47 protein-coding genes, 3 tRNA genes and 2 pseudogenes (1 of these 52 only partly in view) are annotated in these 57,084 nt (G+C 71.5%); 32 read left to right on the forward strand and 20 right to left on the reverse strand.

The window, feature by feature from the left end:
* Positions 1-208: 208 nt before the first annotated feature.
* The 6 genes from ACFY0F_RS30695 (at position 209) to ACFY0F_RS30720 (ending at position 7,201) form a co-directional block, all read left to right on the forward strand.
* Entirely contained in the window at positions 209-1,255 is a 1,047-nt protein-coding gene (locus ACFY0F_RS30695) for an ABC transporter substrate-binding protein (RefSeq protein WP_388801388.1), read from the forward strand.
* A 33-nt stretch (positions 1,256-1,288) separates the two neighbouring features.
* The gene (locus ACFY0F_RS30700) at positions 1,289-2,122 is read left to right on the forward strand and encodes a siderophore-interacting protein (RefSeq protein WP_388801391.1); all 834 of its coding nucleotides are present in this window, start codon (positions 1,289-1,291) and stop codon (positions 2,120-2,122) included.
* Positions 2,123-2,198: 76 nt separating this feature from the next.
* Positions 2,199-3,638 carry a lysine decarboxylase DesA gene (gene desA, locus ACFY0F_RS30705; RefSeq protein ID WP_388801394.1) on the forward strand — a complete coding sequence of 480 codons (1,440 nt, stop codon included), beginning with the start codon at positions 2,199-2,201 and terminating at the stop codon, positions 3,636-3,638.
* Positions 3,622-4,905, forward strand: a complete 1,284-nt coding sequence (locus ACFY0F_RS30710; RefSeq protein ID WP_388801397.1) for a lysine N(6)-hydroxylase/L-ornithine N(5)-oxygenase family protein — start codon at positions 3,622-3,624, stop codon at positions 4,903-4,905. The genes desA and ACFY0F_RS30710 overlap by 17 nt, the downstream gene beginning before the upstream one ends.
* Positions 4,902-5,435, forward strand: a complete 534-nt coding sequence (locus tag ACFY0F_RS30715) for a GNAT family N-acetyltransferase (RefSeq protein ID WP_388801401.1) — start codon at positions 4,902-4,904, stop codon at positions 5,433-5,435. The genes ACFY0F_RS30710 and ACFY0F_RS30715 overlap by 4 nt, the downstream gene beginning before the upstream one ends.
* Entirely contained in the window at positions 5,432-7,201 is a 1,770-nt protein-coding gene (locus ACFY0F_RS30720; RefSeq protein ID WP_388801404.1) for an IucA/IucC family protein, read from the forward strand. The genes ACFY0F_RS30715 and ACFY0F_RS30720 overlap by 4 nt, the downstream gene beginning before the upstream one ends.
* 69 nt (positions 7,202-7,270) lie before the next feature.
* On the opposite strand, the gene ACFY0F_RS30725 is transcribed toward ACFY0F_RS30720, so the two are convergent.
* Positions 7,271-8,881, reverse strand: coding sequence for a beta-N-acetylhexosaminidase (locus ACFY0F_RS30725; RefSeq protein WP_388801407.1), 1,611 nt, complete (start codon positions 8,879-8,881; stop codon positions 7,271-7,273).
* Between the two features lie 70 nt (positions 8,882-8,951).
* On the opposite strand from ACFY0F_RS30725, the gene ACFY0F_RS30730 reads away from it, so the two are divergent.
* Positions 8,952-9,839 (forward strand): DUF4429 domain-containing protein, encoded by an 888-nt coding sequence (locus ACFY0F_RS30730; protein ID WP_388801409.1) that lies wholly within the window; start codon positions 8,952-8,954, stop codon positions 9,837-9,839.
* Positions 9,840-9,873: 34 nt separating this feature from the next.
* Here ACFY0F_RS30730 and ACFY0F_RS30735 read toward each other — a convergent pair whose 3' ends face one another.
* Entirely contained in the window at positions 9,874-11,439 is a 1,566-nt protein-coding gene (locus ACFY0F_RS30735) for a fibronectin type III domain-containing protein (RefSeq protein WP_388801412.1), read from the reverse strand.
* Positions 11,440-11,604: 165 nt separating this feature from the next.
* On the opposite strand from ACFY0F_RS30735, the gene ACFY0F_RS30740 reads away from it, so the two are divergent.
* Both ACFY0F_RS30740 and glmS read left to right on the forward strand, forming a co-directional pair.
* Positions 11,605-11,862, forward strand: a complete 258-nt coding sequence (locus ACFY0F_RS30740) for a hypothetical protein (RefSeq protein ID WP_388801415.1) — start codon at positions 11,605-11,607, stop codon at positions 11,860-11,862.
* Positions 11,863-11,886: 24 nt separating this feature from the next.
* The gene (gene glmS / locus ACFY0F_RS30745; protein ID WP_388801418.1) at positions 11,887-13,704 is read left to right on the forward strand and encodes a glutamine--fructose-6-phosphate transaminase (isomerizing); all 1,818 of its coding nucleotides are present in this window, start codon (positions 11,887-11,889) and stop codon (positions 13,702-13,704) included.
* A 119-nt stretch (positions 13,705-13,823) separates the two neighbouring features.
* On the opposite strand, the gene ACFY0F_RS30750 is transcribed toward glmS, so the two are convergent.
* Complete coding sequence (locus ACFY0F_RS30750) at positions 13,824-14,387, reverse strand: GPR1/FUN34/YaaH family transporter (RefSeq protein WP_388801421.1); 564 nt, start codon at positions 14,385-14,387, stop codon at positions 13,824-13,826.
* Positions 14,388-14,534: 147 nt separating this feature from the next.
* Positions 14,535-15,062 carry a universal stress protein gene (locus ACFY0F_RS30755; protein ID WP_388801424.1) on the reverse strand — a complete coding sequence of 176 codons (528 nt, stop codon included), beginning with the start codon at positions 15,060-15,062 and terminating at the stop codon, positions 14,535-14,537.
* Positions 15,063-15,406: 344 nt separating this feature from the next.
* Between ACFY0F_RS30755 and ACFY0F_RS30760 the strand changes: the two genes are divergently transcribed.
* The 4 genes and pseudogenes from ACFY0F_RS30760 (at position 15,407) to ACFY0F_RS30775 (ending at position 18,170) form a co-directional block, all read left to right on the forward strand.
* Entirely contained in the window at positions 15,407-15,709 is a 303-nt protein-coding gene (locus ACFY0F_RS30760) for a hypothetical protein (RefSeq protein ID WP_388801427.1), read from the forward strand.
* A gap of 378 nt (positions 15,710-16,087) precedes the next feature.
* Positions 16,088-17,262 (forward strand): annotated as a pseudogene (locus tag ACFY0F_RS30765) (helix-turn-helix domain-containing protein).
* Between the two features lie 124 nt (positions 17,263-17,386).
* Positions 17,387-17,980: pseudogene (gene orn, locus ACFY0F_RS30770) on the forward strand (oligoribonuclease); the annotation flags it as partial.
* A gap of 117 nt (positions 17,981-18,097) precedes the next feature.
* A tRNA-His gene (locus ACFY0F_RS30775) sits at positions 18,098-18,170 on the forward strand.
* A 108-nt stretch (positions 18,171-18,278) separates the two neighbouring features.
* Here the strand turns inward: ACFY0F_RS30775 and ACFY0F_RS30780 are convergent.
* The 5 genes from ACFY0F_RS30780 to ACFY0F_RS30800 all read right to left on the reverse strand — a co-directional run bounded on the left by ACFY0F_RS30780 (position 18,279) and on the right by ACFY0F_RS30800 (position 24,761).
* Entirely contained in the window at positions 18,279-19,334 is a 1,056-nt protein-coding gene (locus ACFY0F_RS30780) for a LacI family DNA-binding transcriptional regulator (RefSeq protein ID WP_388801429.1), read from the reverse strand.
* A 175-nt stretch (positions 19,335-19,509) separates the two neighbouring features.
* Positions 19,510-20,967 (reverse strand): GH1 family beta-glucosidase, encoded by a 1,458-nt coding sequence (locus ACFY0F_RS30785; RefSeq protein ID WP_388801432.1) that lies wholly within the window; start codon positions 20,965-20,967, stop codon positions 19,510-19,512.
* 138 nt (positions 20,968-21,105) lie between these two features.
* The gene (locus ACFY0F_RS30790; RefSeq protein WP_388801435.1) at positions 21,106-22,026 is read right to left on the reverse strand and encodes a carbohydrate ABC transporter permease; all 921 of its coding nucleotides are present in this window, start codon (positions 22,024-22,026) and stop codon (positions 21,106-21,108) included.
* 14 nt (positions 22,027-22,040) lie between these two features.
* Complete coding sequence (locus tag ACFY0F_RS30795; RefSeq protein ID WP_388801438.1) at positions 22,041-23,033, reverse strand: carbohydrate ABC transporter permease; 993 nt, start codon at positions 23,031-23,033, stop codon at positions 22,041-22,043.
* A gap of 408 nt (positions 23,034-23,441) precedes the next feature.
* The gene (locus ACFY0F_RS30800; RefSeq protein ID WP_388801441.1) at positions 23,442-24,761 is read right to left on the reverse strand and encodes an ABC transporter substrate-binding protein; all 1,320 of its coding nucleotides are present in this window, start codon (positions 24,759-24,761) and stop codon (positions 23,442-23,444) included.
* A 592-nt stretch (positions 24,762-25,353) separates the two neighbouring features.
* On the opposite strand from ACFY0F_RS30800, the gene ACFY0F_RS30805 reads away from it, so the two are divergent.
* Positions 25,354-26,778 (forward strand): GH1 family beta-glucosidase, encoded by a 1,425-nt coding sequence (locus tag ACFY0F_RS30805; protein WP_388801444.1) that lies wholly within the window; start codon positions 25,354-25,356, stop codon positions 26,776-26,778.
* Between the two features lie 84 nt (positions 26,779-26,862).
* On the opposite strand, the gene ACFY0F_RS30810 is transcribed toward ACFY0F_RS30805, so the two are convergent.
* The 3 genes from ACFY0F_RS30810 to ACFY0F_RS30820 form a co-directional block, all read right to left on the reverse strand.
* Positions 26,863-28,305, reverse strand: a complete 1,443-nt coding sequence (locus ACFY0F_RS30810; RefSeq protein ID WP_388801446.1) for a cellulose binding domain-containing protein — start codon at positions 28,303-28,305, stop codon at positions 26,863-26,865.
* A gap of 107 nt (positions 28,306-28,412) precedes the next feature.
* Positions 28,413-29,873: a sensor histidine kinase gene (locus tag ACFY0F_RS30815; protein ID WP_388801449.1), complete on the reverse strand. Its 1,461-nt coding sequence runs from the start codon at positions 29,871-29,873 to the stop codon at positions 28,413-28,415.
* On the reverse strand, positions 29,870-30,577 hold the full coding sequence (locus ACFY0F_RS30820; protein WP_388801452.1) for a response regulator transcription factor: 708 nt from the start codon (positions 30,575-30,577) through the stop codon (positions 29,870-29,872). Before ACFY0F_RS30820 ends, ACFY0F_RS30815 begins: the two co-directional genes overlap by 4 nt.
* A gap of 98 nt (positions 30,578-30,675) precedes the next feature.
* On the opposite strand from ACFY0F_RS30820, the gene ACFY0F_RS30825 reads away from it, so the two are divergent.
* From ACFY0F_RS30825 to ACFY0F_RS30835, 3 genes are all read left to right on the forward strand, one after another.
* Complete coding sequence (locus ACFY0F_RS30825) at positions 30,676-31,164, forward strand: hypothetical protein (protein WP_388801455.1); 489 nt, start codon at positions 30,676-30,678, stop codon at positions 31,162-31,164.
* A gap of 90 nt (positions 31,165-31,254) precedes the next feature.
* Entirely contained in the window at positions 31,255-32,787 is a 1,533-nt protein-coding gene (locus ACFY0F_RS30830) for an MFS transporter (protein ID WP_388801458.1), read from the forward strand.
* Positions 32,784-33,392, forward strand: coding sequence for a TetR family transcriptional regulator (locus ACFY0F_RS30835; protein WP_388801461.1), 609 nt, complete (start codon positions 32,784-32,786; stop codon positions 33,390-33,392). The genes ACFY0F_RS30830 and ACFY0F_RS30835 overlap by 4 nt, the downstream gene beginning before the upstream one ends.
* Positions 33,393-33,409: 17 nt before the next feature.
* On the opposite strand, the gene ACFY0F_RS30840 is transcribed toward ACFY0F_RS30835, so the two are convergent.
* Together ACFY0F_RS30840 and ACFY0F_RS30845 are read right to left on the reverse strand one after the other, a co-directional pair.
* Complete coding sequence (locus ACFY0F_RS30840; RefSeq protein ID WP_388801464.1) at positions 33,410-34,282, reverse strand: spermidine synthase; 873 nt, start codon at positions 34,280-34,282, stop codon at positions 33,410-33,412.
* Between the two features lie 36 nt (positions 34,283-34,318).
* Complete coding sequence (locus ACFY0F_RS30845; RefSeq protein ID WP_388801467.1) at positions 34,319-34,723, reverse strand: hypothetical protein; 405 nt, start codon at positions 34,721-34,723, stop codon at positions 34,319-34,321.
* Between the two features lie 242 nt (positions 34,724-34,965).
* Here ACFY0F_RS30845 and ACFY0F_RS30850 point away from each other — a divergent pair, with 242 nt between their 5' ends.
* The gene (locus ACFY0F_RS30850; RefSeq protein WP_388801471.1) at positions 34,966-36,417 is read left to right on the forward strand and encodes a hypothetical protein; all 1,452 of its coding nucleotides are present in this window, start codon (positions 34,966-34,968) and stop codon (positions 36,415-36,417) included.
* A gap of 21 nt (positions 36,418-36,438) precedes the next feature.
* Here ACFY0F_RS30850 and ACFY0F_RS30855 read toward each other — a convergent pair whose 3' ends face one another.
* The gene (locus ACFY0F_RS30855) at positions 36,439-37,035 is read right to left on the reverse strand and encodes a histidine phosphatase family protein (protein WP_388801474.1); all 597 of its coding nucleotides are present in this window, start codon (positions 37,033-37,035) and stop codon (positions 36,439-36,441) included.
* A gap of 211 nt (positions 37,036-37,246) precedes the next feature.
* Here ACFY0F_RS30855 and ACFY0F_RS30860 point away from each other — a divergent pair, with 211 nt between their 5' ends.
* From ACFY0F_RS30860 to ACFY0F_RS30890, 7 genes are all read left to right on the forward strand, one after another.
* A complete protein-coding gene (locus ACFY0F_RS30860) occupies positions 37,247-38,200 on the forward strand; it encodes a phosphatase PAP2 family protein (RefSeq protein WP_388801477.1) in 954 nt (317 codons plus the stop codon).
* Positions 38,097-39,281: a hypothetical protein gene (locus ACFY0F_RS30865; protein ID WP_388801480.1), complete on the forward strand. Its 1,185-nt coding sequence runs from the start codon at positions 38,097-38,099 to the stop codon at positions 39,279-39,281. Before ACFY0F_RS30860 ends, ACFY0F_RS30865 begins: the two co-directional genes overlap by 104 nt.
* The gene (locus ACFY0F_RS30870) at positions 39,272-40,876 is read left to right on the forward strand and encodes a hypothetical protein (RefSeq protein WP_388801483.1); all 1,605 of its coding nucleotides are present in this window, start codon (positions 39,272-39,274) and stop codon (positions 40,874-40,876) included. The genes ACFY0F_RS30865 and ACFY0F_RS30870 overlap by 10 nt, the downstream gene beginning before the upstream one ends.
* Positions 40,873-42,213, forward strand: coding sequence for an AAA domain-containing protein (locus ACFY0F_RS30875; RefSeq protein WP_388801485.1), 1,341 nt, complete (start codon positions 40,873-40,875; stop codon positions 42,211-42,213). Before ACFY0F_RS30870 ends, ACFY0F_RS30875 begins: the two co-directional genes overlap by 4 nt.
* Before the next feature lie 525 nt (positions 42,214-42,738).
* Entirely contained in the window at positions 42,739-43,110 is a 372-nt protein-coding gene (locus ACFY0F_RS30880) for a hypothetical protein (protein ID WP_388801488.1), read from the forward strand.
* A gap of 120 nt (positions 43,111-43,230) precedes the next feature.
* Positions 43,231-43,791, forward strand: a complete 561-nt coding sequence (locus tag ACFY0F_RS30885) for a hypothetical protein (RefSeq protein WP_388801491.1) — start codon at positions 43,231-43,233, stop codon at positions 43,789-43,791.
* A tRNA-Lys gene (locus tag ACFY0F_RS30890) sits at positions 43,782-43,855 on the forward strand. Before ACFY0F_RS30885 ends, ACFY0F_RS30890 begins: the two co-directional genes overlap by 10 nt.
* Positions 43,856-43,906: 51 nt before the next feature.
* Here ACFY0F_RS30890 and ACFY0F_RS30895 read toward each other — a convergent pair.
* Positions 43,907-45,259, reverse strand: a complete 1,353-nt coding sequence (locus ACFY0F_RS30895) for a M6 family metalloprotease domain-containing protein (RefSeq protein WP_388801494.1) — start codon at positions 45,257-45,259, stop codon at positions 43,907-43,909.
* A 314-nt stretch (positions 45,260-45,573) separates the two neighbouring features.
* Between ACFY0F_RS30895 and ACFY0F_RS30900 the strand changes: the two genes are divergently transcribed.
* Entirely contained in the window at positions 45,574-47,475 is a 1,902-nt protein-coding gene (locus ACFY0F_RS30900) for a putative bifunctional diguanylate cyclase/phosphodiesterase (RefSeq protein ID WP_388801497.1), read from the forward strand.
* On the opposite strand, the gene ACFY0F_RS30905 is transcribed toward ACFY0F_RS30900, so the two are convergent.
* Together ACFY0F_RS30905 and ACFY0F_RS30910 are read right to left on the reverse strand one after the other, a co-directional pair.
* Positions 47,454-48,542 (reverse strand): LLM class flavin-dependent oxidoreductase, encoded by a 1,089-nt coding sequence (locus ACFY0F_RS30905; RefSeq protein WP_388801500.1) that lies wholly within the window; start codon positions 48,540-48,542, stop codon positions 47,454-47,456. The genes ACFY0F_RS30900 and ACFY0F_RS30905 overlap by 22 nt on opposite strands.
* Positions 48,543-48,646: 104 nt before the next feature.
* Positions 48,647-49,378 (reverse strand): decarboxylase, encoded by a 732-nt coding sequence (locus ACFY0F_RS30910; protein ID WP_388801503.1) that lies wholly within the window; start codon positions 49,376-49,378, stop codon positions 48,647-48,649.
* 121 nt (positions 49,379-49,499) lie between these two features.
* Here ACFY0F_RS30910 and ehuB point away from each other — a divergent pair, with 121 nt between their 5' ends.
* The 6 genes from ehuB to ACFY0F_RS30940 all read left to right on the forward strand — a co-directional run bounded on the left by ehuB (position 49,500) and on the right by ACFY0F_RS30940 (position 53,708).
* Entirely contained in the window at positions 49,500-50,417 is a 918-nt protein-coding gene (ehuB, locus tag ACFY0F_RS30915; RefSeq protein ID WP_388801506.1) for an ectoine/hydroxyectoine ABC transporter substrate-binding protein EhuB, read from the forward strand.
* A complete protein-coding gene (gene ehuC / locus ACFY0F_RS30920; protein ID WP_388801509.1) occupies positions 50,414-51,142 on the forward strand; it encodes an ectoine/hydroxyectoine ABC transporter permease subunit EhuC in 729 nt (242 codons plus the stop codon). Before ehuB ends, ehuC begins: the two co-directional genes overlap by 4 nt.
* Positions 51,139-51,789 carry an ectoine/hydroxyectoine ABC transporter permease subunit EhuD gene (gene ehuD / locus ACFY0F_RS30925; RefSeq protein ID WP_388801512.1) on the forward strand — a complete coding sequence of 217 codons (651 nt, stop codon included), beginning with the start codon at positions 51,139-51,141 and terminating at the stop codon, positions 51,787-51,789. The genes ehuC and ehuD overlap by 4 nt, the downstream gene beginning before the upstream one ends.
* Positions 51,779-52,582 carry an ectoine/hydroxyectoine ABC transporter ATP-binding protein EhuA gene (gene ehuA, locus ACFY0F_RS30930; protein ID WP_388801515.1) on the forward strand — a complete coding sequence of 268 codons (804 nt, stop codon included), beginning with the start codon at positions 51,779-51,781 and terminating at the stop codon, positions 52,580-52,582. The genes ehuD and ehuA overlap by 11 nt, the downstream gene beginning before the upstream one ends.
* A gap of 206 nt (positions 52,583-52,788) precedes the next feature.
* Positions 52,789-53,547: an IclR family transcriptional regulator gene (locus tag ACFY0F_RS30935; RefSeq protein WP_388801518.1), complete on the forward strand. Its 759-nt coding sequence runs from the start codon at positions 52,789-52,791 to the stop codon at positions 53,545-53,547.
* A gap of 87 nt (positions 53,548-53,634) precedes the next feature.
* Positions 53,635-53,708: transfer RNA gene (locus ACFY0F_RS30940), tRNA-Lys, on the forward strand.
* A 134-nt stretch (positions 53,709-53,842) separates the two neighbouring features.
* Here ACFY0F_RS30940 and ACFY0F_RS30945 read toward each other — a convergent pair.
* Positions 53,843-55,483: an AMP-binding protein gene (locus ACFY0F_RS30945; protein WP_388801521.1), complete on the reverse strand. Its 1,641-nt coding sequence runs from the start codon at positions 55,481-55,483 to the stop codon at positions 53,843-53,845.
* A 47-nt stretch (positions 55,484-55,530) separates the two neighbouring features.
* Positions 55,531-57,084: the 3' portion of a protein kinase gene (locus ACFY0F_RS30950; RefSeq protein WP_388801524.1), read on the reverse strand. Its footprint extends 3 nt past the window's final position; 1,554 of the gene's 1,557 nt are visible here — the last part of the coding sequence; the start codon falls outside the window, past its right edge; the stop codon is at positions 55,531-55,533.

Consider the following 57,084-nt stretch of genomic DNA (forward strand, 5'->3'; position numbering starts at 1 on the left):
CCGGTGGGGGCACCGCCCGCTCGAGCGAAGCCGAGAGTGGGGGAGGGCGTGCCAAGCCCCGCGTCTGCGGCATGATCCGCCGGACAGGCCCTAGGCGCGAGGTACGCCGCGACGGAACCCCGCCCACTGGACATCAGGTGAGGTTAGGCTAACCTACCTTGGAACCTGTCCGGCGGGCACCGAGCCCTGTTCGAAAGCAGTCATACCCATGCCCAACGCCCGTACCCACCCCACTCGTCGCGGCATCCTCGCCGCGGGCGGCGCCCTCGGCCTCGGGGCCGCGCTGGCGGCCTGCGGGGACGACGACGGGAAAGGCGCGGACGCGGGCAGCGGCACGGCGGCGGGCAAGTCCGGCCCCTGGTCCTTCAAGGACGACCGCGGCACCACCGCCAAGGCCGACAAGGTCCCGGCGGACATCGTCGCGTTCGTCGGTGTGGCCGCCGCGCTGTACGACTACGGGATCCAGGCCAAGGGCGTCTTCGGCCCGACGAAGACCAAGGACGGCAAGGCCGACGTCCAGGCCGGCGACATGGACGTCAGCAAGGTGACCGTACTCGGCAACGAGTGGGGCCAGTTCAACATCGAGAAGTACGCGTCCCTCGCGCCGGACCTCCTCGTCTCCACCATGTTCGACGGCGCCGGCACGCTCTGGTACGTCCCCGACGAGTCGAAGAAGAAGATCCTGGCCGTCGGCGCCCCGAGCGTCGGCATCTCCGTCTACGACCGCCAGCTCACCGAGCCGCTGCAGCACATGCTGGCGCTCGCCAAGTCCCTCGGGGCGGACACCTCCACCGCCAAGGTCACCGAGGCCAAGAAGCGCTTCGAGGCCGCGGCCGCCCGGCTGCGCGCCGCCGCCAAGGCCAAGCCCGGCATCAAGGTGATGGCCGGTTCCGCCAGCCAGGACCTGTTCTACGTCTCCGGCTCCGACCTCTCCGTCGACCTGGAGTACTTCAAGGCCCTCGGCGTGAACTTCGTGGAGCCCCCGGAGAAGGCCAAGGCCAAGGGCGGCGGCTGGTACGAGTCGCTGAGCTGGGAGAACGTCGACAAGTACGACGCCGACATCATCATGATGGACAACCGCTCCTCGGCCATCCAGCCCGCCGACATCACCGAGGGAACGTGGAAGAAGCTGCCCGCGGTCAAGGCCGGCCAGGTCATCGCCCGCAATCCCGAGCCGATCCTGTCGTACGACAAGTGCGTACCGCTCCTCGAGGACCTCGCGAAGGCCATCGAAACCGCCAAGAAGGTCAGCTGACACCCGCACCCTTCTGACCGTCAGGAGCCACCGGTGACCACCGCCGTAGCCGCCCCGTTCCGCTTCTTCTCCCTCCAGGTCGTAAGGACGCGGCGGCTCGGCCCGTCTCTCGTCCGGGTCACCTTCGGCGGGCCCGACCTGCACGCCTTCCACTCCCAGGGGCGGGACCAGTCCCTGTCCCTGTTCCTGCCGCACCCGGGCCAGCCCGAGCCCGTGGTGCCGCTGGCGCTCGGTGACAGCTGGTGGCAGGGCTGGCGTGAACTCCCCGAGGACGTGCGGGCGGTGATGCGCTCGTACACCCTTCGGGCGCTGCGCCGCGACCCGGACGAGATCGACATCGACTTCGCCCTGCACAACCCGTCGGGCCCCGCCTCCCGCTGGGCGTCCGGCGCCGCCCCGGGAGACCGGGTCCTGCTGCTCGGCCCGGCCGTCGCCGACAACCGCGCGATCCGCTTCCGCCCGCCCGAGGGCACCGACCTCGTCGTCGTCTGGGGCGACGAGAGCGCCGTACCCGCCGCCTGCGCCACCCTGGAGTCCCTGCCGGCCGGCACCCGCGTGCACGCCTGGCTGGAGGTGGACGACGCCGGTGACATCCAGGACGTCGTGACCGACGCGGACGCCGAGGTGACCTGGCTCGTCCGCGATCCGAGCGGGTCCGACGGGTCCCCCATGGCCCTCGACATCCTGCGCGAGACACAACTTCCGCCCGCAGCGCGCCCGTACGTCTGGATCGCGGGCGAGTCCGGGTGCGTCAAGGCGCTGCGCCGGCATTTCGTCGGTGAGCGCGGAATCGACCGCCGGTGCATCACCTTCGTCGGCTACTGGCGGCGGGGGATGACCGAGGAACAGCTGAGGGTGTCGGAGTAACTCCGCTCTAACTTAGGTTAGGCTAACCTAAGTTGATCCCGACTCCCCGTACGGATCGCCCCCGGAGGACCCCCACATGCGCTCGCACCTGCTCAATGACCTCACCGCGGAGCACTACCGCCGCTCCGTGACCGAAGGAGTCGAGCGGGTGGCGGCCAAACTCGCCACCATCGAAAGCCCGTTCACCGGCGTCACCGTCGACGCCCTCGCCCCCCGCATCGACGGCATCGACCTCGACCGCCCGCTGCACGACACCAGCGCGGTGCTGGACGAACTGGAGGAGGTCTACCTCCGGGACGCGGTCTACTTCCACCACCCCCGCTACCTCGCCCACCTCAACTGCCCGGTGGTCATCCCGGCGGTGCTCGGCGAGGCGGTGCTCTCCGCCGTCAACTCCTCCCTGGACACCTGGGACCAGTCGGCCGGCGGCACCCTGATCGAACGCCGGCTCATCGACTGGACGGCCACCCGCATCGGCCTCGGCCCGTCCGCCGACGGGGTGTTCACCTCCGGCGGCACCCAGTCCAACCTCCAGGCGCTGCTCCTCGCCCGTGAGGAGGCCAAGAGCGATGCGGCGTCCCGCCTGCGGATCTTCGCCTCCGAGGTCAGCCACTTCAGCGTGAAGAAGTCCGCCAAGCTTCTGGGCCTGGGACCGGAGTCCGTGGTCTCCGTGCCCGTCGACCACGACAAGCGCATGCGGACCGTCGCGCTCGCCCATGAACTGGAGCGCTGCCGGCAGGCCGGTCTCGTCCCGATGGCCGTCGTCGCCACCGCCGGCACCACCGACTTCGGCTCCATCGACCCGCTCCACGAGATCGCCGAACTCTCCGCCCAGTACGGTGCGTGGCTGCACGTGGACGCCGCCTACGGCTGCGGACTGCTGGTCTCCCGCACCCGCCGCGCCCTGCTGGACGGCATCGAACGCGCCGACTCGGTCACCGTCGATTACCACAAGTCCTTCTTCCAGCCGGTGAGTTCCTCGGCCCTGCTGGTGCGGGACGCCTCGACGCTGCGCCACGCGACCTACCACGCCGAGTACCTCAACCCGCGCCGCATGGTGACCGAGCGCATCCCCAACCAGGTCGACAAGTCCCTGCAGACCACGCGCCGTTTCGACGCCCTCAAGCTGTGGATGACCCTGCGCACCATGGGCGCCGACGGCATCGGCGAACTCTTCGACGAGGTCTGCGACCTGGCCCGGGAGGGCTACGGGCTCCTGGCGGCCGATCCCCGCTTCGACGTCGTCGTCGAGCCCTCCCTCTCCACCCTCGTCTTCCGCTACGTCCCCGCCGCCACCGACCCGGCCGAGATCGACCGTGCCAACCTCCACGCCCGGGCTGCCCTGTTCGCCTCCGGTGACGCCGTCGTCGCGGGCACCAAGGTCGACGGCCGCCACTACCTGAAGTTCACCCTGCTCAACCCCGAGACGACGCCGGACGACATCGCCGCCGTCCTCGGCCTGATCGCCGGCCACGCCGAGCAGTACCTGGGAGAGACCCTTGACCGCGCGTCCTGAAGTCCCGACCGCCCCCTACGACTTCGTAGGGATCGGGCTCGGCCCCTTCAACCTCGGCCTCGCCTGCCTCACCGAACCGATCGGCGAACTGAGCGGCGTCTTCCTGGAGTCCAAGCCCGACTTCGAATGGCACGCGGGCATGTTCCTCGACGGCGCCCACCTCCAGACCCCGTTCATGTCGGACCTGGTCACCCTGGCCGACCCCACCTCCCCGTACTCCTTCCTCAACTACCTGAAGGAGAAGGGCAGACTGTACTCGTTCTACATCCGCGAGAACTTCTACCCGCTGCGCGTCGAGTACGACGACTACTGCCGCTGGGCCGCCGGCAGACTGAGCAGCGTCCGCTTCGGCACGACGGTCACCGAGGTGAGGTACGACGAAACCGCCGAGCTGTACGTCGTCCGCACCGAGGCCGGTGAGGTGTACCGCGCCCGCCACCTGGTCCTCGGCACCGGCACCCCGCCGTACGTCCCCGAGGCCTGCCGGGGTCTGGGCGGCGACTTCGTCCACAACTCCCAGTACATGCGGCACCGTGCGGAGCTGGTGAAGAAGGATTCGATCACCCTCGTCGGCTCCGGGCAGTCCGCCGCCGAGATCTACCACGACCTCCTCGGTGAGATCGACGTCCACGGCTACCGGCTGAACTGGATCACCCGCTCCCCGCGCTTCTTCCCGCTGGAGTACACCAAGCTCACGCTGGAGATGACCTCGCCCGAGTACATCGACTACTACCGTGATCTGCCGGAGGCCACCCGCTACCGGCTCACGGCCGAGCAGAAGGGCCTGTTCAAGGGCATCGACGGCGACCTCATCAACGAGATCTTCGACCTGCTCTACCAGAAGAACCTCGGTGGCCCGGTCCCCACCCGGCTGCTCACCAACTCGTCGCTGCGCGGAGCGACGTACGAGAACGGCACGTACTCGCTGTCGTTCCGCCAGGAGGAGCAGGAGAAGGACTTCGAGATCGAGTCCCAGGGCCTCATCCTGGCCACCGGCTACCGGTACACCGAGCCGGAGTTCCTGGGCCCCGTCAAGGACCGCCTGGTGTACGACTCCCACGGCAACTTCGACGTCGCCAGGAACTACGCGATCGACGTGACAGGCAAAGGCGTCTTCCTGCAGAACGCCGGTGTCCACACGCACAGCATCACCAGTCCCGACCTGGGCATGGGCGCGTACCGCAACAGCTGCATCATCCGCGAGCTGCTCGGCACCGAGTACTACCCGGTCGAGAAGACGATCGCCTTCCAGGAGTTCACGGCATGACCTTCACCTTCCGCCCCCTCGACCCGCTGCGGGACGCCGCGTTGCTGCACCGGTGGGTCACCCATCCGAAGGCCGCCTTCTGGATGATGCAGGACGCGAGCGTCGAGGACGTCGAGCGCGCCTACCTGGAGATCGACGCGGACCAGCACCACCACGCCCTGCTGGGCCTCGACGAGGACGGCGTGCCGGCCTTCCTGATGGAGAAGTACGACCCCGTCCACCGCGAGCTGACCGGCCTGTACGAGCCGCGACCGGGCGATGTCGGCATGCACTTCCTCACCCCCGCGACCGACAGCCCCGTACCCGGCTTCACACGGGCCGTCATCACCGCCGTGATGGCCCATCTCTTCGAGGACCCGGCGACCGCCCGGGTGGTCGTCGAACCCGACGTCCGCAACAAGGCCGTGCACGCCCTGAACGAAGCCGTCGGGTTCGTGCCCGAACGGGAGATCGACAAGCCGGAGAAGAAGGCGTTGCTGAGCTTCTGCACGCGTGAGCAGTTCGCCGCCGCGACGGGGGTGGCCGTATGAGCCTCGCCGACGCCGTGGCCCACCTCTCCCCCGAACGCTGGGAGCAGGCCAACCGTCTCCTGGTGCGCAAGGCCCTCGCCGAGTTCGCGCACGAGCGGCTGATCACGCCCGAAGCGGCAGGGGACGCGTACGTCGTCCGCAGCGACGACGGCCTGACCCGCTACCGCTTCACCGCGGTCCGCCGCGCCCTGGACCACTGGCAGGTGGACGCCGACTCGATCACCCGCCACCGTGACGGCACCGAACTCCCCCTTGCGGCACTGGACTTCTTCATCGAGCTGAAGCAGTCGCTGGGCCTCGCCGACGACATCCTGCCGGTCTATCTGGAGGAGATCTCCTCCACCCTCTCCGGTACCTGCTACAAGCTCGCCAAGCCGCGGGTCACGGCCGCCGAGCTGGCCGCGAGCGGCTTCCAGGCCGTCGAGACCGGCATGACCGAGGGCCATCCCTGCTTCGTCGCCAACAACGGGCGGCTCGGCTTCGGTGTCCACGAGTACCTGTCGTACGCCCCCGAGACCGCGAGCCCCGTCCGGCTGGTCTGGCTGGCGGCGCACCGGTCACGGGCGGCGTTCACGGCGGGCGTCGGCGTCGAGTACGAGTCGTTCCTGCGGGACGAGCTGGGCGAGGCCACGCTGGAGCGGTTCCGCGCCACGCTCACCGGCCAGGGCCTCGACCCCGCCGACTACCTCCTCGTCCCCGTCCACCCCTGGCAGTGGTGGAACAAGCTCGCCGTCACCTTCGCCGCCGAGGTCGCCCGCCGGAACCTGGTGTGCCTCGGCGAGGGCGACGACGAGTACCTCGCCCAGCAGTCCATCCGGACCTTCTTCAACACCTCCCACCCCGGGAAGCACTACGTGAAGACGGCCCTGTCCGTCCTCAACATGGGCTTCATGCGCGGACTGTCGGCCGCCTACATGGAGGCCACACCGGCCATCAACGACTGGCTGGTCCGGCTCGTCGACAACGACCCGGTGCTGAAGTCGACCGGCCTGACGGTCATCCGGGAGCGGGCGGCCGTCGGCTACCGGCACCTGGAGTACGAGCAGGCCACCGACCGGTACTCGCCGTACCGCAAGATGCTGGCCGCGCTGTGGCGGGAGAGCCCGGTGCCGTCGCTGCGGGAGGGCGAGACCCTGGCCACCATGGCCTCGCTGCTGCACGTGGACCACGAGGGCGCGTCCTTCGCGGGCGCGCTGATCGAACGGTCCGGGCTGTCCCCGGTGGAGTGGCTGCGCCGCTACCTCCGCGCGTACTACGTCCCGCTCCTGCACAGCTTCTACGCCTACGACCTGGTCTTCATGCCGCACGGCGAGAACGTGATCCTCGTCCTGAAGGACGGTGCCGTACAGCGCGCGATCTACAAGGACATCGCGGAGGAGATAGCCGTCATGGACCCGGACGCGGTGCTGCCGCCCGAGGTCCGGCGCATCCGCGTCGAGGCCCCCGAGGACCAGAAGCTGCTGTCGGTCTTCACGGACGTCTTCGACTGCTTCTTCCGCTTCCTGTCCGCCGTCCTGGCCGGTGAGGGGATCCTGGAGGAGGACACCTTCTGGCGCACGGTCGCCGAGGTCACCCGCGAGTACCAGGAGGCGACACCCGAACTCGCCGACAGGTTCCGCCAGTACGACCTGTTCGCCCCCCGGTTCGCCCTGTCCTGCCTCAACCGGCTCCAGCTGCGCAACAACCGGCAGATGGTGGACCTGGCGGACCCGTCGGGGGCGCTGCAGCTCGTCGGCAGCCTGGAGAACCCGATAGCGGGGTTCTGACCCGGGAACGGACGGGCACCCCGGTGTACGGTCCACCGGGGTGCCCGTCAGCCGTGTGTCAGCCGTACGTCAGCCGGCCGGCCAGGGCACCTGGGGCGACCGGTAGTAGCCGATGCCGAGGGCGTCCCAGCGTGGGGCCTGTGCCGCCAACCGCACCTTGTAGGCGTCCCAGTCGTGGCCGGCCGCCGGGGACCAGCCCAGCTCGGCGGCGCCGGGCAACCGGGGGAAGGCCATGAAGTCGATGTCCGCGGAGGTCCGGATGGTCTCGGTCCACAGGGGTGCCTCGACTCCCCTGATCGCCGAGTCCGGGGCTCCCTGGAGGTAGTGGCCCGGATCCCAGTCGTAGGCCCGCCGCACCTCCACCAGGCCCGCCCAGTCCTGCCCGAGCGGGGTGTCCTCGGTGTACTTCATGTCCAGGTAGAGCCGGTCGGCCGGGGAAAGGACCAGCCCGGTCCCGTGCTGGGCGGCCTTGACGACCTGAGCCTTCTCCGCGGGATCGGTGTCGTCCAGGCCCCAGTACTGTGCCAGGGCGCCCTTCGCGGGGGTCGCGCCGGTCAACTGGTGCCAGCCGACGACCGTCTTGCCGTACCGGGCGACGATCGGCTGCACCCGGTCCATGAAGGTGACGTAGTCGGCGTGGCTGGTGGAGTGTGCCTCGTCGCCGCCGATGTGCAGGTAGCGGCCGGGGGTGAGCGCGGCGAGCTCGCGGATGACGTCGTCCGCGAAGTCGTAGGTGACCGGCTTCGGCGCGCACAGCGAGCTGAAGCCGACGTCGGTGCCGGTGTACAGCGGGGGTGCGGTGCCGTTGCAGTTCAGCTCGGCGTAGGAGGCGAGGGCCGCGTTGGTGTGGCCGGGCATGTCGATCTCGGGGACGACCTCCAGGTAGCGGGAGGCGGCGTAGCGGACGATCTCCCGGTAGTCGGCCTTGGTGTAGTGGCCGCCCGGGCCGCCACCGACCTGGGTGGAGCCGCCGTAGGTCGCGAGGCGGGGCCAGGAGTCGATCGCGATGCGCCAGCCCTGGTCGTCGCTGAGGTGCAGATGCAGTTCGTTGATCTTGTAGAGGGCCAGCTCGTCGATGTAGCGCTCGACCTGGCGCACGGTGAAGAAGTGCCGGGAGACGTCGAGCATCGCCCCGCGGTAGGGGTACCGCGGGGCGTCCTGGACGGTGCCGCCCGCGACCTGCCACGGGCCGGGCTGTACCGAGTCCCTCTCCACGGCGGCCGGCAGGAGCTGGCGGAGGGTCTGGACGCCGTGGAAGAGGCCGGCGGGCGTGCGGGCGGTGAGGGTGACGCCGTCGGCGCCGCTGTGCAGGCGGTAGCCCTCGGCGCCGAACGGGCCCTTGCCGAGACGCAGTCGGATACCCCCGTGGCCGTGCGTGGTGAGGGGCAGGCGGTAGCCGGTCGAGGGGCGCAGGATGCCCGCCAGGTAGGCGCCGACTCGGCGGACCTCACGGTTGTCGTCGACACGTACAGCGGTGTCGCGGGTGATGCGGTAGGGCGCTCCGCCCGGTTCCACGGAGGCGGGTGCCGGGACGATCCCGCCGAGCGGGGCGGCGTCGCGCTGCCCGGCGGAGGGGTGTTCCGCCGGGGCCGCGCCGAGCGTGAACGTGCCTGCCGCGAGCAGCAGCAGCGAGCCGAGCAGTCGGGTGACACGGGGAGTCGTTCTGTGGTGCCGTCTCACAAGCGCGCTCCCTTCACTTCACGAGTGGTAGAGACCACTTTCCCGCAAGATCCGGTGAAACAATCCCGGTATGGCGGAGATCATCCAGAAGGACGGGACGTGGGTTTTCGACGGCGACGCGCTGCGCCTGACTCCCGGACGGGACAAGAACGTCGGCCTGCTGCGCAGCACATTGGGTGAAGTGGTCGTCCCCTTACGGGCGTTGGCGGCGGTCTCGTTCGAGCAGGGCAGGAAGTCGGGGCGGCTGCGGCTGCGGCTGCGTGACGGCGCCGATCCGCTGCTGCAGGCGACCGGGGGGCGGCTCACCGAGCCCCACGACCCCTACCGGCTGGCCGTGGAGTCCGACCGGTACGGCGTCGCCGAGTACTTCGTGGACGAGGTGCGGGGCGCGCTGCTGCTGGACGAGGTTCCGTCCGGTCCGGTGACCGAGTACCTGCTGCCCGGCCCGTCCGTCCCGCTGTCGGTGTCCGCCGGGGACGGCACGGCGAGCTTCGACGGTGAGCGGGTGCGCCTGGAGTGGAACTGGAAGACGGAGGACGCCAAGGCCGCGGCCGGCGCCCGTGCGATCCCCGTCGACGAGATCACGGGCGTCGAGTGGTGTCCGTCGGCCGGGCTGGAGAACGGCCATCTGCGGTTCACCGTGCGGGGCGCGGCCACCGAGGCGCCGCCGAAGTACGACCCCAACGCGGTGGAGCTGTGGGGCTTCAAGAAGGACCCGCTGATGGCGCTGGTCGCGGCGGCGGTGCAGGCGCGGCTGCCGCATCCGTCGGCGGCCGGCGGGGCCGACGTACGCCCTGACACGCCCCGGCTCCCCCGGCAGCCGGCGCCCTCCGCCGCCGAGGACGACCACGACGCCCTGCTGCGGAGGCTGCGGGAGCTGGGTGAGCTGCACCGCGACGGGGTGCTCACCGACGAGGAGTTCACGATGGCCAAGCAGGCGGTCCTCAGAAGGATGTGAGGACCGCCTGTGCCGGGTGCGGTGCGGACTCGGACTACTTGGCCTTGCGCGCCACGGTGAAGTGGTCGATGCGGTCACCGGTCTCGGCGATGCCGGAGACCTTCAGCTTGGCGTAGTGACCCCGGGCCGCGGGCTCGACGTCCACGCGCAGGAACGAGTAGTTGAGGTAGCGCACCCGGGACCAGGCGACGGTCTCGTTGACCTTGCCGTCCTTGGTGTTGATGAAGGAGGCGACGGAGTCGACCTCGTTCAGGTGCCCCTCGTAGGAGTCCGGCGCGGTGAACGCGTACAGGCTGCGGCCCGCGGCGCCCGCCGTGACGTACACGACACCCTCGGACTCGGGGTACGCCGTGCCGCCGATCGGCAGCTTCTTGGTGACCGCGTTGCCCTTGATGACGTCGGTGCGCTCGTACTGGTGGTTGTGGCCGTTGATGACGAGGTCCACCGTGTACTTCTCGAACAGCGGCACCCACTCCTGTCGCACGCCCCCCTCCGAGGCGTGCGCCGTGGAGGTGCAGTACGCGCAGTGGTGGAAGAACACGACGATGAAGTCGACGTCCTTCGAGGCCCGGAACTTCTTCAGCTGGTCCTCGAACCACTTGGTCTGGGTGCCGCCCGAGATGCCCAGGTTCGCGGGGATCTCGAAGGAGACGTCGTTGGGGTCGAGGGAGATGACCGCCGTGTTGCCGTAGACGAAGGAGTAGACGCCCGGCAGGTGCTTCTTGTCCGGCCCGTTGTCGGGCAGGGTGAAGCGGGCCTCCTCGCCGCCGTAGCCGTTGGGCGAGTACCAGGCCTCCATGTCGTGGTTGCCGTAGGAGACCATCCACGGGACGGACTTGGCGACCGACTCGGTCTGGGCGAGGAACTGGTCCCAGGTGCGTGAGTCGAAGCCCGTGTCGGTGGACTTGCCCTGGCCGGCCGGGTCGCCGTAGGCGATGTCGCCGGCGTGCAGGTGGAAGGACGGGTTCTGGCCGAGGATCAGGCTGTCGTTGGCCAGCGCGTGGTAGCTGACGCCCTGGTCGCCGAAGGCGGTGAAGGTGAACGGCGCCTTGTGGCGGGGGGCGGTGGTGAAGGTGCCTATGGTGCCGGCGAACTGCGGGGAGGCCGGGTCGAAGCCGTCGTGGCCGACGCCGTAGAAGTACGTCTTGCCCGGCTTGAGGTTGGCCAGCTTGGCGTGCACGTAGTACTGGGTGTGGTCGCCGCTCGCGCCGACACCGGCCGGGGTGTAGAGGGAACGGACCTCGGCGTCGATCTTGACGGAGAGGTGCGAGGCGTGGGTGCCGATCCGGACGAAGGGCTTCTTCACCGGGACCGGGACCTGCCAGGAGATCGTCATCTCCGTGCCGGCGTCGTTGCCGAAGGCGAGGTGACGGCCGAACGGGGCGACGAAGGCGCCGTTGACGTACTCGGTGGCCGGGGCGGTCGACCGGGTGGGGACGGCGGCCTGGGCGGTGGCGCCCGGCACGAACGCGCCACCCGCGACGGCGCCCAGCGTGACGGCGCCGCCTCTGATCATGTTGCGCCGAGAGAATCTGGAGCGCAGGTATTCGTGCTGCTCGGCCATGCTCATGCGCTCGGCCAGCTGCTCGGGTACTCCCATGCGAGGAATGTCCATGGCGTCTGAAACTCGTGTGTCCGGGCGACGAGACGCAAGACACAGGATGGACAGCTTGCGAACAGAGCACCATAAGAGATTCAACAAGCCGCTGCCCGAAATCGGGCAGGATTCTTGCGAAACCTTCGCCGGTACCTCAGGATCTACCGGGTGCACGACGAACTGGTTGATCATCTGACGCGGTCCACGACCCTGAACCGGGGCGAGGCGCTGCGGGTGATCCAGGACGTGCTCGCCTTCTTCGACGAGACGACCGAGGACTACGTCCGTCGCCGCCACCGCGAGCTCCAGGCGCAGGGCCTGGTGAACGCGACGATCTTCGAACGGATCGGGGCGGACCTGAAATACCGTGCGGTGGCCCCGCCCGAGCTTACGCTCCGGCAACTGCGGCGCATCGTCTACGGCTGAACGGAAGCTTGGGGATACCTGTATATGTGCGGAATCGTCGGATACATCGGGAAGCGTGACGTCGCCCCGCTGCTCCTGGAGGGCCTGCAGCGCCTGGAGTACCGCGGCTACGACTCGGCGGGCATCGTCGTCACCGCCCCGAAGTCGGCCGGACTGAAGATGGTCAAGGCCAAGGGCCGGGTCCGCGACCTGGAGGCCAAGGTCCCGGCGCGGTTCAAGGGCACCACCGGCATCGCCCACACCCGCTGGGCCACCCACGGCGCCCCCTCCGACGTGAACGCCCACCCGCACATGTCGGCCGACCACAAGGTCGCCGTCGTGCACAACGGCATCATCGACAACGCCGCCGACCTGCGCCGCAAGCTGGAGGCGGACGGCGTCGAGTTCCTGTCCGAGACCGACACCGAGGTCCTCACCCACCTGATCGCCCGTTCGCAGGCCGAGAAGCTGGAGGACAAGGTCCGCGAGACCCTGCGGGTCATCGAGGGCACCTACGGCATCGCGGTGATGCACGCCGACTTCTCGGACCGCATCGTGGTGGCCCGGAACGGTTCCCCGGTGGTCCTCGGCATCGGCGAGAAGGAGATGTTCGTCGCCTCCGACGTGGCCGCGCTGGTCGCCCACACCCGGCAGATAGTGACGCTGGACGACGGCGAGATGGCGACCCTGAAGGCCGACGACTTCCGGACGTACACCACCGAGGGCACGCGTACGACCGCCGAGCCGACCACCGTGGAGTGGGAGGCCGAGTCGTACGACATGGGCGGCCACGACACCTACATGCACAAGGAGATCCACGAGCAGGCCGACGCCGTGGACCGCGTGCTGCGCGGCCGTATCGACGACCGCTTCTCCACCGTGCACCTCGGCGGCCTGAACCTGGACGCCCGCGAGGCGCGCCGGATCCGCCGCGTGAAGATCCTCGGCTGCGGCACCTCCTACCACGCGGGCATGATCGGCGCCCAGATGATCGAGGAGCTGGCCCGCATCCCCGCCGACGCCGAGCCCGCCTCCGAGTTCCGCTACCGCAACGCCGTCGTGGACCCCGACACGCTGTACGTCGCGGTGTCGCAGTCCGGTGAGACCTACGACGTGCTGGCCGCCGTGCAGGAGCTCAAGCGCAAGGGCGCCCGGGTGCTCGGCGTGGTCAACGTGGTCGGCTCCGCGATCGCCCGCGAGGCCGACGGCGGCATCTACGTGCACGCCGGTCCCGAGGTGTGCGTGGTGTCCACCAAGTGCTTCACCAACACCACGGTCGCCTTCGCCCTGCTCGCCCTGCACCTCGGCCGCACCCGCGACCTCTCCGTGCGCGACGGCAAGCGGATCATCGAGGGCCTGCGCAGGCTGCCCGCGCAGATCTCCGAGATCCTCGAGCAGGAGGACGAGGTCAAAAAGCTGGCCGAGAGTTACGCCGAGGCCCGCTCGATGCTCTTCATCGGCCGTGTCCGGGGCTACCCGGTGGCCCGCGAGGCCTCCCTGAAGCTCAAGGAGGTCTCCTACATCCACGCCGAGGCCTACCCCGCCTCCGAGCTCAAGCACGGCCCGCTCGCGCTGATCGAGCCCGCCCTGCCGACGGTCGCGATCGTGCCGGACGACGACCTGCTGGAGAAGAACCGCGCGGCCCTGGAGGAGATCAAGGCCCGCAGCGGCAAGATCCTCGCGGTCGCCCACCAGGAGCAGGAGAAGGCCGACCACACGATCGTCGTACCCAAGAACGAGGACGAGCTGGACCCGATCCTCATGGGCATCCCGCTCCAGCTCCTCGCCTACCACACGGCGCTGGCCCTGGGCCGGGACATCGACAAGCCGCGCAACCTCGCGAAGTCGGTGACGGTGGAGTGATCCCCGCGCCGTAACGCCCGTGTCCTGTACGGAGCGTGAACGACCCCCTGACGCCTGCCGGCCCAGGGGGTCGCTCTCTTCAGGGCCGGGACCGCCCAGTCCCCCGGCCCGCGGCTGCCTCAACCGGCGGCCGTCACCCCCCGGCCGGCAGCGCGCCTGGGAAGCACCGTCGGCCAGTGCGCGAGGACCGCGGTGGCCGCGTACCAGGCCAGGGCGCCGGCGGCGACGGCCACCCAGCCGCCGGCCTTGGTCAGTGCCGGGCTGTCGGCGAAGCGGGCCACCGCGAGCAGCAGCATCGCCAGGAACAGCAGTCCGTACGTGCCCTGGCCGAGCGGGTCCCCGCCGGCGAGGGTCAGGGACAGCGCCACGAGGGCGAACAGCAGCAGGAAGAGTCCGGCCGCGTGGTCCGACGCCTGGTTTCCGGCCGAGACGGCCCAGGTGAACCAGAGCGCGCCGAGCGCCGAGAAGGCCGTACCGGTGACGGTGTCACGGTCGCGCAGCGCGAGCAGGCCGGCGACGAACAGGGCAACGCCGCCGACGTAGTGGGCAAGTGACAGGGCGTCCGCCGCCGTCACGCCGTCGATCACGTCGGTGTTTCCGAGGCCGAAGGCCAACAGGGTGATCCCCAGGGCGAGTCGGCCGACGATCGTGGTCGTGCTTCCCGCAGAGACGTCGTTGTCCACGGCGGGCTCCCTTCGTGCATGTGCCATTGCGCGGTGAGCGTTATATGCCCTTCACAAGGGCACAAACACTCCTACGCGCAAGTAGGTTGATGCGGCGCACCGCGCCGAACAAAGGTCGCACAAAGGGAGTTGACGGTGTGACAGGCGTTACGGAATGACCACCACGGGCCGCTTCGCCCGCTTGGCGAGCCGCCCTGCGACGGAACCGAAGATCCGTCCGACGATCCCGTGCGTGGAGCCCACCACGATCGCGTCGGCCTCGTACTCGCGCCCCACCTCTTCGAGCTCGTGGCAGATGTCGCCACCGCGCTCGACCAGGATCCAGGGCACCTCGGCCAGGTAGTCCGCACAGGCCAGCTCCAGACCCAGCACCTCGGTGCGGTGGTCGGGCACGTCCACGAAGACGGGAGGCTCGCACCCCGCCCACACGGTGGTGGGCAGCCGGTTGGCGACGTGGACGATGATCAGGCCCGAACGGGAGCGGTTCGCCATGCCGATGGCGTAGGCGAGGGCCCGCTCGCTGGACGTGGAGCCGTCGAAGCCGACGACCACTCCGTGCTTGAAGGCGGGGTCGCAGGAAGCGCGTGCCTCTTCCGCCGCCAGGGGATCGGCCGCCGTGGGATCGGCGACCGGCCGCTTGCGGTCCGCGGGTTCAAAGAATTCGTGACCGGCCATGGCTGTCTCGGCGTTGTGATCCTTCGGGTGGGACGACACTGTGCGGCGGAGCTGTGTCCGGGAAACACCTTCCCAAGCCCATACCCCCAAGGGTACGGCGGCAAGCTTCCTCGGCCCAGAGTTCTGGACAGGCTCCGTAAGGGGTCCCCCCGGAGTCCGCAGGGGTTCCCCGGAGCATGCACGAGCGACGCCCGTAACGCAATGGTTGCTGCCCCGTACAGGCGGTTTGCACAGGATTCGGACAGCCGGAAGCCATCCGGCCGACACGCACAGTGACCGACTGCCCGGACCCGCGTTGAACCCCGTGAGCCACCGCGGCAAGGAGTGCGACCAGGGAGTACGAGATGTCCGGACCACGACCCACCAGCGATCCCCGCCCCACCCCCGACACCGCCGGTGACGTGGTCCGCTGGGCGGCCTTCAGCTGCGTCCTCGTCCCCGTGGTCCTCCTCTGGTACGGCACCTCCCTCGCCGGCGCGGCCGGCACCGCCCTGGGCCTGGCCGCCGTCACCGGCGTGTGCCGGATCCTGCTGCGCCGCTCGGAGCGCTGCGCGGTACGTTCGGCACGTCCGGCATCCCGGGAAGGCGGACGGGAAGGCGGGCGGGGAGGCGGACGTCACACCAGGGGCGGCACACCGGTCGACTGACCGGTTTCCGCACACGGGACCGTAGCTTTTCAGCCAACTTCCGACCACCGGCCAGGGAGGGCCCGAACCGCCCTTCAACCCCCGTTCGACCTGCACGGAAAGGGTCCACGGGCCCCTGCGCACCCTACGCGGTTTGGCCACTGCGACGAGGCGCACTTCCCTGTACGGCCCACGAGTGCAACGCTTCGTGATCGAATGCTTCACGCCAAGTTGTCATGTCGACAATGCGCCGGGTGTCGATCTGGTCACCGCGGCGGTGCGGGACGCAGTAGATTCGATCTTGACTGTCTTACGGCGGGGGACTCGTGCAGGACCGAGGGGAAACGTGCAGGAGCGACACAACCGAGGAGCCGCGACCACCGAGGGGGGCTTAGCAGGATGAGCCACGACTCCACTGCCGCGCCGGAAGCCGCGGCCCGGAAGCTGTCCGGGCGACGTCGCAAGGAGATCGTCGCCGTGCTGCTGTTCAGCGGCGGGCCCATCTTCGAGAGTTCCATACCGCTTTCGGTGTTCGGGATCGACCGCCAGGACGCCGGAGTGCCGCGCTACCGACTGCTGGTGTGCGCCGGCGAGGAAGGCCCACTGCGGACCACAGGGGGCCTGGAACTCACCGCACCGCATGGCCTGGAGGCCATCTCACGCGCGGGCACGGTCGTCGTGCCGGCCTGGCGTTCGATCACTTCTCCGCCACCGGAGGAGGCGCTCGACGCACTGCGCCGGGCGCACGAGGAGGGCGCGCGCATCGTGGGCCTGTGCACCGGCGCGTTCGTGCTGGCGGCGGCGGGTCTGCTGGACGGCCGCCCGGCGACCACGCACTGGATGTACGCGCCGACGCTGGCCAAGCGCTATCCGTCCGTGCACGTCGATCCACGCGAGCTGTTCGTCGACGACGGCGATGTGCTGACGTCGGCGGGTACGGCGGCCGGAATCGATCTGTGCCTGCACATCGTGCGGTCGGACCACGGCAACGAGGCGGCCGGCGCGCTGGCCAGACGCCTGGTGGTCCCGCCGCGCCGGTCGGGCGGCCAGGAGCGCTACCTCGATCGGTCTTTACCGGAGGAGATCGGCGCCGACCCGCTCGCGGAGGTCGTCGCCTGGGCGCTGGAGCACCTCCACGAGCAGTTCGACGTGGAGACGCTGGCGGCGAGGGCGTACATGAGCCGGCGCACCTTCGACCGCCGTTTCCGGTCACTCACCGGGAGTGCCCCGCTGCAGTGGCTGATCACCCAGCGGGTGCTGCAGGCGCAGCGGCTGCTGGAGACGTCGGACTACTCGGTGGACGAGGTCGCGGGCCGCTGCGGCTTCCGCGCTCACCCGTGGCCCTGCGCGGTCACTTCCGGCGCCAGCTGGGCTCCTCGCCCGCCGCCTACCGGGCGGCCTACCGCGCCCGTCGCCCCCAGGGCGACAAGCCCGCCGACGCCGAGCCGGCGCTGCCCGCACCGGGCGGACCGGTGGGCCCGGTACCGGCCTTGCTGCACCCGGACGCCGGCGTGCCGATCCAGGCCCGGCGCAGCCTGTCGGCCAGCGTGCCGGGGCCGCGCAGCGGGATGTGACGAGGACGGGCCGGGGCTCACGCCCCGGCCCGCTTTCCTTCACCAGGGGCGGCAGCCCCAGCAGAGCCCGGCCGGACCGGGGCCGGAAGCCCTACCGCCGCGTAAGGTTAGACACATGAACGATCGCATGGTGTGGATCGACTGCGAGATGACCGGCCTCTCGCTGTCCGACGACGCGCTCATCGAGGTGGCCGCCCTCGTCACCGACTCCGAGCTGAACGTACTCGGCGAGGGGGTGGACATCGTCATCCGTCCGCCGGACCAGGCGCTGGAGACGATGCCGGAGGTGGTGCGTCGGATGCACACCGCGTCCGGGCTGCTCGCGGAGCTCCCCGGCGGGACCACGCTGGCGGACGCCGAGGAGCAGGTCCTGGCGTACGTACGGGAGCACGTGAAGGAGCCCGGCAAGGCGCCGCTGTGCGGCAACTCCGTGGGCACCGACCGCGGCTTCCTGCTGCGGGACATGCCGAAGGTGGAGGAATACCTCCACTACCGGATCGTCGACGTGTCGAGCATCAAGGAGCTGGCCCGCCGCTGGTACCCGCGCGCCTACTTCAACAGCCCGGAGAAGAACGGCAACCACCGCGCCCTCGCCGACATCCGCGAGTCGATCGCCGAGCTGCGCTACTACCGCGAGGCCCTCTTCGTGCCGCAGCCCGGCCCGGACTCCGACACGGCGAAGGCGATCGCCGCCAAGCACGTCCTGCCCGCCCAGTAGGCGGTCCGCGGGGGCCGGCGGAGGGGCGCCGCGAAAGCCTGGCGCGAGCACCCCTCCGGACCCTGTACACTTTTTCTCGGCCGGTCGGGGAGAACACTCCTCGAACTGCCGGTCATGGTGGGTGTAGCTCAGCTGGTAGAGCACCTGGTTGTGGTCCAGGATGCCGCGGGTTCGAGTCCCGTCACTCACCCTGAGTAGTCAGCCGGTGACTCCGTCGCAAGACGGGTCACCGGCTGCTTCTTTTTCCGCCGGCCCCGGCCCTGCCTCCGTGCTCCCCCGCCGTGGCCCGCCCCCGGCCTCAGGACGAGGCCCGCGGCACCAGCTCCGTGGGCAGTACGACCTGCCGCCGCTCCAGCCCCGGGGACACGGTGGGGCGGCGGTCCGCGATCTCCGCGAGGAGCAGGTCGAGCATCGCGCGGCCCATCTCCTCGATGGGCTGGCGCACGCTGGTGAGCGGCGGGTCCATGTGGCGGGCGATGGCCGAGTCGTCGTAGCCCACCAGGGCCACGTCGTCGGGGATACGCCGGCCCACCTCGCGCAGCACCTGCCGGGCACCGGCCGCCATGACGTCCGAGCCGGCGAAGACCGCGTCCAGCGCCGGTCTGCGCTCCAGCAGCCGTGTCATCGCACGGCGACCGCCCTCCTCGGTGAAGTCGCCCGGCTCGATGAGCAGTTCGTCCACGGGACGGCCCGCGTCACGCAGCGCGTCCCGGTAGCCGTCCACGCGGCGCTGGGCGCCGTACACGTCGAGGCGGCCGGTGATGTGGGCGATCGTGCGGCAGCCGCGGGCCAGCAGGTGCTCCACGGCGGAACGGCCGCCGCCGTAGTTGTCCGAGTCCACCGAGGTGAGCGCCTCCGCCGCCGAACGCGGGCCGCTGATCACGGCCGGGATCTCCAGCTGGGCGAGCAGGTCGGGCAGCGGGTCGTCGGCGTGGACCGAGACCAGCAGGACGCCGTCCACCCGGTGCGCGGCGAGGTACTGGGCGAGCCGCTGCCGCTCCCGGTCGCTGCCCGCGAAGATCAGCAGCAACTGCATCTCCGTGTCGGACAGTTCGGCGCCGACGCCGCGCAGGATGTCGGAGAAGTACGGCTCCGAGAAGAACCGGGTCTCCGGCTCGGGCACGACCAGGGCGATCGCGTCCGTACGGTTGGCGGCCAGGGCACGGGCCGCGGTGTTCGGGACGTAGCCGAGTTCGGCGACCGCCGCCTCCACGGCCGCGCGGGTCGCGTCGCTGACCCGGGGCGAGCCGTTGATCACCCGGGACACCGTGCCGCGGCCGACACCGGCCCGGGCGGCGACCTCCTCCAGGGTCGGCCGCCGAAGGCCCCGGCTCCGCTCACCCTTGACCGCCATGGTCGCCGCCTTCCGTTCGCAGCCTTCAGGCCAGGAATGTAACAGCCGTGGCCCCGGCCGCCCCCGACCCCATCGTCCCTCGTCCGACCGGGGTCTTCTCCCCCGGCGCCGGAGAAACCCGCCGAGGGGACGCGGCCGGTGCGACGGCGGCACCCCCTCGATCCGGGCCGGTGCCTCAGCCCTGCTCCCCGGCGGCCGGCAGGGCGTTCCTCCGGATCACCTCGGCGTACCAGTGGGCGCTCGCCTTGGGGATGCGGCGCTGGGTGGAGTAGTCGACGTAGACGGCGCCGAAGCGCTTCGAGTAGCCGTATCCCCACTCGAAGTTGTCCAGCAGGGACCACAGGAAGTAGCCGCGCACGTCCGCTCCGTCGGCGACGGCCCGTCGGACGGCGTCCAGGTGCGAGTGCAGGTAGGCGATCCGCCGCGGGTCGTTCACCCGGCCCTCGGGTGAGATGTAGTCGTCGAAGGCGGCGCCGTTCTCGGTGACCATCAGCGGCAGCTCCGGGTGCGCGGCCGCCAGGCCGGTGAGCAGGGTGTGCAGCCCGCCGGCGTCGATGGCCCAGTTCATCGCCGTGACCTCGTCGTTGGCGAGGTGGAAGGCGACGTGGTCGGAGCCGGTCCACGGGGAGTGCTCGCTCGCCCCGTGGCCGTCGTTCCTGGTGGCGCCGACACCGTCGGCGGGCGCGGAGACCACGGTCGGCGAGTAGTAGTTGACGCCCAGCATGTCGATGGGGCGGGAGATCTCGTCCAGGTCGCCGTCGTGCACCAGCTCCGCCCAGTCGACGATGTGCGCGGTGTCGGCGAGCAGGTCCTCGGGGTAGGCACCGTCCAGGACGGGACCGGTGAAGATCCGGTTGCCGACCGCGTCGATCCGGCGTGCGGCCTCGGCGTCCCCGGGGCTGTCGGTGAGCGGGCGCACCTGGTGCAGGTTGAGGGTGAGGGAGGTCTGCGCGGATGACGGCAGGATCTGCCGCAGCGCCCCGATGGCCTGCCCGTGGGCCAGGTTGAGGTGGTGCGCGGCGCGCAGGGTGGCGGCCGGGTCGGTGCGCCCCGGGGCGTGCACGCCGGAGCCGTAGCCCAGGAAGGCCGAGCACCAGGGCTCGTTGAGGGTGGTCCACACCCCGACGCGGTCGCCCAGCGCGCGGCCCATGATCTCGGCGTAGTCGGCGAAGCGGTGCGCGGTGTCACGGTGCGGCCAGCCGCCCGCGTCCTCCAGTTCCTGGGGCAGGTCCCAGTGGTAGAGGGTGGCGACCGGGGTGATGCCCGCTTCCAGGAGTTCGTCGGTCAGCCGCCGGTAGAAGTCCAGGCCCCGCTCGACGGCGGGCCCCCGGCCGGTGGGCTGCACCCGGGACCAGGAGACGGAGAACCGGTAGGCCTTGAGGCCGAGGTCCTTCATCAGCGCCACGTCGTCGCGGTACCGGTGGTAGTGGTCGGCAGCGATGTCACCGGTGTCGCCGTTGAGGACCTTGCCGGGGGTGTGGCTGAAGGTGTCCCAGATGGACGGGGTGCGGCCGTCCTCGGTGGCGGCACCCTCCACCTGGTACGCCGCGGTGGCGGCCCCCCAGACGAAGCCCGGCGGGAAGGATGTGTCTGAGGCCGACTGGGCGGTGGTCTCGGTTCGTACGGCGGTCATGGTGAGAGAGCTCCCGAAGTGGGGTGGAAAGAGTCGGACAGTGCCCCGGTCGCGGTCGACGAGGGGGGCGGACAGTGACCCGGCCGCGGTGGGGTGAGCGGCTCCCGCGGGCGCCGGCCCGGCGTCGGCCTGTGGGCGTCAGCCCTTGACGGCGCCCGCCATGATCCCTCCGACGATCTGCTTGCCGAAGATCACGAAGACCAGGAGCAGCGGCAGGGTGCTGATCAGCGCTCCGGCCATGACGATGCTCTGGTCGGGGGTGTAGGAGGCGCTGAGCTGGCCGAGGGCCACCTGGAGGGTGGGGTTCTCCTGGTTCAGGGCGAGGAAGGGCCAGAAGAAGTCGTTCCACGCCTGCACGAAGGTGAGCATGCCGAGCACCATCATCGCGGGCCGGGCCGCGGGCAGGACCACGTTCCACACGATGCGGATGTTGCTCGCCCCGTCCACCTTGGCGGCCTCGATGAGCTCGTAGGGCAGGGCCTCCAGCAGGTACTGGCGCATGAAGAAGACACCGAAGGCACCGACCAGGGTCGGGAAGATCACCGACTCCAGTTTTCCGCCCCACCCGATGTCCGCCATCATCATGAACAGCGGGACGACGCTGAGCTGCGGCGGAATCGTCAGCGTGGCGATGACCGCGGTCATCAGGACGCCACGGCCGCGGAAGCGCATCTTGGCGAAGGCGTAGCCGGCGAGGGTGCAGAAGAACAGGGTGGCCGCGGTGATGCAGCCGGCCACGATGACGCTGTTGACGATGGCCTTCCCCAGATGGGCCTGGTCCCAGGCCGACTGGAGGTTGCTGAAGAGCCGGCCGCCCGGGATGAGCGGCGGCGGGCTGTCGAGGACCCGCTGCTGGTCGTGCGAGGCGGCCACCAGCGTCCAGTACAGCGGGAAGATCGAGCCCAGGCCGACGACGATCAGGGCGAGGTAGGTGAACGGGCCGCCGCTGAGCTGCCGGCCTGCGCCGATCTTGAAACGGCTGCCGCGCTTGGTCACGGATGCGGTCGGCGGTGCCGGGACGAGGTCCGGCGCGGTCTTGGTGGGACTGGTCGTGGTCATCGTTGTCGCTCCCGTCAGGCCGCGCTCTTGCGCACGAACCGGCCGACGATCCAGTTGATCAGGGCGATGAGCAGCAGCAGGACGAGCATGGCCCAGGCCACGGCGGCGGCCGGGCCGAGATGTCCCAGCTTCCAGCCGTAGTTGAAGAGGTAGATGCTGAGGGTCTCGTACTGGTGCTCGTTGCCGCCGATGGAGCCGAGCGTGCCGCCCTGCAGCAGCAGCGGCTCACCGAACAGCTGCATGGAGCCGATGGTGGAGATGACGATGGTGAACAGGATCGTCGGCCGCAGCGAGGGAATGGTCACCTTGCGGAACTGCTGCCAGCGCGTCGCACCGTCGATCGAGGCCGCTTCGTACAGGTCGGTCGGCACGGCCTGCATGGCAGCCAGGTAGATCAGTGCGTTGTAGCCGGTCCAGCGCCAGATGATGATGACCGAGATGGCGATCTTGGAGGTCCACTCCCCGTTGCCCCAGTTGGTGTTGCCGGCACCGAAGAAGTGCAGCACCCAGTTGAGGAGGCCTCCGTCGGCCCGGAAGACCAGGGCGAAGACCAGGGCGGCGGTGGCCACGGAGGTGGCGTACGGGGTGAGGATGACCGTCCGCCAGAACGTGCTGGCGCGCAGCTTGTAGTTGAGCAGGTGGGCCAGGCCCAGGGCCACGAGCAGCTGCGGGACGGTCGAGATGACGCCGATCACGAAGGTGTTCGTGACGGCCGTCCAGAACTCCGAGTCCTGGAGGATCTTGGTGAAGTTGTCGAACCCGACCCACTCGGACTGGCTGAGGGTCGTCATCTCCACCCGGTGCAGGGCGATCCAGCCGGTGTAGAGCATCGGGTAGAGCCCGAAGGCGCCGAAGACGAGGAAGAAGGGAGCGATGTACGCGTACGGGGACGCGATGTCGTCGAACCGCCACAGCCGGGTACGCCACCGGCTGCGTCGGTCCGACACGGCGCCGGAGCCGCCGGGTGGCGGGGTGTGGGCGCCCCGTGTGGGAGTTGTCGTTGCCACGGGGGAAGTCCTTCCCTGGGGATCTCAGCCGGGTTCGGGGCAGGCGGCGGGTTCGGGCGGGCCGGGCACCCGGCCCGCCGACACGGATCGGAGCGGTGGCGAGCGGTCCGCGGAACGGGCTCGGCCACCGGCCCGGGGACGCGGTGGTGCGGCGACCGGTGAGTTGCTCCCGGACGCCGCGGAGCCGGCCGGCGTTCGACGACCGGGCCGGTGCGGACGGCCCCGCGCCTCGGCCGGGAGGCCGCGCCAGGGGGTGTTCTGCGACCCCGGCATGATCCAGAAGACACCCCCTGGGGCCCGCACGCCGCAGTGCGGTGGGGGGGGGCCCGGGGGGCGCCCCCCCCCCCCGGCCCCCCCCCCCCCCGGGGGGGGGGGGGGCGGCCGGGGGGCCCCCCCCCACCGCGGGGGTCAGCCGATCACCTTGTCGATCGCGTCGGTCGCCGCCTTCCACGCGTCAGCGGGCTTGGTGCCCCGCTGCTCCATGTTGTTGATCTGCGTGGAGATGGTGTCCTTGATCGTGGCGTCCTTCGCACCGAGCACCGCCTCGGGGATGGCCGCGGCCTCCTCGGCGTAGATCTGCCCGATCGGGGCGTTGTTGAAGTAGGGGAGCTTCGCGTCCTTCACACCGGGGAGCTCGTAGGCGCCCTTGTTGGACGGGAAGACACCGATCGCCTTGAACACGGCGGCCTGCTGCTCGGGGGCGGTGAGCCACTTGACCAGGTCGGAGGCTTCCTTGACGTGCTTGCCGCTCTTGGGCACGGCCAGGAACGAGCCACCCCAGGCGGCCGCGGTCGAACCCGGAGCACGGGCGATGTCCCACTTGCCCTTGTAGGCGTCACCGGAGTTGACGGAGATCTGACCGGCCATCCAGGCCGGGCACACCACGGTGGCGACGCTGCCCTTGCGCAGCGCGGCCGTCCAGCTGTCCTGGAACTCGGCCAGGCCCTGGGTCAGCTTCTTCGACGCGGCCTCGGCGGCCAGGTTCCAGCCCTGCTGCACGGCGGGGCTGTCCTTGTAGATGGGCTTGCCGTCGGCGTCGTAGTACTGCTTCGCGGAGGAGCTGACGACCGCGTTGTACATGGCGCTCGCGGAGTCCATGAAGTAGGTGCCGGAGGGGGCCTTCTTCTTGTACTGCTCACCGAGCTTGAGGTAGTCCTCCCAGCCGCCCTTGACCGCCTTGGCGACGGCATCGCGGTCGGTCGGCAGGCCCGCCTTCTGGAAGAGGTCCCTGCGGTAGCACAGCGACATCGGTCCGATGTCCGTGCCGGCGCCTATGACCGTGCCGTCCTTGGCGGTCGCCTGCTTCTCCTTCCAGGAGACCCAGTCGCTCACGTTGATCGTCTTGCTCAGGTCGGTGAACTTCGCCGCCTGGGTGTCGACGACCTCCTTGATACGGCCGACTTCGATGCCGGTGACGTCCGCCAGGCCACTGCCCGTGTTCAGCTGCTGAAGGAGCTTCGGGTAGTAGTCCTGCTCGCTGGTGGTGGTGTCTTCCTTCACCGTGATCTTCGGGTGCAGCTTGTGGTACTGGGCGAACAGCCCGGCTTCCTTGTAACCGAACTGGCCGAAGTCGGCCACCGTGAGAGTGATGTTCCCGTTGGCATCCGTGGTGCTCGAGTCGCTGTCGTCGCTGCAGCCGGTCAGCAGCAGGGCAGAGGCCGTCAGGACCGAGGTGGTCAGGGCCGCTGCTCTGCGGCCGCGACCGCCGCCGGTACGGGTGATGCGCATTCCACTACTCCTTGTTCCAGTGGGAACGGGATCTCAGGAATCGGACCGCCGGATTTCGGCAGCCCCGACCTGCCCTCTCGGTTCGGGCGGCGGCCAGCCCGCAGCACTCGGCGTGCGGTGAGAAAACCTGCTGGTCAACGATGTGCGATGCGAGACAGAGGGAAGGGCCGTTGGTGGTGCGGTCCACACGGGAGGCACCCCCCGGTTGACCGTGGGACCGCTCCCACGCGGCTTGCCGGAAGACTCGTTCCTGCCGGGCCAGGTGTCAAGACTTGAAATCGGCGTTGTTGCGCAAGCGTGTTCCGTACGTCACGGGAATGTGTCGCACCGCCGGGGACCTCAGGGCGGGCGCAATACGATTTCGTCACTGCGTTCCCGCAGCTCAGCCCCATGATGACCATCACAGCGGGGCGTCCGAACGGCCCGTCGGGGCCACATCGGGGTCTCCCGGACCGGAATCGAGGCCTCCAGCCACCGAACGCCGAGAGATGAACGGTGAGTTGGAGCGGACAGCGATCCCGGGGCCGCTACACCTTTTGCCATGGGAGCGCTCCCATGCATAATGGGGCCCCCGACTCATGGGAGCGCTTCCATGCCCGAGACGTCCGTGACTTTCCCTCCCGGCTTCCTCTGGGGCGCCGCGACCTCCGCGTACCAGATCGAAGGGGCGGTACGGGAGGACGGCCGCACACCCTCGATCTGGGACACCTTCAGTCACACGCCGGGCAAGACGCTCGGCGGCGACACCGGTGACATCGCCGTCGACCACTACCACCGCTACCGCGAGGACGTCGCGCTGATGGCGGAGCTGGGCCTGAAGGCGTACCGGTTCTCCGTCTCCTGGTCGCGGGTGCAGCCCACCGGCCGGGGCCCCGCCGTCCAGGTGGGCCTGGACTTCTACCGCCGCCTGGTGGACGAGCTGCTCGCGCACGGCATCAAGCCGGCGATCACCCTCTACCACTGGGACCTGCCGCAGGAGCTGGAGGACGCCGGCGGCTGGCCGGAGCGGGACACCGCGTACCGCTTCGCCGAGTACGCGCAGATCGTCGGCGAGGCGCTCGGCGACCGGGTGGAGCAGTGGATCACCCTCAACGAGCCCTGGTGCAGCGCCTTCCTCGGGTACGGCTCGGGAGTGCACGCCCCCGGCCGTACGGACCATGCGGCGGCGCTGCGCGCGGCGCACCACCTGAACCTGGCGCACGGCCTGGGCGCCTTGGCCCTGCGCTCGGTGATGCCGGCCCGCAACGCGGTCGCGGTGAGCCTGAACTCCTCGGTCGTCCGCCCGCTCTCCCAGGACCCGGCGGACCTGGTGGCCGGCCGACGCATCGACGACCTGGCCAACGGCGTCTTCCACAGCCCGATGCTGCACGGGGCGTATCCGGAGAGCCTGCTGGAGGCGACGTCGTCGCTCACCGACTGGTCCCACGTCCAGGACGGCGACCTGACCACCGCCAACCAGCCGCTGGACGCGCTGGGGCTGAACTACTACACGCCGACACTGGTCTCGTCGGCGGCATCCGAGCTTCGCGGCCCGCGCGCCGACGGACACGGCACGAGCGACCACTCCCCCTGGCCGTGCGCGGACGACGTGGCCTTCCACCAGACCCCCGGCGACCGCACCGAGATGGGCTGGACGATCGACCCGACCGGCCTGCACGAGCTGATCATGCGCTACACCCGGGAGGCCCCCGGCCTTCCGCTGTACGTCACGGAGAACGGCGCGGCGTACAACGACAAGGTGGACGACGACGGCCGCGTCCACGACCCCGAGCGCATCGCCTACCTCCACGGCCACCTCTCGGCGGTCCACCGGGCCATCGAGGACGGCGCGGACGTACGCGGCTACTACCTGTGGTCCCTGATGGACAACTTCGAGTGGGCCTACGGCTACGGCAAGCGCTTCGGCGCGGTGTACGTCGACTACGCCACCCTCGCCCGCACCCCGAAGTCGAGCGCCCACTGGTACGCCAAGGCGGCCCGCACAGGCACGCTCCCACCGGCGGCACCGGGGGCCTGAGAACCCGGGGCGCGGCACTTTGAGGGGGGTGCCGCGCCCCGGACGGGCGGCCCCACGGCAACCACCCAACCCCGGGTCCGCGACTCAGCCGAAGTTCCCGAAGGCCTTCGAGAAGGCGAACGCGTCCTGGGTGATCGAGCTGCACGTGGCGTCGGCGGTGGGCTTGGTACCGCCCGTGCACTGCTTGTCGCGGGTGGCCGACCACATCGACAGCCCGCCGAGGCCCTTGGACTTGGCGAAGTTCACCAGCTGGGTGGCGTCGTCGGTCCTGAAGACCTCGGAGGAGACGTCGTTGACGCCGATCATCGGGGTGACCGCGACCGTTTTCCAGGCGGCGGAGTCGGACAGGGCGAGGACGCTCTTGACCTGGGCCTGTGTGGCCGTGGCCGCCTGTTCGGCGTAGGTGCCCATGTCGCCGCTGTACGCGGGGCCGTAGTCCATGGCCATGATGTTGACGGTGCCGATCTTCACGCCGTTCGACTTGGCGTCGGAGAGGAGGTTGACGCCGTCCTGGGTCAGGCCCTCGGGCATCACCGGGAGGGTGAAGGAGACGTCCAGGTTCGGGTGCTGGGCCTGGAGCTTGGCGATGGCCTGCGCGCGGCGGGTGTTCGCGGCCGTGTCGGGCAGGGCGCCGCCCTCGACGTCGAAGTCGACCTTGGTGAGCTTGAACTGGTCCACTGCCTTGCCGTACGCCGCGGCCAGCGCGTCCGCCGAGGAGCAGGTCGTCGCCAGTTCGGAGCCGGACGCGCCGCCGAAGGAGACGCGGACGTCGCCGCCCTTGGCGCGCAGGGAGCCGATCTGCGCGGCCACGCCGTCGCTCGCCAGGTCCGTCACACCGCCCCACTTGGGCGTGCAGCCGCCGCCGTCCGTGACGAAGGCGAGGTTGTAGTTCTGCACGCCGGTGGCGTCGGCGCTCGCCAGGAGGTCGAAGGCGGGGTAGAGGGAGGTGTCGACGTAGGGCGCGAAGCCGGCGGCGGTCGTCGTTCCGCTGCCGGTGCTGTTCGTGGGGGACGGGGAGGCGGTGGTGGAAGCGGTGGCCGTCGGGGTCGCCGTCGCCGTCGGTGACTGCGTCGGGCGGCCGCTCGGCTCCGGGGTCGCGGTGTCGTCGGCGGAACACGCCGCGCCGTCGATGCGGCAACCGGTCGGGTTTCCGGTGCCGTTCGCCACGAAGCCGATGGTGACGGACTTGCCCGGCGCGAGGCCGTCGGTGTCCCACTTCGCGGGCTTCACCGTGACGTGCTGCCCGCTGACGTTCGACTCACCGTTCCAGAGGGAGCTGAGCCTGGTGCCCGACGGGAGGTCGAACTCCAGCAACCAGGTCTTCTCCGTCTGGCCGCTGTCGTTGGTGACGACGTACTGCGCGGTGTAACCCGTCGACCAGTCGCTGGTCCTGGTGTACGCGGCGCCGATGCCGGCCGCCTGCGCGACGCCGGTGAACAGCACCGCGCCGCCACCGGCGACCGCCGCGGCGACGACAGCGCCTATCGCCTTGTTCCTGCCACTGATCCTGCGCCGGTGCGTGCTCATGCGTGTGCCTGCCTTTGCTGTTCACGGTGAGGTGCGGCAGCACGCTAGCGATGCGGAACCGGGTAAAAGGGTTGATAGGGACGGCGGTTGGGGATCTTAGGGTGCGCTTAAGGGAGGGATCGGAGCCGGTTAAAGGTAGAGACCAATTTCGGGAGCAATTTCGGGACCCATGTTCGTTCTCGGCGCCGGCGCACGGCTCCGCTCCGGCGGCCGTGCCCACCGCGCAACGGCTCCCGCCGGTCCGCCAACTGGATCCAGACGCGCACCTCCGTACCGCCCAGCACCGACGAGCCGATCCGTACGTCGCCGCCGGTCGACTCGGCGAGCCGGCGCACGATGTCCAGGCCGAGGCCGGTCGAGCCGTCGGTGCCCGAGCCCCGGCCGCGCGCCATGGCCGCCTCGGGGTCGGGTATGCCAGGGCCCGCGTCGGAGACCAGGACGATCACCGCGTCCTCGCCGTCGTGCACGTCGACCGCGAAGGCCGTGCCCTCGGCGGTGTGCCGGAAGACGTTGCCGAGCAGGGCGTCGAGCGCGGCGGCCAGGTCGGCGCGGGCCACCGGTGTGCGCATCGGCCGGTCCGCCCCGGCCACCCGCCACTTGCGGCCCTCGTCCTCGGCGAGCGCGGACCAGAACTCCATCCGCTCCCGGACGACTTCGGCCGCGTCGCATCCGGCGCCCGGCCCGGCGGCCGCGGTCTGGGGCTTGGCCTCGCGGGCGGTGCGGATGATGGTGTCGACCTCACGCTCGAGCTGCGCGACGGCGGCCCGGGTCTGTTCGGCGGCGGGCCCCTCACCGAGCGAGGCCGCGTTGAGCCGGAGCACGGTCAGGGGGGTGCGCAGGCGGTGCGAGAGGTCGGCGGCCAGCTCACGCTCGTTCGCCAGGAGTTGTACGACCTGGTCGGCCATGGAGTTGAACGCGACCGCCGCCAGCCGTAGTTCGTTCGGGCCTTCCTCCGGCACCCGTGCGCCCAGTCTGCCCTCCCCCAGCTCTTGCGCGCCCTCGACCAGCCGCCGCGCGGGGCGGACCATCCGCACGCCGAGCCGGTCGGCGACGGCCACGGAGCCCACGATCAGCGCGATGCCGACGGCGGCCAGCACCGCCCAGGCCGTGCCGACGCCGTTGCTCATCTCGGACTCGGGGACGTACACCTCGACCACCGCGATCGCGCCGGAGCTCAGCGCGACCGGCTGGAGCAGGGTGGAGCCGCCCGCCACCTCGGTCGTGGAGGCCCGGCCCAGCTTCCGTACGGTCGCGATGTCCCGGTCGGCCGCGCGCTGCCGGCCGATGTCGACGGCCGCCCGGCCGTCGCCACCGGATCCGTCCGCGGCGGAGGCCGGTATGTGCACCGCCAGGTCGGTGTCCGAGCCCGCCGAGGCGACCACGCGTTCGAGTTTGTCGCGGTCGGTGGTGATGGACAGCGCGGGCGCGATCGCGGCCGCCACCCGCTCGGCGCCCGAGAAGGCGCGGTCGCGGGCCATCTCCTTGACGACCAGTCCGAGCGGGACCGCGAAGGCGACCACGACCATGGCGGTGACCGCGAGACAGACCTTCACCAGTGCCCATCTCATCGCACCGGCTCCGCTTCCCCGGGCGGTTCGAGTTTCACGCCGACGCCGCGCAGGGTGTGCAGATAGCGCGGCCGGGCCGCCGTCTCCCCCAGCTTGCGCCGCAGCCAGGAGAGGTGGACGTCGATGGTCTGGTCGTCGCCGTACGACTGCTGCCACACCTCGGCGAGCAGTTCCCGGCGCGGGACGACGACCCCGGGGCGGCCCGCCAGGAAGGCGAGCAGATCGAACTCGCGGCGGGTGAGGTCGAGACGGGCCCCGTCCAACTCGGCCTGACGGCGCAGCGAATCGACGCTCAGACCGCCGACGCGCAGGACACTCGACGGCGATGCCTCCCCGGCGGAGGCCCGCGAGCGCCTCAGTACGGCGGCGATCCGCGCGGAGAGGTGCTCGACGGAGAAGGGCTTGGTCAGGTAGTCGTCCGCACCGGCGTTCAGCAGCCGGACGATCTCCGTCTCGTCGTCCCGCGCGGTGGCGATGATGACGGGCACGTCCGTGATGCCGCGCAGCATCTTCAGCGCCTCGGACCCGTCCAGATCGGGCAGTCCGAGGTCCAGGATGACGACGTCGAAGCGGAAATGGGCGACCTCGCGCAGCGCCTCCAGTGCCGTACCGACACTGCGTACGGAGTGCGAGGCGTCGGTGAGGTGCCGGATGAGCGCCGAGCGTACGAACTGGTCGTCCTCGACCACGAGCACACTTGCCATGCGCGGCACCGTACGCCATGTCGAACAGCCGGGTGCGGGCCTGTGGACAACTCCGGGCATGTGCAACTCACGCTCACCCTGGGGCAGTATGGCCCGCCATGCGCAGAGGACTCGTACACGTACTGGCGTGGATGCTCGCCACCGGCGCGGCGACCACGCTGTCGTGGTGGGGCGTGCACTCGGTGCTGACGGGCACCGCGTACGACCCGCCGCGCGCCCTGCCGATCATGGCGTCGGACACACAGCGTTCCCGACCACCGGAGCCCTCGCCGTCCCGGGCGGCACACAGGACACCCTCGGTGTCCAGCACCCCTACGCCCTCGCGGACCGTGGCGACCGCCTCCGCCCCGGCCCCGTCACCGCCCCCCTCCGGTGAGGTCAGGAGCTATGACACCGACGGCGGCCGGGCGGTCTTCGACCTGGGGAGAGCGGACGCGACGCTGGTCTCGGCGACGCCGCGAACGGGTTGGTCGATGCAGGTGTGGAAGACGGAGTCGTGGATCCGGGTGGAGTTCGCCTCGGGCGCGAACCGGTTGACGGTGTTCTGCACCTGGCACGACGGCCCCCCGCATGTGGAGGTCTACTGAGCGATCGAAGTGAAAGACAACTAGATATTGACAGTGGACTCTCATTTGACTGTAACCTCTCATCAGGTTCCTTCGCATCGGGAGGTCTACATGTCCGCATCCCCTCGCCGCTGGCTCGCTCTCGCCGCGCTCACCCTGAGCGTGCTGATCGTCGGCCTCGACGGCACCGTCATCAACGTCGCACTGCCCACCATCGCGGGCGAACTGCACGCCGACAGCGCTCAGTTGCAGTGGATCGGCGGCGGTTACCTGCTGTCCCTGTCCGTGGCGATGCTCCCGGTCGGCCTGCTCGGCGACCGGTACGGGCACAAGCGCCTGCTGCTGTCCGGCATCACGCTCTTCGGCCTGGCCTCGTTAGGCGGCGCGCTCGCCCACTCGCCGTCGGCGGTCATCGCCGCCCGGGCCGTCCTCGGTCTCGGCGCCGCCGCGATCATGCCGCTGTCCATGGCGATCCTGCCCCGCGTCTTCGCCAAGGAGGAGCTGCCCAAGGCCATCGCCGTGTGGACCGCGGCCACCGCGCTCGGCATGCCGGTCGGCCCCGTGGTCGGCGGCTGGCTGCTCGACCACTTCTGGTGGGGCTCGGTGTTCCTGTTCAACGCGCCGGTCGCCGCACTCGCCGTCCTCGCGGGCGCCTGGCTGCTGCCCCGTGACACGGCCGTCCGCACCTCCGCGCCGTTCGACACCCTCGGCGGCGTCCTGGGCGGTCTGGGCATCACGGTGCTGGTCTACGGCACGATCCTGATCCCCCGTGACGGCTGGACCTCACCCTCGGCCCTCGTCCCGCTCGCCGCGGCGGCCGTCCTGCTGGCCGCCTTCGTACTGCGCGAGCGCCGGTACGCCCATCCGATCGTCGACCTGAGCCTGTTCGCCGACCGCCGCTTCCTGTGGGGCACGCTGATCGCGGTCTTCGTCAACTTCGCGGTGATGGGCATCCTGTTCATCCTCCCGCAGTATCTGCAGTCCGTGCTCGGCAACGACGCCTTCGGCACCGGCCTGCGCGTCCTGCCCCTGATCGGCGGCCTGATGGTGGCGGCCGCCGCGAGCGAACCCCTGGTCCCGCGGCTGGGCGCGCGGACGGTCGTACCGACGGGCCTGCTGGTGCTCGGCGCCGGCGTGCTGCTCGGCTCGACCACCGGCGTCTCGGACGGCTACGGCTTCACCGCGCTGTGGCTGGGACTGACCGGCCTCGGCTTCGGGCTCGCCGTGGTGCCGGCCACCAGCCTCGTGATGGCCGCGCTGCCCGAGGACAACACCGGGTCCGGCACCAGCCTGCTGGAGACCGTCCAGCAGCTCGGCTCGGTCCTCGGCGTGGCCGGGCTGGGCAGCCTGCTCAGCTACGGCTACCTCGCCCGCCTGCACACCGGCGCCCTGCCGAAGCCCACGGCCGACGCGGCCCGCGACTCCGTCTCCGGCGCCGACGCGGTGGCCGCACGCCTGCACGACACCGGCCTGGCGGTCCACGCGCACGAGGCGTTCATCCACGGTATGAACCTGGTCCTGACCGCCTGCGGCGCGATCGCCCTGCTGGGTGCCGTCCTCGCGGCGGTCTTCCTGCCCGGCACCGCCCCCTGCTCCCGGACGGTGGCCCGCTCCGCCGTCCAGCCCGCAGAATCGGTGGCATGACGATGCACGAGACCCCCGCCGCCCCCCTCGGCCTGCGCGAGCGCAAGAAGCAGCAGACCCGCGAGCGCATCCGCCGGGAGGCCTACCGCCTCTTCGCCGAGCACGGGTACGAGGCCACCACGGTCGACCAGATCGCGGAGGCGGCGGAGGTCTCCCCCAGCACCTTCTTCCGGTACTTCCCCACCAAGGAGGACGTGGTCCTCCAGGACGAGTACGACCCGGCCCTCGCCGCCGCACTGCGCTCCCGCCCCGCCGACGAGCCCATCGTCGAGGCGGTGCTGGGCTCCCTGAAGGGCCCCGTCGGGGAGATGATCCAGCAGGACCGCGACGACCTTCTGCTGCGGACCCGGATCTCCTTCACCGACCCGGCCATCCGCGCCCGCACCGTCGCCGAACAGGAGCGCAGCGAGCGGGCCATCGCCGAGGTCATCGCCGAGCGCGCCGGGCGCGACGCGTCCGACCTGGAGGTCAGGTGCGCGGCGGCGGCGATCATCGCCGTCTTCACCACGCTCGTACGGCACTGGGTGGAGGGCGACGGCCGGGAGGACCTGGCGGTGCTGTACGAGCGCCATCTGCCGTTGCTGTCACGGGGCTTGGACTTCTGACCGATCACCATCGACCGTCATCGGTGGAAGACCGAGGGCGGCGGGGCCGGTGAGGCCACCGCCGCCCCGTCCGTGACCGGTACGGCCCCTCCGGTGAAGGCGAGGAGCGCGGGGCCGTGCTCGACCCGCCCGGGGTGCGGGTCGGAGGCGGCGCGGCGGGTCAGTTCGGCGACCGGGAGCGGACGGTCGGCGGCGACCAGGACCGCGTTGCCGAACCGCTTGCCGCGCAGCACGGCCGGGTCGGCGACCAGCGCGAGTTCGGGAAAGCGGGCGGCGGCGGTGGCGATCTGGCCCCGCAGATGGGCCAGCGGCGGACCGTCGGCGAGGTTGGCGGCGTAGATCCCACCGGGGGTCAGGACCCTGCGGACCTCGTCGAGGAACTCGGTGGAGGTGAGGTGGGCGGGGGTCCGGGCGCCGCTGAACACGTCGGCGACGACCAGGTCGGCCCAGCCGTCCGGCACCTTGGCCAGGCCCTCACGGGCGTCCGTCGACCGCACCCGGATCCGGGCGCCGGGGTCCAACGGCAGCTCGCGCCGGACCAGTTCGACGAGTTTCGCGTCCCGCTCGACGACCTGCTGGGTGGAGCGGGGGCGGGTGGCGGCCACATAGCGGGCCAGGGTGAACGCGCCGCCGCCGAGATGCACGGCGCGCACCGGCCGGCCGGGCGCTGCGACGAGGTCGACGACGTGCCCGAAGCGCCGCTGGTACTCGAAGGAGAGGTACGCCGGGTCGTCGAGGTCGACGTGCGACTGCGGGGCCCCGTCGATCAGCAGGGTCCAGGCCCGCCGTCGGTCCCGGTCGGGTATCAGCTGGGCGAGACCGCCGTCGACGCCCTCGACGACCGCCTCGGCGCCGGCCTGCCTGCGCCGGGGGTTCCTGGACTTGCCCATGGGGCCATTTTCGCAGGGCCCGCCGAGTGGTACCGCTCAGCGGCAGTCGTCCGCCGCCCTCAGCAGCCGTGCCGCCTCCCCGAGAGCCCGTCTGAGGACCGCGGGGTCCGTGGCGGGGTCGGCCTCCCCCGGTGGCACCAGCCAGTCCGAGCCCTCGACCGAGGGTTGCGGGGGAAAACTCAGACCGCGCCCGTCGGTCTCCGTACAGGTGCTGCCCGGTACGTCCCACGCGGCCGCGGTGCCCGGCGGAACCAGGAAGCCGAGCGTGTCGCACCCGTTGTCGAGCAGTACGGGCCCCACCCCGTCCCCGGCCGCACCCCGCCGCAGGATGTCGACCGTCTCCAGACCCTGCCGGGTCGGCACGGTCACCACATCGCACGCGATCGGCGACGGCGTACAAGGATCGTTGCTCCGGCTGGTTTCCATCCCGGCCTCCACCACGCAGCCCTCTTACAGGTCCGCCCTGTCCAACGCGGCACGGCGTCAACGGCTACGGCACAAGTTGGCCGCAAAGGATGGCACTTCATGGCAGATCGTGTATGAGATATCCGGTTTGTAGCCAAACACAGCGTGTCGGGTCCGACACAGCAGGTACGTTCTTGCCCGCCGGAACCGGGGGCACCACTCGGACAACTCGCACCCGATCCGGCATGGTTCGACGGTTCGCACGAGAGGACCCGGCCATGGCGTCGTCAACCGTGACCTCGTCGCAGCACGAACGGCCCCCACGGCCGAACCTCGCCTTCCGGCAGCTGCGCGGCCGGCATTCACCGGCCGAGTTCGCCGCACTGGTACGGCGGGCCGCCCGTGAGATCGGCGAGCGGGTGAGCTGTGACGCGCGCTACATCGGCCGGGTCGAGGCGGGCGAGATCCGCTGCCCGAACTACGCGTACGAACGGGTGTTCCTGCACATGTTCCCCGGCCGCACGCTCGCCGACCTGGGCTTCGCGCCCCGCTCGTCGGTCCGCGGGCGCGGGGCGCGCCCACCGGGGGAAGCGCTGCTCGCGCGCACACCGCGTCCGGCGTTCGCCACGCGTGAGACGCGGGCGGCGTTGGACCCGTATGACACGCAGGACCCGTACGACACGCACGAGAACGACGAGAACCACGAGGAGAGCGACGTGCTGCGTCGCGCATTCATGACGGGCGGAGGCGCCACGGTGGCCGCCGCCACGCTGGGCCCCCTGGGGTTCACCATCGAGGCCGCGGCGGCGGACCGGCCGGTGCGCCGCGCCGGGTCCTCGGAGGCGGCCGCTCTCGAGGAGGCCGTCCGCCGCATCCGGCTGCTCGACGACCGGCACGGCGCGGACGGGCTCTACCGGCGCGCGGCGGCTCCGCTGCGCGCCGCGTACGAGCTGCTCGACGCCGGCGCGACCCGGCAGACGACCGCCGACCGGCTGCACTCGGGAGCCGGTGAACTCGCCATCTCGGTGGGCTGGCTGGCCCACGACTCCGGCCGCTTCGACGACGCCCGCTCGCACTACGCGGAGGCGCTCGCGACCGCCCGTATGACCGGGGACCCGGCTCTGGAGGCGCACGCGTTCTGCAACACGGCCTTCCTCGCCCGGGACACGGGACGGCCCCGGGAAGCGGTCCGGGCGGCGCAGGCCGCACAGCGGGTGGGGCGGGCGCTGGGATCCGCGCGCCTGATGTCGCTGCTCGCGCTGCGCGAGGCGGGCGGCTGGGCCGGGCTCGCCGACCGCACCGGCTGCGCACAGGCGCTCGCCCGGGCGCAGGCCCTGTACGGGCGGGGCCGCTCGGACGCCGACCCGGAGTGGATGAGCTTCTACGGCGAGGCCGAGCTGGAGGGGCTGGAGGCGCAGTGCTGGTCGACGCTGGGCGACTGGACGCGGGCGGCCCGGCACGCGCGGCGGGCGGCGCAGCTGCAGGATCCCCACTTCACCCGGAACATCGCGCTGTACACGGCCGAGCTCGCGGACGACCTCGCGCGCGGGGGCCGGCCCGACGAGGCGGCGTCGGCCGGGATGCGGGTGCTGGACCTGCTGGACCAGGTGCAGTCGTCGCGGATCCAGACGATGCTCGCGGGGACCGCGCGGGTGCTGCTGCCGCACCGGCGTGCCTCCGGGGTGTCGCAGTTCCTGGACCGGCACGCGACGCTGCCGCGCACGGTGTGACCGTCCCGCGCGCGTGGGAGGTCAACCGGCCAGGTGCCCCTGGTCGTTCCAGCTCTCGATCGCCGGTTCCCCGTACGCCCAGCCGAGGACGGACAGCGACGTCGGGTTGAGGCGGATCCGGGCGGCGAAGTCCAGCGGCAGGCCCAGCCACCGGGCGCCCACGGACCGCAGGATGTGGCCGTGGGCGAACACGAGGACGTCCCGGTCCTCGGCCCGCGCCCAGGACACCACCTCGTCCGCCCGGGCCGTCACCTCGGCGAGTGTCTCCCCCTCGGGGACGCCGTCCCGCCAGATCAGCCAGCCGGGACGGACGGCCTGTATCTCCTCGGGGGTCATGCCCTCGTAGGCGCCGTAGTCCCACTCCATCAACGCGTCCCAGGTGGCCGCACGCTCGCCGAACCCGGCGAGTTCGCACGTCTCACGCGCGCGTGCCAGCGGGCTGGTGCGGACCTCGACGTCGGCCAGGCCGTCGAAGGGCGCGCGGTGGAGGCGTTCACCGAGCAGTTTCGCGCCGCTGCGGCCCTCCTCCAGGAGGGGCACGTCGGTCCTGCCGGTGTGCTTGCCGGACAGCGACCAGGCCGTCTGTCCGTGCCGGGCCAGCAGGATGCGCGGTGCCATGGGGGGACCTTTCCGGGAGATGTCGGGGAGCAGTCGGGGAGAAACCCGATGCGCGGCCCCTCCATCATCGCGCACCCTGTTTGCGGGCAACCCGGCGGGCGATCCCGGCGTCTATCACGGCTGGAGCGCCGCCCTAGCAGGATGCGATACGCCGTAGAGTGGCACGCCCGGCCCAAGGGGCGCCGCAGACCAGAAGGGGGAGGGCGATCGGATGCCGCAGACCGAGACACCGGGAACCGAGGTGTCCCCGCGGACCCGGCTGCGGTGGTGGACGGAAGTTCCGCTGATCCTGCTGGTGTACTGCTGCTACACGGCCGGCCGGCTGATCGCGCGGACCGACGTCTCCGGCGCCGTCGACCACGGCCTGGCGATCCTGCGCTTCGAGAAGGCCCTCCACCTCAACGCCGAGCACCCGCTCAACCGCCTGTTCACCCGCGAGCCGTGGCTCGGCGTCCCGGCCGACTTCTGGTACGCGTCCCTGCACTACGTGGTCACGCCCGCGGTCATGGTGTGGCTGTTCCGCTCCCGCAAGGACATCTACCGCGCGGCCCGCACCTGGCTGTGGACGTCCACGTTCATAGGACTGATCGGCTTCACCCTGCTGCCCACCTGCCCGCCCCGCCTCCTCTCGGCGGGCCACGGCTTCGTGGACACGATGGCCGAGTACAGCTCGTACGGCTGGTGGGGCGCCGAGGCCAGCGCCCCGCGGGGCATGGGCGGCATGACGAACCAGTACGCGGCCATGCCGAGCCTGCACGTGGGCTGGGCGCTGTGGTGCGGGGTGATGCTGTGGCGGTACGGCGGCACCCGCCTCACCAAGGCCGCCGCCGTCGCCTACCCGCTGCTGACCGCGATCGTGGTGATGGGCACCGCCAACCACTACTTCCTGGACGCGGCGGCGGGCGCGGCCGTGATGGGCGCCGGACTGCTGCTGGCCCCGTACGTGACGCGTGGCGTGGACCGGCTGCGGGCACGGCTGGTGCCGGGCACCTCGGTGGTCACGGCGGGCTCGCAGGACACAGAGGCCCCGATTGTCAGTGGCGGATGCCAGACTTCCCCGGGTGAGCGAATTCCACGGCAGCGTAAGCCGCGGCTCGGATCCGGAGCCGAACCGGACGCCGCCCCCAGCGACGCGGGGGACGGCGCTCCGGCAGCGGCTCGCTGAGCTGCGCGGCCCCGACGTACCGGCCAAGGCACTGGACGCCCGCGCCCTCGCGGCGCTCGCCGCGAACCCGGGGTGCAGACGGCGGGCGATCCTGGACGGCGCGGGCGTCGACAAGGCGGCCGTGGCGAGCGCGCTGGGCACCCCGTCCGCCTTCGGGCAGTCGCAGTTCGCCCTGACCCGGGGCAACGCGTTCGAGGCGCGGGTGAAGGCCGACGGCGGCGCGGAGCTGCTGCGCCTGGTGCACGCCAGGCTGGACCCGGGCGCCGAGCCGCCGGGGCAGACCCACGTCCCGGATCTGTCCGCGCCCGGCCCGGCGGGGCGTACGGCGCGTACGGCGCTGGCGCTGCGGGAGGCCGTGGAGGCGGGCGGCTGGACGCTGCTCGACCATCCGATGCTGGCGCTGGAGGTGGCGGGCTCCCCGGCGTTCCTGGAGCCGGACGCGGTGGTGGTGCACCCGGACGGCAGCTGGACGGTCGTGGAGATCAAGTCCTTCCCGATGTTGGACGGTTCCGCGGACCCGGCGAAGGTCGGCGCGGCCGCACGGCAGGCCGCGGTGTACGTGCTGGCGCTCGAGGACGTCGCCGGACGCCTGGAGCCCGCCCCGCGGGTGCGCCACCGCATCCTGCTGGTCTGCCCCCGGGACTTCTCCAACCTGGCCACCGCCTCCGCCGTGGACGTCCGCAAGCAGCGCGCGGTCACCGCCCGTCAGCTGGCCCGGCTCACCCGGATCGAGGACATCGCCGACGACCTTCCCGAGGGCACCTGCTTCGCTCCGGGCCTGCCGGCCGAGGAGTTGGCGGCGGCGGTGGAGTCGGTCCCGGCGACGTACGCGCCCGAGTGCCTGGCCGCCTGCGAGCTGGCCTTCCACTGCCGGGCACGCTCCCGCGCGGCCGGCGCGGTGACCACGCTGGGCCGCCCGGTCCGCGCGGAACTGGGCGGGCTGGCGACGGTGGACGACGTCCTGGCGGCGGCCCGCGGCGAGCTCGGCGACCCGGAGGATCCCGCGGTGGCGGCGCTGCGCAGGGCGGCGGCCCTGCGGGCGGAGGCGCTGTCCGGCCGGGAGGTGGCCGCGTGTCCCTGATCACCACGCTCGCCCGGCTGGAGGCCGTCAGCTCCGGCCGCGCCCGGCCGACCGCGACCGTCCGGCACCGGCATCTCTCCGAGCGGCCGCTGGTGTTCGTGCCGCTCACCACCGCCGGTGAGGCCGGTGCCCCGCTCGGTGCGCTGGTCGGCACCGACCGGGACGCGCCGCGCCTGCTGGTCGTACCGCAGCCGCGCGACCGTGACCTGCGCTTCGCGTTCCTCGCCGAACTCGCCGACATCGTCCTGCCGTACGTCGACTCGTACGCGGACGCCGTCGAGCCCGCCGAGCGCACCGAGACCGACCCGGAGACCGGCAAGCGGGTCAAGGTCGAGGTCGACCTGTGCGCGGACGCCCCGCAGTTGATCGTGCCGAGCCGCGCGGGCGTGGAGTTCGTACGGCTGCTCGGGCGCTCCATGCGGTTCCGGCGCACGGCGGAGCAGGACCCGGAGGCGCCCTATCCGGCGCCGCCCCGGGTGCCGTTGCTCGGGCGGTGGCTGACGCACTTCGGGGAGCGCGCCCGGGTGCCCGGCTCCTCGCTGCTGCTGGCCCTGACGGACGTGCTGTCGCGGCACTGGGCGACCGGGCAGTCCAGCCTGGAGGACCAGCACCTCGGTGCGCTGCTCGCCTGGATCGACCCGCCGGAGGGCGTCACCGGCGCCGAGGAGGCGCTGCGGGCGGAGCTGGCGCGGGACGCCGACGGCCAGTTGCTGTGCCCGCCCGCGGGTCCGGCCACCGACCCGGCGTTCGACAACAAGCTGCTCGCCCCCGCCCTGGAGCGCTACGACCGTGCCCGCACCGCCCTCGCCGCCGCCGAGGACGGCCTGCAGGCGGACGACCGGCTCGGCGCGCTCACCGCGGCCGAGCGGGAGATCCGCGACCTGGTGGAGAGCCGGGTCCGGCCCACCTGGGATGCGGTGTGGCGGGGTGTCGACCTGCTGCGCGAACTGCCCGAGGGGGCGCATGTCGAGGAGCGGTGGACCCGCGACCGGTGGTCGTTCACCGGCCACCGCGACCGGGTGCTCGCCGGGGAGCCGCCGCAGCCGCGCCGCGACGACGCGGTGACGGCGGCCAACAAACTGGCCACGCGCGAGCGGGAACAGGCCCGGCTGGAGGCGCAGGAGGCGCTCGACGACCCGCTCGTGATGGCGGGGCGGAGGCTGGCCGGGGAGGCGTTCACGGGGGAGGTCATGGACGTCGTCATGGCGTACGGCGAGGGCAAGCGGCCCAGCCCGCGCCCGTTGGTGACGCTGCGCACCGAGGACCGGCCGCATCTCGGGGAGCGGGCGAAGGTGTACCGCTCGCTGGGCGGGAAGCCGCAGGCGGCCGAGTTCGTCGGGTCCGCCGGCTCCGAGGGTGAGGGGCTGATCGTCCTGCGGATCGTCGACAAGATGGGCCGCGGCAAGGAGCCCGAGGCCGGGTCGGTGCCGGAGAAGGGCGACCGGATCTGCTTCACCCTGTTCGAGCACGAGCAGCGCGGCGGGGCGAAGCTGCCCGACCCGGAGGAGACGCCGTGGACGCACGGCGGGCCGCCGGGTGAGGCGGTGGCCGTGCCGGAGGCCGCCGATCCCGTCACCGAGGAGGACGTGCTGTGACCACCGAGGCCGTGTTCGACCCCGGGGCCGCGGCCGCGCGGGCCACCGACGCGATCCTGGGCGACACCCTGCACGGCGCCCACCGGGGCGTGGTCGTGGACTCCCCGCCGGGCGCCGGCAAGTCGACCCTCGTCGTCCGCGCGGCGCTGGAACTCGCCGACGCCGGGCGCCCGCTGATGGTGATCGCGCAGACCAACGCCCAGGTCGACGACCTGGTGCTCCGGCTCGCCGAGAAGAACCCCGAACTGCCCGTCGGCCGTCTGCACAGCAGCGACACCGACCCGTACGACAAGGCGCTGGACGACCTGCCGAACGTCCGGAAGTCCGCGAAGGCCGGTGACCTGGCCGGGATCCCGGTGGTCCTGTCCACCGCCGCGAAGTGGGCGCACGTGAAGGTGGACGAGCCGTGGCGGCACGCCATCGTCGACGAGGCGTACCAGATGCGCTCGGACGCGCTGCTCGCCGTGGCCGGGCTGTTCGAACGGGCGCTGTTCGTGGGTGACCCGGGGCAACTGGACCCGTTCGCGATCGTGGGCAGCGAGCAGTGGGCGGGCCTGTCCTACGACCCGTCCGCCTCGGCCGTGACGACGCTGCTCGCGCACAACCCGGAACTGCCGCAGCACCGGCTGCCGGTGTCGTGGCGGCTTCCGGCGTCGGCGGCGCCGCTGGTCTCCGACGCGTTCTACCCGTACACCCCGTTCCGCAGCGGCACGGACCACGGTGACCGCCGTCTGGCCTTCGCCGTCCCGTCGGACGGTTCGGGCCCCGACCGGGTGATCGACGAGGCGGCGGTCTCGGGCTGGGGGCTGCTGGAGCTGCCCGCGCGGCACACGCCGAGGACGGATCCCGAGGCGGTACGGGCGGTGGCCACGGTGGTCCGGCGGCTGCTGGACCGGGGCGGCGCGGCGACCTCGGAGCGCTCGCCGGACCCGGCCCCGCTCACCGCCGACCGGATCGCGGTCGGCACCGCCCACCGTGACCAGGCGGCGGCGGTACGGGCGGCGCTGGCCGAGCTGGGCGTGGCCGACGTGACCGTGGACACGGCGAACCGGCTGCAGGGCCGGGAGTTCGACGTCACGGTCGTCCTGCATCCGCTGTCCGGCCGCCCCGACGCCACCGCCTTCCATCTGGAGACGGGCCGCCTGTGCGTGCTCGCCTCCCGGCACCGTCAGGCGTGCATCGTGGTGTGCCGGGCGGGAGTGGGCGAGCTGCTGGACGACTACCCGTCGACCGAGCCGGTCCAGCTCGGAACGGTGGTGAAGTTCCCGGACGGCTGGGAGGCGAACCATGCGGTGCTGGCACACCTGTCCGAGCACCGGGTGACCTGGCGCCCCTGACCGCCTCTCCGGCAACCGACCCACAGGCGTCAGCCTGCCGCCACCCGACCGCCGGACGGAGTCCGGCACGCCGCCGGAGACGGCCGATGGACACAGCCCGGACGGCTGGGAGGCGCACCACGCGGTGCTGGCACACCTGTCCGAGCACCGGGTGACCTGGCGCCCTTGACCGCCTCTCTGGCAACCGGCCACAGGCGTCAGCCTGCCGCCACCCGACCGCCGGACGGAGTCCGGCACGCCGCCGGAGACGGCCGATGGACACAGCCCGGACGGCTGGGAGGCGAACCATGCGGTGCTGGCACACCTGTCCGAGCACCGGGTGACCTGGGGCGCCTGACCGCCCTCCGGCAACCGGCCCACAGCCGACCTCCGGGTGACCGCGGGCCCGGCGGGTCGCGTGGAACACCGGATGGCCCGGTCGTGTTGCCTCAACGTTCGGCGCCGTCTTGCGCGGAGGCGGGACAATGGAGGGTGGCCCACCCGGAGGGCGGCGCCCCATTCGAACCGTACGAGGAGGACAAGGACATGGCGGAGCCCACGCCGCGTCGGAACGAACCGCGGCTACGCCCCGCGCCACTGCTCTTCGAGCCCGCCGAGGCGGTCGACGACCCGGAGCACTTCTTCGACCTGGAGTCGATCGAGGATCCGCGGGCGCTGCTGGCGCGGGCGACGGAGCTGACGCAGGCGTTCCGGGCGGCGACCGACCGGGCGGTGGAGTTCCAGGCCATCGCGGCGGCCCAGCTCGCCGATCCCCGGCGGTTCGACCGGCTGACGCCGGCGGACATCGCCGAGCGGGCGGAGTGGACCGAGGACTACGCCAAGAAGATGGTGGAGTTCGGGCGCGACCTGATGCGGGGCACCGTCGCCGAGGGACGGGGGTCCACAGACCCCTTGTGACCACCCCGGGTCTCCCCCGGCATATGCCAGGCGGGCAAGATACCCCTTCCCGCCCCCTCGTGCAGCCGTTTCCCGCAACTCAGGGGAACGGGCCGCTCACCGACGGTAGAGGTAGTCGGTATGAGCAGCGCACGGGACGACTTCGCCAGGACCGCCGGGGTCACCGGCGTCACCCCCGACGGCGCCGAATGGCTGGCCGGCGCGGGGGCGTATCCGCGGAGCGGCTCGGCGACGGCGGTGCTGTCGTGCGGGCATGCCTTCGACGTGGTGAGCGCACCGGCGATCTTCGGACGGCGGATGCTGGACCGGCTCTGGCACGACGGGCCGGGCTCCGGTCCGGTGGCGGCGTTCCGGGGCCGGGTGCTGCTGTTCACCGCGCCCGGTACGGCGCAGCGGCTGCCCTCCCTGCTGGCCTGGGAGGAGTGGGGCTGGGCCATTCCGCCCCTGCTCTGCCACGGCAGAGGGGACGCCGTGACCGTCCCGGCGCTCACCAACGGTGACGGCCCCGCCCCGGGCGGTGCGCGGTGGCTGGTGGCCCCCGACTCCCGGAATCCGTGGCTGCCCGGCCCGGAGGTGGCGGTGTGGGCGGCCGTCCGGGCGGCCCGCGCGGCGGTGCGGATATCGATTTTTCCTCCCGCCGAACAGGATGCTAAGGTCTACGACGTCAGCAGGCGCCGCTAGCTCAGTTGGTTAGAGCAGCTGACTCTTAATCAGCGGGTCCGGGGTTCGAGTCCCTGGCGGCGCACCGACACCAGAGGGTCACGTTCTTGCGAACGTGACCCTCTGTCGTTGTCCGCTAGAGATCATGTTCAGCCCGCTCCCCCGCCCCCGCCCCCGCCCCCGGCGTGATCTTCACCGTCCACGCCCCGGACGGGGTCCGGTCCTCCACCTCCACCCGTACACCGTCGCCCGGCACCGTGAAGCTCTCCCCCAGGGCGACCGGCGCGTCGGCCAGGGGCGGGTACACGGAGTTCTCCCAGCAGGCCTCGGTGCGCGGGTGGGCGTCGACCACCTGGATCGGCCCGTCCCCGGACTGCGCCCCGCCGCGCACCCGGTACACCAGCACGCCCGGCCGGCAGGCCGCGCGGTCGTTCCCGGCCGGGCCGCGCGCCTCGAAGGCCAGGACGGACTCGGGACCGGTGCGCACGAGGGCCAGTTTCACGCCGTCGCCGAGCCCGAAGGCGGGGGCGCCCGAGGTGTCCGCGACGGTGGTGCCCGGACCCGCGGCCAGGGGTTCCAGGGTCAGCCGGGTGGGTCCGCGGCCCCGCACGCACACCACCTGGCGCGGCCCCAGCCAGCCCAGCTTCCACTTGTGCCAGGCGAAGAGGTCGGGGGCCAGCCCGAACTGGCTGCCCATCAGGTCCCAGTCCCCGACGTAGGTGTCCCAGTCCCCCTTGCCGTCCACCGGGCGGTGGTACAGGTCCGGCAGGTCGAAGACGTGCCCGGTCTCGTGCGCCAGCACCAGCCGGTCCGGCGGATGCTGCTCGAAGACGGTGACCACCCGCCGGACGTCCGTGCCGTCGACGCGCAGCGGCGTGTTCAGGTTGACCACCTTCGTCGCGTCCGAGTCCACGCCGGGCGCGTCCGGGTCGGCGACGAAGTACACGACGTCGTAGCGCGAGAAGTCCACCGCAGGGTCGGCCACGGCGAACGCGTCGCGCAGGTAGGCGGCCCGGCGTTCCGGGTCCCAGTCCCGCCTCATGGCGTACGACGTCGACGGCTGCGGCATGCGCAGCCAGCGCCGGAGCGGATGCGGATGCAGGGTGAACCGGCCGTAGGAGGCGCGTTCGTAGAACCGGCTGGTGGCCGGGAAGTGGTCGGCGGTCAGTTCGGCTGGCGTGGTGCCGGGGGTGGAGTCCGGGAAGGACAGGAACACCAGGACCGCCTGGAGCGGGCGGGAGGGGCGGGTGTAGGCGGCGTTCCAGGTGTCCACGCCCTCCGAGTGGTGCGCGTCGCTCCTCTTCAGGGCGCACGGCGCCGCGGTGAACGGCTCGGCGACCGAGGGGCCGCCGAGGATCGAGGTCGCGGCGAGCGCCGACATGGTGGTGCACACGGCGGCGGTGCTGCGCAGCCGGGGCCGGGCGCCGGCCCGGCCGAGCCTCGCAACGGCCGCACGGGAAAGCCGCTTGAGGGGCAGCTGACGCGGCACGGGAACCTCCGGGTGCGATTCACGGGACACCGCACCCAGCTTGTGCATGTTTGTCGCGTCGCGCCCTGTTTGCCTGCACCAGAAGGGTGAGGGCCGAAGAAGTGCCACGAATGGCCGACACCCCGAATCACTCACGGAACGTCACAACCGGTCAGAGGGCCTGAGAACCCGCGCACGGACGGGCAGAAACGATCTGTCGGAGCCGTCGGGCGATCCGGGAGACTGGACAGCGACTGGAAGGCCCCTGGGCCAGCCTCTATGATCGGCACACTTTCCTGCGCGGACAGCGATCGAGTGCACTGCGGGAGCGAGCGGTGAGCGGAACGTCCGAAGGGCCGACGCCCGCGGCAGACCTCGACCGGTCAGCCGTCACAGAGAGTGACAATTCGGCGCCTCCCCGTGCGGGGGCCCGCGCCGGGGCCGGCAGCCGCGCTCCCGACCCCCCGCCGCACTCCTACCGCTCCGTCTTCGCGACCGCTCCGCTCGCGATGGCGGTCGTCGACGGCGAAGGCCTGGTCGCCGACGCCAACGCCGCCTTCTGCGCCCTCCTCGGCACCGATCCGGCCGCGCTGCCCGGGCGGGTCGCCGCCGACCTGGTGGACCTGGACTCCGACACCCGTATCCGGCACGCCTACCGCGAGGTCCTGCAGGGCCGGCAGACCAGGCTGCGCTGCACCCGCCCGCTGAAGCACCCCGACGGCCACTCGCTGTGGGTCCAGGTCACGGTCGCTCCCCTCGCGGACACCCCGCCCGACGCCGAGCCGGGCGCCCGGCCGGCCGTCCTGCTGTCGGTCGCCGACATCAGCGCCCGCCGCGAACTCCAGGCCCGGCTCAGGCACTTGCAGATGCACGACCCGGTGACCCGGCTGCCCAACCGCACCCTGTTCTTCGAGCGCCTGTCCGCGGCGCTGGAGGCGGAGTCGTACGAGCAGAGCGGCACCGGGCGGATCGGGCTGTGCTATCTGGACCTGGACGGCTTCAAGGCGGTCAACGACACCCTCGGCCACCGCGTCGGCGACCGTCTGCTGGCCGCCGTCGCCGACCGGCTGACCCGGGTGGCCGACGAGGCCGGCCACGCCCGCTCGGGCACGCCCTTGGTGGCGCGGCTCGGCGGTGACGAGTTCGCGCTCCTCGTGGAGGACTCCACGGGGACGGAACAGCTCGCCGAACTCGCCGAGTCGGCGCTGGAGGCCATCCAGGAACCCTTCGATCTCGCGGGCCGGCGGCTGTCGTTGTCCGCCTCGATCGGCGTCGTCGAACGCCACGCGGCCGGCACCACCGCGACCGGCCTGATGCAGGCCGCCGACACGACCCTGTACTGGGCGAAGGCCGACGGAAAGGCCCGCTGGACCCTGTTCGACCCGGAGCGCAACGCGCACCGCATGACCCGGCAGGCCCTGTCGTCCACGCTCCGCCATGCCATCGACCGGGGCGAGTTCGTGCTGGAGTACCAGCCGCTGGTGGCGATGGAGGACGGGCGGCTGCGCGGTGTCGAGGCCCTGGTGCGCTGGAACCACCCGCAGTTCGGGATGTTGACGCCGAATCGGTTCATCGGACTGGCCGAGGAGGACGGCTCGATCGTCCCGCTCGGCCGCTGGGCCCTGGCGACCGCCTGCCGCCAGGCCCGCCGCTGGCAGCTCGACCACCCCGACGAGCCGCCGATCTTCGTGAGCGTCAACGTGGCCGTCCGCCAGGTGTGGGACTCCGACCTGGTGGCGGACGTGGCGGAGGTCCTGGCGGAGACGGGCCTGCCTGCGCACCTGCTGCAACTGGAGCTCACCGAGTCGGCGGTGATGGGCTCGGCCGGCCGCCCGCTGCAGGCCCTGAAGGCCCTCAGCGACATGGGCGTCGGCATCGCCATCGACGACTTCGGCACCGGCTACTCGAACCTGGCCTACCTCAGCCGCCTGCCGGTGTCCGGCCTGAAACTGGACGGTTCCTTCGTGCGCGGCTTCCAGTACGAGGAGTCGGGCGACGCGAGCGCCACCCCGCCGAACCCGGCCGACGAGGTCATCGTCGAGGCGATGGTCCAACTGGCCCACCGCCTGGGCCTCACGGTCACCGCCGAGTGCGTGGAGACCTCCGCCCAGGCGACCCGGCTGCGGCGGATCGGGTGCGACACCGGCCAGGGGTGGCTGTACTCCCGTCCGGTGCCGCCGGATCGTATCTCCGAGCTGCTGGGCGGCACCCAGGCCTACGCGGTGGGCAACCCGTAGGCGTCCGCGATGAGTTCGTAGGACCGCAGCCGCAGCTCACCTCGGTGCGCGTGCGAGGTGAGCATCAACTCGTCGGCCCCGGTGCGCTTGTGCAGCTCGTCGAGCCCGGTCCGCACCTCGTCGGCCGTTCCGTGCACGATGTTTCCGGCCCAGGAGGCGACGAACTCCTCCTCCATCGGGCTGAACTCGTGCGCCTCGGCCTCCTCCGGGCTGGGGAAGAGCCCGGGCCGCCCGGTGCGCAGGCGCACCATGTTCAGCGCCGTGGCACGCACCTGCCGGCGTGCCTCCTTCTCGTCGTCCGCGGCCAGGGCGGAGACCCCGATGAGGGCGTACGGCTCGTCGAGCACCGCGGACGGCCGGAAGGTCTCCCGGTACAGGTCCAGGGCCGGAATGGTGTTGTGCGCCGAGAAGTGGTGCGCGAAGGCGAACGGCAGCCCGAGCAGACCGGCGAGCCGGGCGCTGAACCCGGACGACCCGAGGAGCCAGACCGGCGGCCGGTGCGGTGACTGGACACCGCCCGGGGAGGTCGCCTGCACCGGGCCCGGTACGGCGTGGATCCTGCGGTACGGGTGCCCGTCGGGGAAGTCGTCGTCGAGGAACCGGGTGAGCTCGGCGAGCTGCTGGGGGAAGTCGTCGGCGCCCTCGTTCAGCGTGTCCGTCCGCCGCAGCGCCGCCGCGGTGGCGCCGTCGGTGCCCGGCGCCCGCCCGAGCCCCAGGTCGATCCGCCCCGGCGCCATGGCCTCCAGCGTCCCGAACTGCTCGGCGATGACCAGGGGTGCGTGGTTGGGCAGCATCACGCCGCCCGACCCGAGCCGGATCCGCTCGGTGTGCGCGGCCAGGTGCGCCAGGATCACCGCCGGCGAGGAGGAGGCCACCCCCGGCATCGAGTGGTGCTCGGCCACCCAGTACCGGTGGAACCCCCGCGACTCCGCGAGCCGCGCCAGCTCCACACTGGTCCGCAGCGCGTCGGTGGCGGTGCTCCCCGCACCGACGGTCACCAGATCCAGCACGGAGAGGGGAACGGGGGCGGTCCCCTGCACGGTTCCCCGGATCTCGTCTGCCGACACGGTGGGTGCCTCCTGTTACTCGGCGGTGGCCTGCGAGAGCCTTAACAGGAGGGAGTCTCCGCTTATTCCCGGGGGCTCCGCGCGGCCTGGTGCCCGCCGGGCGCTCAGACCTGCACGATCGGCTCCCGGGTGAACAACGCCCCCAGCTCCGGCGCGTTGACCCGCCGGTCGGCCAGCCGCAGCCCCTCCCACACCGTCACCTGGTTGGCCGTGAGCACCGGCTTGCCCAGGGTCTTCTCGAGCAGCGGGACGTGAGCCGCGGTGTGCAGCGCGGTGTCCGGCAGCACCACCGCCTCCGCCCCGGAGACGTCCGCCGCCCGGGCCAGCTCCAGCGTCTCCGCCTCGCCCCACCCCGCGACCTCCCGCGCCGTCACGGCCCCGGCGGCGCGCACCCCGGCCACCTCGACGCCCCCGGCCCGCAGAAAGTCCGAGAACAACCCCGCCACCTCGTCCGGATACGGCGCCGCGACGGCCACCCGCCGCACCCCCAGCTCCCGCACCGCGTGCACGAAGGCGAAGGACGTCGAGGAGGCCGGCAGGCCCGCCATCCGGGCCAGCGCGCGCACCTGCTCGTGGGCACCCTCCCAGCCCGAGACGAAGCTGCCGCTGGTGGACGCCCACACGACCGCCTCCGCGCCCGACAGCCGCAGTCCCTCCACCCCCCGTGCGAGCCGCTCGGGCGAGCCCATCTCCCGCAGCGCGTCCAGCCGGTGACTGTCCTCCCCGGTCTCGGTGTGGACCAGGTCCACCCGGATGTCACTGCCGAGGAGCTGCTCGATGCGCGGATAGTCGTCCTCGGCGAAGTGACCCGGGTAGAGGATTCCGAGTGCGGTCATGTCCTGCCCTCCTGCGGTTCTTCCGGCAAGCGGTACGAGTACCCCGCAGGGGCGGGGTACCGCCGCGGGCGCGTGAAAACGGTGGCGCATAAGTGTCTTGCGTCTGGGTAGCCGCGCCGCCATGGCTCCACCACTCGGGTACGACGATCACACAAGCGGATACGAACGCAGACACACCCGCCGTTCGGTGCTCGCGGGCCTCGCGGCGGCCGGTGCGCTGGGCGCGGCGGGCTGCACGCGCGTGGCCACCGCGGCCGGCACCAACGGCGGCGAACTGCTCGACCGGCTCCGCGGCCAGGGCGTCGTACGCCTCGGCATCGCGGGCGAGATCCCCTTCGGGTACATAGACAAGAACGGGCAGCTCACCGGCGAGGCGCCGGAATTGGCCCGGGTGATCTTCAAGCGGCTCGGGGTGGACCGGGTGCAGCCGGTGCCGACGGAGTTCGGTTCGCTCATCCCCGGCCTGAACTCCCAGCAGTTCGACGTCGTGGCCGCCGGGATGTACGTCAACGCCGAGCGCTGCAAGCAGGTGATCTTCGCGGATCCCGACTACCAGATGCTCGACTCCTTCATTGTCCGCAAGGGCAACCCGAAAGGCCTGCACAACTACAAGGACTGCGTGGAGAAGAAGGCGAAGTTCGCCACCGGGACCGGATACGCCGAGATCCAGTACGCCGTGGACGCGGGGTACAAGCAGAGTGACATCCTGATCGTCCCGGACCAGGTGGCGGGACTGAACGCGGTGGAGGCCGGACGCGTCGACGTGTTCGCCGGAACCGCCCTCACCACCCGCGAGGTGGTGAAGAAATCGGCCAAGGCCGAGGCGACCGAACCCTTCGCGCCGCTCGTCGACGGCAAACCGCACGTGGACGGCGGCGCTTTCGCGTTCCGGCCGACCGAGACCCGGCTCCGGGACGCCTTCAACGTCGAGCTGCGCAAGCTGAAAAAGAGCGGGGAGCTGTTCCGCATCCTGCGGCCCTTCGGCTTCACCAAGGCGGAGATGACCGATCTCACCGCGAAGGAGCTGTGCGGCGAATGACCACAGGGCTCTGGAAACTCGTACTCGAGGGAGTCTGGACCACGGTCCAGCTCCTGGTGTTCAGCGCGCTGCTGGCCGCCGTCGTCTCCTTCGTCGCGGGCGTCGCGCGCACCCACCGGCTGTGGATCGTCCGGTTCGTCGCCGGTCTGTACACCGAGGTGTTCCGCGGCACCTCGGCGCTGGTGATGATCTTCTGGGTGTTCTTCGTGCTGCCGATCGCCTTCGGCTGGCAGCTGGTGCCCATGTGGGCCGGCACCCTGGCACTCGGGCTCACCTACGGGGCGTACGGCGCGGAGATCGTGCGCGGTGCGCTGAAGGCCGTCGACCCGGCACAGCTGGAGGGCGGGATCGCGCTCAGCTTCACGCCGTGGCAGCGGCTGCGGCTGATCCTGCTGCCGCAGGCCGTGCCCGAGACGATCCCGTCGTTCTGCAACCTGCTGATCGAGCTGCTCAAGGGGACCGCGCTGGTCTCCGTCATGGGCATGGGCGATCTGACCTTCAGCGCCAACCTGGTGCGGCTGGCGCTCCAGCAGAGCGCGGAGATCTACACGTACGTCCTGCTGATCTACTTCGCGATCGCCTTCGTGCTCACCCGGCTCATGCGGGCCCTGGAGAAGCGGCTGCGGGCCGGGATCGGCAAGGACGTCGGGACGGAGAAGAAGGCGCGTCAGCTCAAGCGCGCGCAGACGACCGGCGTGGGTGCCGCCAGTGGAGGTGCCGCATGAAGTGGGACTGGAGCGCCGTGAGCGGCTTCATGCCGCAGTTCTGGGAAGGCCTGCGGGTCACGCTGCAGGCGCTGGCCCTCGGCTCGCTGATCTCGTTCGCGCTGGGTCTGGTGTGGGCGCTGCTCATGCGGGCGCCGACCCGGTGGGTGCGCTGGCCGGTGGGGGTCGTCACCGAGTTCGTCCGCAACACGCCGCTGCTGGTGCAGCTGTTCTTCCTCTTCTACGTGCTGCCCGAGTGGGGCCTGACCTTCTCGGCACTGGCCACCGGCGTCTTCGCGATCGGCCTGCACTACTCGACCTACACGATGCAGGTCTACCGGGCCGGCATCGAGGCGGTGCCCGTCGGCCAGTGGGAGGCCGCGACGGCACTGAACCTGCCCCGCCGGCGGACCTGGACCGCGGTGATCCTGCCGCAGGCGATCCGCCGCGTCGTCCCCGCCCTCGGCAACTACGTGATCTCGATGCTCAAGGACACGCCGATGCTGATGGTGATCACCGTGCTGGAGATGCTCGGGCAGGCGCGGCTCTACTCCCAGCAGCACTTCCAGTTCACCGAGCCCCTCACCGTGATCGGTGTGGCCTTCATCCTCGTCTCCTATCTGGCCTCCCTTCTTCTGCGAACCCTGGAGCGACGCCTTGTCCGCTGACACCCCTCTGACGAAAGAACCGGAGTCCGGCACCCGTGCCAACCCGCCCGCCGGCGGGGGCGAGCTGATCAGGCTCGAAGGGATCACCAAGCGGTTCAGGACGAACACCGTGCTCGACGAGCTGGACTTCTCCGTCGACGCCGGCAAGCACGTCACCCTGATCGGCCCGTCCGGATCCGGCAAGACCACGATCCTGCGGCTGCTGATGACCCTGACCAGGCCGGACGAGGGCACGATCACCGTCGACGGGGAGCAGCTCTTCCCGGCGTCCGAGAAGCAGGTGCGGGAGATCCGCAAGAAGATCGGGATGGTGTTCCAGCAGTTCAACCTGTTCCCGAACATGACCGTGCTGCGCAACATCACCGAGGCCCCGGTGACCGTGCTCGGCATGTCCAAGGACGAGGCGGAGGCACGGGCCAGGGAGCTGCTGGAGCTGGTGGGCCTGGCCGACAAGCGGGACGCCCGGCCGACGCAGCTCTCCGGCGGCCAGCAGCAGCGGGTCGCGATCGCCCGGGCGCTGGCGATGCGGCCCAAGGTGCTGCTGCTGGACGAGGTGACCTCCGCGCTCGACCCGGAGCTGGTCGCGGGTGTGCTCGACGTACTCAGGGACATCGCGCACTCCACCGACATCACGATGCTCTGCGTGACCCACGAGATGGGCTTCGCACGGGACATCTCCGACCAGGTGCTGATGTTCGACGGCGGACGGATCATCGAGTCCGGGCCGCCGGAGAGGATCTTCGGCGACCCGGAGCGGGACCGGACCCGGGAATTTCTCAGCGCGGTCCTCTGACTACGGGAAGTGAACACGCCATCACCCGAGGTCCCGACGTCGTGACATGACTGCGGCATATGCCAATGAGCCTGCGCCGCAGTTGGGAGGCCACGCGCGGGCCACTTTCTCGGCAACAACCGCTCCCCCTGCGGCTCTTGCCGGTTATCGTGAGAGGGATCCGCCGTCCGGATCGCGGCCCACAGAGCGAGCGCAGGGGGAACACCGTGGCGCTGAAGCACGAGCCGACCGCCCCGTACCACTCCGCCCAGGACGCCCTGCGCGTCCTGGAGACCGTGGCACGCCACACCACCGGGGTGACCGACACCGAACTGGCCCGCCACACCCGTCTGGGACCCGAACGCCTGACCGCCCTGCTGCGCATGCTGCGCCGCGAGGGGTACGTGGAGCAGGTCGCCGACGGGGCGTACGTCACCGGGGCGGCCTTCACCCGCCTCTCCTCGGCCCACGACCGCGAGGGTGCGCTGCGCGAGAAGCTGCAGCACACCCTCGACCGGCTGCGCGACTCGGTCGGCGCGGCCGTCTACATGAGCCGGTACCTGGACGGAGAGGTCAAGGTCACCCAGTACGCGGACAGCCCGGCCACGCCCGCGGTCAACGAGTGGGTCGACTTCCGCTACTCCGCCCACGCCACCGCCGTCGGCAAGAGCCTGCTCACCCAGCTCGACCACAACGCCCGGCGCGACCACCTCTCCCGCCACAAGATGGCCCGCCTCACCTCGCGCACCATCACCAGCGACAAGCTGCTGCTGTCCCGTCTGGAGTCCCAGCCGCCGACGGTGCCCGTCCTGGACCTCCAGGAGTACGCGGTCGGCACGGTCTGCGCGGCGGTCCCGATCACGGCGGGCGCCTCGGTCGGCTGCCTCGCGCTGTCGCTCCCGGTCGAGCACGCCCACCGGCTGCGCCAGGCCGCGGACGCCCTCAACCGGAACGCGGCGCCGGTGCTGCTGTCGCTGGCGATCTAGCACGGGCCCACCTGGTCACGAGCACCCCTCGGGACCGGGTAGTATTTTCTTCGTCGCCGACCGCGGAAAGCGGAAGGCGGGAGTCATGCGCCGCTAGCTCAGTTGGTTAGAGCAGCTGACTCTTAATCAGCGGGTCCGGGGTTCGAGTCCCTGGCGGCGCACGATGACGATGGCGACCCATGTCCGCAAAAAGCGCGGACCCGGGTCGCCATCGTCGTGTCTGCGCGGCTTCGCCGCGCGTTGTGGGGGCTCCGCCACCCACACCCCCTGGCCCGACGCGGCCGGAGCCTCCAGCTCACCGGTTCAGCAGCTCCTCCCGCCCCCGCTCCCGGTACTGCTCGACCAGCCCCGCGACGTCGTCCTCCGTCAGCCTCCGGTACGCGCTCTCCCCGGGTGGCCGCCACCACACCGGATCGCCGCACCGGAAGCCCTCCCGTCTGAGCCCCGCCCGCCGGATCTTGTTGGTGGCGGTCACCGGCATCCGCTCCACCACCCGCACGAACCGGGGCGCCATCTTGGTGCCCAGGTCGGGCTGGGCGAGCAGGAACCCGGCGAAGGCCAGGGGGTCGAAGTGCCCCGCCAGGGTCGCCATCACCTGGTCGCCGGCCACCGGGTCCGGCACCGCGTACACGGCGACGGCGCGCGCCCCCTCGTACCGGGCGAGGATGTTCTCGATCACCGCGGCGGCCAGGTTCTCACTGTCGACGCGGAGGCGGTCGTCGGCCCGGCCGGCGAAGTAGAGGTAGCCGTCGGTGTCCCGGTAGAAGAGGTCGCCGGTCCAGTAGCAGCCGTCCCTGCGCCGCTCGGCCTCCGCCTCCGGGTTGCGCCAGTAGCCCTCGAAGGGGTTCGGGGCCCGGTTGACCAGCTCGCCTATGGCCCTGTCCCCGTTCAGCAGCCGTCCGGCGTCGTCGAAGGCGGCCGTCGGGCACTCCTCGCAGGTGTCCGGGTCGAGGACGACCAGGCCCGGTGCCGCCCGCCCCACCGCGCCGGACGGTGTGCCCGGCGACCACTGGATCGCCGCCCCGCCCTCCGAGGAGCCGTACCCCTCCACCAGCCGCACCCCGAACCGCCGCTCGAAGGCCGCCGCGTCCACCGCCCCGGCCTCCGTGCCGAAGCCGAGCCGCAGCGGGTTGTCCCGGTCGTCGGGACGCGGCTCGGTGGCCAGGAGGTACTGCACCGCCCGGCCGACGTAGGTGAAGTACGTCGCCCGGTAGCGGCGCACGTCCGCCAGGAAGCCTGAAGCCGAGAACCGCCGTCTGAGCGCCACCCCGGCTCCCGCGGCCAGGGCGGGCGCCCAGTCGGCGATCACCGCGTTGCCGTGGAACATCGGCATGCAGATGTAGTGCACGTCGTCCGGGCGTACCGCGAACTGTCCGGCGAGGGATTCCCCGGCGGCGGCCAGCCGGCCCTGGGAGCAGATCGCGGCCTTGGGGGCGCCGGTGGAGCCGGAGGTGAAGTAGAGGAGCAGCCGGTGGGCGGGGGTGGCGCGGGACGGGTCGGGTACGGCGCCGGCGTACGGGGCGAGCAGGGCGTCGTACTCCGGGGTGCCGGTGACCAGGAGGCGTACCCCGGGCAGGTCGAGCCCGGCGAGGAGCGGCAGGTGGGCGCGCTCGGTGACCAGGACCGGGCACTCGGTGTGCAGGATGTCGCGGGCCAGCTCGGGGCCCCGGCGGGTGGGGTTGATCCCGGCGACCGCCGCGCCGGCCAGGGCGGCCGCGGCGAGCCACAGCGGGAACTCCGGGGTGTTGTCGAGCAGCACCCCGACGTGCGGTTCGGCGTGCGGCGGCAGCAGGTCGGCCAGGAGGGCCGCGCGGGCCGCCGCCCCGGCCGCGACCGCGTGATGGGTCAGCACCTGCTCCTCGCACCACAGCCCCGGCCGGTGGTCGCCCCACCGCGCGGCGATCAGCTCGGCGACCGTTTGCTGCCTGAGGTCCATGACCAGCAAGGTAGTTGACGAACTGTCAGGTGGGGAGGGCTACGGCGTCAGTCCCGCGTCCCCGCCGCCCAGAACACCGTGTCACCGGACTTGATCACAACGTTTCCGTCGGTCTGGAACACAAGGACCGCCCCCTGGTGGCCATCGGTCAGCGATGCCCAGATCGCTTGCCCCTGGCTGTTGTAGACGACCAGGTTGCCGTCCGACTGGAAGCGGGCGGAGTTGCCGTCGCCCTGGGTCAGCGAAGCCCAGCGCGCCTTGCCGTCCTGGTCGTAGATCACCAGGTTGCCGTCCTTCTGCATGACCAGAGTCCTGGCCCCGGCCCCCACCGACTCTCCTGCGGCCAGTTCGAACGTGGCCTGTACGGTCTTGAGCGCCCCGCCCGCCGGCTGCGGCTCGGGGGCCGGGGCAGACTCCGTGCTGCCGGCGGTCGCGGTGCCACCGGCGGTCGCGGGGCTACTGGCGGTCGCCGAGGCGGCGGAGCGGGACGATCCCCCGTGCTTGGACGGGGACGGCTCGGACGCGGAACGGTGCGTACCGAAGGGGACGGCGGCCACCACGGCCGCCACGGCCGCGGCCGCGGCGACGGCCGTGGTCAGCAGCCAGGCGGCCCGACGGCGCCTGCCGGGCTCGGCTGGGGCGGCTGCCCCCGGCAGCGGTTCCTGACCGGCGGGAAGCGTTTCGCAGTTGTGGGCCAGGTCGACCACGGTGCGTGCGGCGTGCTCGGCCTCGGTGACACTTCCGGCGAGGGCCGTGGGGCATTCCTGGGGCCAGGACCCGATCCGGCCGCCGGTCTCCGCCAGCCATCCGCTCAGCCGGTCCGCGGTCGGGCGCTCGGCGGGGTCCTTCGCCAGGCACGCGCTCAGCAGCGGCACCAGCGAAGGGTCGACGCCCGCGAGGTCGGGTTCCTCGTGGACCACTCGGTACAGCAGCGAGGCCGCGGAGACGTCCTCCCCCGCACGCGCGAAGGGGCTGCGCCCGGTCGCGGCGTACACCAGCAGGGCGGCCAGCGAGAACATGTCCGCGGGTGCTGCGGCGACGCCGCCGACAGCCTGGTCCGGTGCGAGGAATCCGGGGGAGCCCACGGAGACACCGACCCGGGTGTGCCTGCTGTCGTCGGCGGCCCGTGCGACACCGAAGTCGATCAACCGTGGACGGTCGCGTGCCAGCAGGACGTTCCCGGGCTTGATGTCCCGGTGTGCGAGGCCGGCCTGGTGCACGGCCCGCACGGCGCCGCACAGTTCGGCGGCGAGCGAGAGCAACGCGGGCCGCGGCAGCGGTCCATGGGCCGAGACCCAGTCGGCGAGCGACGGCGCGGGCACGTACTCGGTGGCCAGCCACTGCGGGCGCTGACCCGGGGCACTGTAGTCCACGACGGTCACGGTCCACGGGGAACGGACGCGGTCGCTGTTACGTATCTCGCGGGCGAACCGCTCCTCGAATCCCGGGTCGGAACTGAGATCGTCGCGGATCGTCTTCAGCGCGAGCAGCCGACCGGAAGCCGTACGGGACAAGAACACCTGCCCCATGCCGCCCACGCCGAGCCGGCCGAGTATCGGATAGCCGCCAATGGACGTCGGGACCGAAGGCTCAAGGTTGTT

Source organism: Streptomyces sp. NPDC001544 (genome assembly GCF_042894285.1).
Taxonomy (GTDB): Bacteria; Actinomycetota; Actinomycetes; order Streptomycetales; family Streptomycetaceae; genus Streptomyces.

Bases quoted from the DNA above. Each gene is read 5' to 3' on its own strand.
- ACFY0F_RS30695 (WP_388801388.1), top strand. From the start codon at position 209: ATGCCCAACGCCCGTACCCACCCCACTCGTCGCGGCATCCTCGCCGCG.
- desA (WP_388801394.1), top strand. From the start codon at position 2,199: ATGCGCTCGCACCTGCTCAATGACCTCACCGCGGAGCACTACCGCCGC.
- ACFY0F_RS30715 (WP_388801401.1), top strand. From the start codon at position 4,902: ATGACCTTCACCTTCCGCCCCCTCGACCCGCTGCGGGACGCCGCGTTG.
- ACFY0F_RS30720 (WP_388801404.1), top strand. From the start codon at position 5,432: ATGAGCCTCGCCGACGCCGTGGCCCACCTCTCCCCCGAACGCTGGGAG.
- ACFY0F_RS30730 (WP_388801409.1), top strand. From the start codon at position 8,952: ATGGCGGAGATCATCCAGAAGGACGGGACGTGGGTTTTCGACGGCGAC.
- ACFY0F_RS30735 (WP_388801412.1), bottom strand. From the start codon at position 11,439: ATGGGAGTACCCGAGCAGCTGGCCGAGCGCATGAGCATGGCCGAGCAG.
- glmS (WP_388801418.1), top strand. From the start codon at position 11,887: ATGTGCGGAATCGTCGGATACATCGGGAAGCGTGACGTCGCCCCGCTG.
- ACFY0F_RS30755 (WP_388801424.1), bottom strand. From the start codon at position 15,062: ATGGCCGGTCACGAATTCTTTGAACCCGCGGACCGCAAGCGGCCGGTC.
- ACFY0F_RS30760 (WP_388801427.1), top strand. From the start codon at position 15,407: ATGTCCGGACCACGACCCACCAGCGATCCCCGCCCCACCCCCGACACC.
- ACFY0F_RS30780 (WP_388801429.1), bottom strand. From the start codon at position 19,334: ATGGCGGTCAAGGGTGAGCGGAGCCGGGGCCTTCGGCGGCCGACCCTG.
- ACFY0F_RS30785 (WP_388801432.1), bottom strand. From the start codon at position 20,967: ATGACCGCCGTACGAACCGAGACCACCGCCCAGTCGGCCTCAGACACA.
- ACFY0F_RS30790 (WP_388801435.1), bottom strand. From the start codon at position 22,026: ATGACCACGACCAGTCCCACCAAGACCGCGCCGGACCTCGTCCCGGCA.
- ACFY0F_RS30800 (WP_388801441.1), bottom strand. From the start codon at position 24,761: ATGCGCATCACCCGTACCGGCGGCGGTCGCGGCCGCAGAGCAGCGGCC.
- ACFY0F_RS30805 (WP_388801444.1), top strand. From the start codon at position 25,354: ATGCCCGAGACGTCCGTGACTTTCCCTCCCGGCTTCCTCTGGGGCGCC.
- ACFY0F_RS30810 (WP_388801446.1), bottom strand. From the start codon at position 28,305: ATGAGCACGCACCGGCGCAGGATCAGTGGCAGGAACAAGGCGATAGGC.
- ACFY0F_RS30815 (WP_388801449.1), bottom strand. From the start codon at position 29,873: ATGAGATGGGCACTGGTGAAGGTCTGTCTCGCGGTCACCGCCATGGTC.
- ACFY0F_RS30820 (WP_388801452.1), bottom strand. From the start codon at position 30,577: ATGGCAAGTGTGCTCGTGGTCGAGGACGACCAGTTCGTACGCTCGGCG.
- ACFY0F_RS30825 (WP_388801455.1), top strand. From the start codon at position 30,676: ATGCGCAGAGGACTCGTACACGTACTGGCGTGGATGCTCGCCACCGGC.
- ACFY0F_RS30830 (WP_388801458.1), top strand. From the start codon at position 31,255: ATGTCCGCATCCCCTCGCCGCTGGCTCGCTCTCGCCGCGCTCACCCTG.
- ACFY0F_RS30835 (WP_388801461.1), top strand. From the start codon at position 32,784: ATGACGATGCACGAGACCCCCGCCGCCCCCCTCGGCCTGCGCGAGCGC.
- ACFY0F_RS30840 (WP_388801464.1), bottom strand. From the start codon at position 34,282: ATGGGCAAGTCCAGGAACCCCCGGCGCAGGCAGGCCGGCGCCGAGGCG.
- ACFY0F_RS30850 (WP_388801471.1), top strand. From the start codon at position 34,966: ATGGCGTCGTCAACCGTGACCTCGTCGCAGCACGAACGGCCCCCACGG.
- ACFY0F_RS30855 (WP_388801474.1), bottom strand. From the start codon at position 37,035: ATGGCACCGCGCATCCTGCTGGCCCGGCACGGACAGACGGCCTGGTCG.
- ACFY0F_RS30860 (WP_388801477.1), top strand. From the start codon at position 37,247: ATGCCGCAGACCGAGACACCGGGAACCGAGGTGTCCCCGCGGACCCGG.
- ACFY0F_RS30880 (WP_388801488.1), top strand. From the start codon at position 42,739: ATGGCGGAGCCCACGCCGCGTCGGAACGAACCGCGGCTACGCCCCGCG.
- ACFY0F_RS30885 (WP_388801491.1), top strand. From the start codon at position 43,231: ATGAGCAGCGCACGGGACGACTTCGCCAGGACCGCCGGGGTCACCGGC.
- ACFY0F_RS30910 (WP_388801503.1), bottom strand. From the start codon at position 49,378: ATGACCGCACTCGGAATCCTCTACCCGGGTCACTTCGCCGAGGACGAC.
- ehuB (WP_388801506.1), top strand. From the start codon at position 49,500: ATGGCTCCACCACTCGGGTACGACGATCACACAAGCGGATACGAACGC.
- ehuC (WP_388801509.1), top strand. From the start codon at position 50,414: ATGACCACAGGGCTCTGGAAACTCGTACTCGAGGGAGTCTGGACCACG.
- ehuD (WP_388801512.1), top strand. From the start codon at position 51,139: ATGAAGTGGGACTGGAGCGCCGTGAGCGGCTTCATGCCGCAGTTCTGG.
- ACFY0F_RS30945 (WP_388801521.1), bottom strand. From the start codon at position 55,483: ATGGACCTCAGGCAGCAAACGGTCGCCGAGCTGATCGCCGCGCGGTGG.